The 55,925-nt window shown below is 73.1% G+C and carries 48 protein-coding genes; 12 read left to right on the top strand and 36 right to left on the bottom strand.

The annotated features are described in order from the left end of the window. Positions 1–4,114 (bottom strand): type I polyketide synthase (locus tag ACTWPW_RS39480; RefSeq protein WP_443171707.1); only part of this gene is annotated, 4,114 nt, incomplete at its 3' end. 334 nt (positions 4,115–4,448) lie between these two features. Here ACTWPW_RS39480 and ACTWPW_RS39485 point away from each other — a divergent pair. Beyond that, positions 4,449–5,810: a condensation domain-containing protein gene (locus ACTWPW_RS39485; protein WP_443171680.1), complete on the top strand. Its 1,362-nt coding sequence runs from the start codon at positions 4,449–4,451 to the stop codon at positions 5,808–5,810. A gap of 62 nt (positions 5,811–5,872) precedes the next feature. Continuing rightward, positions 5,873–7,399 carry an amino acid adenylation domain-containing protein gene (locus ACTWPW_RS39490; protein WP_443171681.1) on the top strand — a complete coding sequence of 509 codons (1,527 nt, stop codon included), beginning with the start codon at positions 5,873–5,875 and terminating at the stop codon, positions 7,397–7,399. A 69-nt stretch (positions 7,400–7,468) separates the two neighbouring features. Here ACTWPW_RS39490 and ACTWPW_RS39495 read toward each other — a convergent pair whose 3' ends face one another. Continuing rightward, positions 7,469–7,720 carry a phosphopantetheine-binding protein gene (locus ACTWPW_RS39495; RefSeq protein ID WP_375118941.1) on the bottom strand — a complete coding sequence of 84 codons (252 nt, stop codon included), beginning with the start codon at positions 7,718–7,720 and terminating at the stop codon, positions 7,469–7,471. Positions 7,721–7,915: 195 nt separating this feature from the next. Here ACTWPW_RS39495 and ACTWPW_RS39500 point away from each other — a divergent pair, with 195 nt between their 5' ends. Genes ACTWPW_RS39500 through ACTWPW_RS39510 form a run of 3 tightly spaced genes read left to right on the top strand, consistent with a single transcriptional unit; the run spans position 7,916 to position 11,626 of the window. Further along, on the top strand, positions 7,916–9,559 hold the full coding sequence (locus ACTWPW_RS39500) for a condensation domain-containing protein (RefSeq protein ID WP_375118940.1): 1,644 nt from the start codon (positions 7,916–7,918) through the stop codon (positions 9,557–9,559). Positions 9,560–9,566: 7 nt separating this feature from the next. Next, on the top strand, positions 9,567–10,457 hold the full coding sequence (locus tag ACTWPW_RS39505) for an LPD16 domain-containing protein (RefSeq protein WP_443171682.1): 891 nt from the start codon (positions 9,567–9,569) through the stop codon (positions 10,455–10,457). Positions 10,458–10,462: 5 nt separating this feature from the next. Beyond that, on the top strand, positions 10,463–11,626 hold the full coding sequence (locus ACTWPW_RS39510) for a cysteine desulfurase family protein (RefSeq protein WP_443171708.1): 1,164 nt from the start codon (positions 10,463–10,465) through the stop codon (positions 11,624–11,626). Positions 11,627–11,637: 11 nt separating this feature from the next. Here the strand turns inward: ACTWPW_RS39510 and ACTWPW_RS39515 are convergent, their stop codons facing one another. Genes ACTWPW_RS39515 through ACTWPW_RS39610 form a run of 20 tightly spaced genes read right to left on the bottom strand, consistent with a single transcriptional unit; the run spans position 11,638 to position 29,300 of the window. Then, on the bottom strand, positions 11,638–12,645 hold the full coding sequence (locus ACTWPW_RS39515) for a hypothetical protein (RefSeq protein WP_443171683.1): 1,008 nt from the start codon (positions 12,643–12,645) through the stop codon (positions 11,638–11,640). 23 nt (positions 12,646–12,668) lie between these two features. Further along, positions 12,669–13,547, bottom strand: a complete 879-nt coding sequence (gene rfbA / locus ACTWPW_RS39520) for a glucose-1-phosphate thymidylyltransferase RfbA (protein ID WP_443171684.1) — start codon at positions 13,545–13,547, stop codon at positions 12,669–12,671. 15 nt (positions 13,548–13,562) lie between these two features. Further along, entirely contained in the window at positions 13,563–14,378 is an 816-nt protein-coding gene (locus ACTWPW_RS39525; RefSeq protein WP_443171685.1) for an ABC transporter permease, read from the bottom strand. Next, positions 14,375–14,719: a hypothetical protein gene (locus ACTWPW_RS39530; protein WP_443171686.1), complete on the bottom strand. Its 345-nt coding sequence runs from the start codon at positions 14,717–14,719 to the stop codon at positions 14,375–14,377. The genes ACTWPW_RS39525 and ACTWPW_RS39530 overlap by 4 nt, the downstream gene beginning before the upstream one ends. Continuing rightward, positions 14,716–15,894 carry an ABC transporter permease gene (locus tag ACTWPW_RS39535; protein WP_443171687.1) on the bottom strand — a complete coding sequence of 393 codons (1,179 nt, stop codon included), beginning with the start codon at positions 15,892–15,894 and terminating at the stop codon, positions 14,716–14,718. The genes ACTWPW_RS39530 and ACTWPW_RS39535 overlap by 4 nt, the downstream gene beginning before the upstream one ends. 2 nt (positions 15,895–15,896) lie before the next feature. Further along, positions 15,897–16,835, bottom strand: coding sequence for an ABC transporter ATP-binding protein (locus tag ACTWPW_RS39540; RefSeq protein WP_443171688.1), 939 nt, complete (start codon positions 16,833–16,835; stop codon positions 15,897–15,899). Next, complete coding sequence (locus tag ACTWPW_RS39545) at positions 16,832–17,842, bottom strand: right-handed parallel beta-helix repeat-containing protein (RefSeq protein ID WP_443171689.1); 1,011 nt, start codon at positions 17,840–17,842, stop codon at positions 16,832–16,834. Before ACTWPW_RS39545 ends, ACTWPW_RS39540 begins: the two co-directional genes overlap by 4 nt. After that, entirely contained in the window at positions 17,839–18,333 is a 495-nt protein-coding gene (locus ACTWPW_RS39550) for a hypothetical protein (RefSeq protein ID WP_443171690.1), read from the bottom strand. The genes ACTWPW_RS39545 and ACTWPW_RS39550 overlap by 4 nt, the downstream gene beginning before the upstream one ends. Then, the gene (locus ACTWPW_RS39555) at positions 18,330–19,112 is read right to left on the bottom strand and encodes an alpha/beta fold hydrolase (RefSeq protein ID WP_375118931.1); all 783 of its coding nucleotides are present in this window, start codon (positions 19,110–19,112) and stop codon (positions 18,330–18,332) included. Before ACTWPW_RS39555 ends, ACTWPW_RS39550 begins: the two co-directional genes overlap by 4 nt. A gap of 41 nt (positions 19,113–19,153) precedes the next feature. Continuing rightward, positions 19,154–20,002, bottom strand: a complete 849-nt coding sequence (locus ACTWPW_RS39560; RefSeq protein WP_375118945.1) for an ester cyclase — start codon at positions 20,000–20,002, stop codon at positions 19,154–19,156. A 2-nt stretch (positions 20,003–20,004) separates the two neighbouring features. Then, positions 20,005–20,574 carry a hypothetical protein gene (locus ACTWPW_RS39565; protein WP_375118930.1) on the bottom strand — a complete coding sequence of 190 codons (570 nt, stop codon included), beginning with the start codon at positions 20,572–20,574 and terminating at the stop codon, positions 20,005–20,007. Then, entirely contained in the window at positions 20,571–21,476 is a 906-nt protein-coding gene (locus ACTWPW_RS39570) for an ACP S-malonyltransferase (RefSeq protein WP_375118929.1), read from the bottom strand. The genes ACTWPW_RS39565 and ACTWPW_RS39570 overlap by 4 nt, the downstream gene beginning before the upstream one ends. A gap of 28 nt (positions 21,477–21,504) precedes the next feature. Continuing rightward, positions 21,505–22,374 (bottom strand): alpha/beta fold hydrolase, encoded by an 870-nt coding sequence (locus ACTWPW_RS39575; RefSeq protein ID WP_364131862.1) that lies wholly within the window; start codon positions 22,372–22,374, stop codon positions 21,505–21,507. Further along, complete coding sequence (locus tag ACTWPW_RS39580; protein ID WP_375118928.1) at positions 22,371–23,618, bottom strand: FAD-dependent oxidoreductase; 1,248 nt, start codon at positions 23,616–23,618, stop codon at positions 22,371–22,373. Before ACTWPW_RS39580 ends, ACTWPW_RS39575 begins: the two co-directional genes overlap by 4 nt. Then, a complete protein-coding gene (locus ACTWPW_RS39585) occupies positions 23,615–24,343 on the bottom strand; it encodes a nitroreductase family protein (RefSeq protein ID WP_443171691.1) in 729 nt (242 codons plus the stop codon). Before ACTWPW_RS39585 ends, ACTWPW_RS39580 begins: the two co-directional genes overlap by 4 nt. After that, complete coding sequence (locus ACTWPW_RS39590) at positions 24,340–26,637, bottom strand: beta-ketoacyl synthase N-terminal-like domain-containing protein (RefSeq protein WP_443171692.1); 2,298 nt, start codon at positions 26,635–26,637, stop codon at positions 24,340–24,342. Before ACTWPW_RS39590 ends, ACTWPW_RS39585 begins: the two co-directional genes overlap by 4 nt. 27 nt (positions 26,638–26,664) lie before the next feature. After that, positions 26,665–27,729, bottom strand: coding sequence for an aminomethyltransferase family protein (locus ACTWPW_RS39595; RefSeq protein WP_375118925.1), 1,065 nt, complete (start codon positions 27,727–27,729; stop codon positions 26,665–26,667). A 2-nt stretch (positions 27,730–27,731) separates the two neighbouring features. After that, positions 27,732–28,226 carry a 3-hydroxyacyl-ACP dehydratase FabZ gene (gene fabZ, locus ACTWPW_RS39600; protein WP_375118924.1) on the bottom strand — a complete coding sequence of 165 codons (495 nt, stop codon included), beginning with the start codon at positions 28,224–28,226 and terminating at the stop codon, positions 27,732–27,734. Further along, entirely contained in the window at positions 28,223–28,513 is a 291-nt protein-coding gene (locus ACTWPW_RS39605) for an acyl carrier protein (protein ID WP_375118923.1), read from the bottom strand. The genes fabZ and ACTWPW_RS39605 overlap by 4 nt, the downstream gene beginning before the upstream one ends. Before the next feature lie 34 nt (positions 28,514–28,547). Beyond that, positions 28,548–29,300 carry a 3-oxoacyl-ACP reductase family protein gene (locus ACTWPW_RS39610; protein ID WP_364131870.1) on the bottom strand — a complete coding sequence of 251 codons (753 nt, stop codon included), beginning with the start codon at positions 29,298–29,300 and terminating at the stop codon, positions 28,548–28,550. 139 nt (positions 29,301–29,439) lie between these two features. Between ACTWPW_RS39610 and ACTWPW_RS39615 the strand changes: the two genes are divergently transcribed. After that, a complete protein-coding gene (locus ACTWPW_RS39615) occupies positions 29,440–31,035 on the top strand; it encodes an FAD-dependent oxidoreductase (protein ID WP_375118922.1) in 1,596 nt (531 codons plus the stop codon). Positions 31,036–31,054: 19 nt separating this feature from the next. Here ACTWPW_RS39615 and ACTWPW_RS39620 read toward each other — a convergent pair whose 3' ends face one another. Together ACTWPW_RS39620 and ACTWPW_RS39625 are read right to left on the bottom strand one after the other, a co-directional pair. Next, a complete protein-coding gene (locus ACTWPW_RS39620) occupies positions 31,055–32,518 on the bottom strand; it encodes an AfsR/SARP family transcriptional regulator (protein WP_375118921.1) in 1,464 nt (487 codons plus the stop codon). Further along, positions 32,518–33,717 carry a macrolide family glycosyltransferase gene (locus ACTWPW_RS39625; protein ID WP_443171693.1) on the bottom strand — a complete coding sequence of 400 codons (1,200 nt, stop codon included), beginning with the start codon at positions 33,715–33,717 and terminating at the stop codon, positions 32,518–32,520. The genes ACTWPW_RS39620 and ACTWPW_RS39625 overlap by 1 nt, the downstream gene beginning before the upstream one ends. Before the next feature lie 172 nt (positions 33,718–33,889). Here ACTWPW_RS39625 and ACTWPW_RS39630 point away from each other — a divergent pair, with 172 nt between their 5' ends. Further along, positions 33,890–34,990 carry a DegT/DnrJ/EryC1/StrS family aminotransferase gene (locus tag ACTWPW_RS39630; protein ID WP_443171694.1) on the top strand — a complete coding sequence of 367 codons (1,101 nt, stop codon included), beginning with the start codon at positions 33,890–33,892 and terminating at the stop codon, positions 34,988–34,990. A 26-nt stretch (positions 34,991–35,016) separates the two neighbouring features. Here the strand turns inward: ACTWPW_RS39630 and ACTWPW_RS39635 are convergent, their stop codons facing one another. From ACTWPW_RS39635 to ACTWPW_RS39645, 3 genes are read right to left on the bottom strand one after another with little or no spacing between them, the layout of a single operon-like run. Next, positions 35,017–35,589 (bottom strand): dTDP-4-dehydrorhamnose 3,5-epimerase family protein, encoded by a 573-nt coding sequence (locus tag ACTWPW_RS39635; RefSeq protein WP_375118918.1) that lies wholly within the window; start codon positions 35,587–35,589, stop codon positions 35,017–35,019. Positions 35,590–35,609: 20 nt separating this feature from the next. Next, a complete protein-coding gene (locus tag ACTWPW_RS39640; protein ID WP_443171695.1) occupies positions 35,610–36,830 on the bottom strand; it encodes a methyltransferase domain-containing protein in 1,221 nt (406 codons plus the stop codon). A 10-nt stretch (positions 36,831–36,840) separates the two neighbouring features. Beyond that, a complete protein-coding gene (locus tag ACTWPW_RS39645) occupies positions 36,841–37,437 on the bottom strand; it encodes a DUF1707 SHOCT-like domain-containing protein (protein ID WP_375118916.1) in 597 nt (198 codons plus the stop codon). A gap of 106 nt (positions 37,438–37,543) precedes the next feature. Between ACTWPW_RS39645 and ACTWPW_RS39650 the strand changes: the two genes are divergently transcribed. Then, a complete protein-coding gene (locus ACTWPW_RS39650; protein ID WP_443171696.1) occupies positions 37,544–38,944 on the top strand; it encodes an NDP-hexose 2,3-dehydratase family protein in 1,401 nt (466 codons plus the stop codon). Here ACTWPW_RS39650 and ACTWPW_RS39655 read toward each other — a convergent pair. Further along, positions 38,925–39,767, bottom strand: a complete 843-nt coding sequence (locus ACTWPW_RS39655; RefSeq protein WP_443171697.1) for a TIGR03621 family F420-dependent LLM class oxidoreductase — start codon at positions 39,765–39,767, stop codon at positions 38,925–38,927. The genes ACTWPW_RS39650 and ACTWPW_RS39655 overlap by 20 nt on opposite strands. Positions 39,768–39,812: 45 nt before the next feature. Beyond that, complete coding sequence (locus tag ACTWPW_RS39660; protein ID WP_375118913.1) at positions 39,813–40,469, bottom strand: 4'-phosphopantetheinyl transferase family protein; 657 nt, start codon at positions 40,467–40,469, stop codon at positions 39,813–39,815. 287 nt (positions 40,470–40,756) lie between these two features. Between ACTWPW_RS39660 and ACTWPW_RS39665 the strand changes: the two genes are divergently transcribed. Next, positions 40,757–41,722 (top strand): aldo/keto reductase, encoded by a 966-nt coding sequence (locus tag ACTWPW_RS39665; protein WP_375118912.1) that lies wholly within the window; start codon positions 40,757–40,759, stop codon positions 41,720–41,722. Here the strand turns inward: ACTWPW_RS39665 and ACTWPW_RS39670 are convergent. The 3 genes from ACTWPW_RS39670 to ACTWPW_RS39680 form a co-directional block, all read right to left on the bottom strand. After that, the gene (locus ACTWPW_RS39670) at positions 41,698–42,366 is read right to left on the bottom strand and encodes a response regulator transcription factor (protein ID WP_364131886.1); all 669 of its coding nucleotides are present in this window, start codon (positions 42,364–42,366) and stop codon (positions 41,698–41,700) included. The genes ACTWPW_RS39665 and ACTWPW_RS39670 overlap by 25 nt on opposite strands. After that, a complete protein-coding gene (locus tag ACTWPW_RS39675) occupies positions 42,347–43,078 on the bottom strand; it encodes a sensor histidine kinase (protein WP_375118911.1) in 732 nt (243 codons plus the stop codon). The genes ACTWPW_RS39670 and ACTWPW_RS39675 overlap by 20 nt, the downstream gene beginning before the upstream one ends. Before the next feature lie 446 nt (positions 43,079–43,524). Beyond that, entirely contained in the window at positions 43,525–44,430 is a 906-nt protein-coding gene (locus ACTWPW_RS39680; RefSeq protein ID WP_375118910.1) for a UbiA family prenyltransferase, read from the bottom strand. A 363-nt stretch (positions 44,431–44,793) separates the two neighbouring features. Between ACTWPW_RS39680 and ACTWPW_RS39685 the strand changes: the two genes are divergently transcribed. Next, positions 44,794–46,551, top strand: coding sequence for a 2-isopropylmalate synthase (locus tag ACTWPW_RS39685; protein ID WP_443171698.1), 1,758 nt, complete (start codon positions 44,794–44,796; stop codon positions 46,549–46,551). Between the two features lie 173 nt (positions 46,552–46,724). Beyond that, a complete protein-coding gene (locus tag ACTWPW_RS39690) occupies positions 46,725–49,439 on the top strand; it encodes a helix-turn-helix transcriptional regulator (protein ID WP_375118908.1) in 2,715 nt (904 codons plus the stop codon). 38 nt (positions 49,440–49,477) lie between these two features. On the opposite strand, the gene ACTWPW_RS39695 is transcribed toward ACTWPW_RS39690, so the two are convergent. Both ACTWPW_RS39695 and ACTWPW_RS39700 read right to left on the bottom strand, forming a co-directional pair. Continuing rightward, positions 49,478–49,777: a DUF5988 family protein gene (locus tag ACTWPW_RS39695; protein WP_443171699.1), complete on the bottom strand. Its 300-nt coding sequence runs from the start codon at positions 49,775–49,777 to the stop codon at positions 49,478–49,480. 24 nt (positions 49,778–49,801) lie between these two features. Then, positions 49,802–51,325, bottom strand: a complete 1,524-nt coding sequence (locus ACTWPW_RS39700) for an acyl-CoA carboxylase subunit beta (RefSeq protein ID WP_443171700.1) — start codon at positions 51,323–51,325, stop codon at positions 49,802–49,804. A 169-nt stretch (positions 51,326–51,494) separates the two neighbouring features. Here ACTWPW_RS39700 and ACTWPW_RS39705 point away from each other — a divergent pair, with 169 nt between their 5' ends. Further along, positions 51,495–54,704, top strand: a complete 3,210-nt coding sequence (locus tag ACTWPW_RS39705) for a GH92 family glycosyl hydrolase (RefSeq protein ID WP_443171701.1) — start codon at positions 51,495–51,497, stop codon at positions 54,702–54,704. Positions 54,705–54,830: 126 nt separating this feature from the next. Here ACTWPW_RS39705 and ACTWPW_RS39710 read toward each other — a convergent pair whose 3' ends face one another. Together ACTWPW_RS39710 and ACTWPW_RS39715 are read right to left on the bottom strand one after the other, a co-directional pair. Beyond that, positions 54,831–55,022, bottom strand: a complete 192-nt coding sequence (locus ACTWPW_RS39710) for a hypothetical protein (RefSeq protein WP_443171702.1) — start codon at positions 55,020–55,022, stop codon at positions 54,831–54,833. Positions 55,023–55,049: 27 nt separating this feature from the next. Continuing rightward, a complete protein-coding gene (locus ACTWPW_RS39715; RefSeq protein WP_443171703.1) occupies positions 55,050–55,892 on the bottom strand; it encodes an alpha/beta fold hydrolase in 843 nt (280 codons plus the stop codon). Positions 55,893–55,925: the final 33 nt, after the last annotated feature.

A 55,925-nucleotide genomic window follows, 5' to 3' on the forward strand; every position in this document is an offset into this window, starting at 1 on the left:
CCCGCCGCTCCAACGCCAGCACCATCTTGATCACACCCGCCACACCCGCAGCCGCCTGCGCATGCCCGATGTTCGACTTCACCGACCCCAGCCACACCGGCCGATCAGCCGGCCGCCCGCGCCCGTAGACGGCGGTGATGGCCTCGGCTTCGATGGGGTCGCCGAGCCGGGTGCCGGTGCCGTGGGCCTCGACCGCGTCGACGTCGGCGGCGGTGAGCCCGGCGTCGGCCAGGGCTCGCTGGATGACCTCCTGCTGGGCCTGCCCGCTGGGCGCGGTGAGGCCGTTGCTGGCGCCGTCCTGGTTGACCGCGCCACCCTTGATCACGGCGAGGACGGGGTGGCCGTGGCGGCGGGCGTCGGAGAGCCGTTCGAGCAGCAGCACGCCCGCGCCCTCGGCCCATCCGGTGCCGTCGGCCGAGGCGGAGAACGCCTTGCACCGGCCGTCGGCGGACAGCCCGTTCTGCCTGCTGAACTCCACGAACATCCCCGGGCTGGACATCACGGTGACGCCGCCGGCCAGCGCCATGGAGCACTCCCCGCGCCGCAGCGCCTGCGCCGCGAGCACGATCGAGACCAGCGAGGACGAGCAGGCCGTGTCCGTGGTGATGGCCGGTCCGCGCAGGCCCAGCGTGTACGAGATGCGCCCGGAGACGACGCTGAGCGCGGTTCCGGTGAGCAGGTGGCCGCCCGCGACGCCGGTGGCCTGGTGCAACCGGGGACCGTAGTCGGGGGCCATCGCCCCCACGAACACGCCGGTGGCCGAGCCGCGCAACTGGGCGGGGTCGATCCCGGCCCGCTCCAGGGCCTCCCAGCAGACCTCCAGCAGCAGCCGCTGCTGCGGGTCCATGGCCGCCGCCTCGCGCGGGCTGATGCCGAAGAACGCGGCGTCGAACAGGTCGGCGTCGTAGACGAATCCACCGTGCCTGGTGTCGCTGGTCCCCGAGCGGCCGGGGCCGTCGGCGAGGATCGCGTCGAGGTCCCACCCCCGGTTGGCGGGGAACTCGCCGATCGCGTCCGTGCCGCCGGCGACCAGCCGCCACAGACCCTCCGGCGAGGTGACCTCTCCCGGGTACCGGCAGCCCATGCCGACCACCACGATCGGGTCGTCGTCCGGGGCCGTGTCCGGGGCGGCGGGCGCCGCCGCGGTGTCGCCGCCGGTCAGCAGCGTGTGCAGGTGGGCGGTGAGCCGGTCGGGCGTCGGGTGGTCGTACAGCAGCCCGGTCGGCAGCCGCAGCCCGGTCGCCGTGCGCAGCCGGTCGCGCAGCTCGACGCCGGACGCCGACTCCAGCCCCAGGTCCTTGAACGTCCTGCCGGGCGCGATCTCCGCCGCATCGTCGTAGCCGAGCAGCCGGGCGGTGGTGGACAGCACCAGCTCGCGAAGCTCCTCCCTGGAACGCGGCGCGGCCGCCGGCACGTCGGGCTCCACCTCGGCCGGGGCTGCCACCTGCGAGGGGCTCCTCCGTCCGGCGGTGAGCGGCGGGGTGTGGCTGCGGCGCTGGAACGGGTAGGTGGGCAGGTCGACGATTCGCGCCCCGTCCGTCTCGCAGAGGCCGGCCCAGTCCACCGGGGCTCCCCACGCGTACGCCTGGGCGAGCGAGCGGACCACCCGCTCGCGGCCACCCTCGCCGCGGCGCAGCGTGCCGACCGCGGCCACGTCGTGCCCGGCCGCCTCGGCGGTCTCCTCCACCCCGGTCACCAGCACGGGGTGCGGGCTGCACTCGACGAACAGCTCGCAGCGCGCGTCGAGCGCCACCCGCACGGCCTGCGCGAAGCGCACGGGCCGGCGCAGGCTGCGGTACCAGTAGCCGGCGTCGAGACCGGCGGTGTCCATCGGCTCGCCGGTGAGGGTGGAGACGAACGTGGTGGCGCTGCTCACCGGCCTGATCGGGGCGAGCGCGGCCAGGACCTCGTCGCGTACCTGCTCGACCTCGGGCGAGTGGGAGGCGTAGCTGACCGGGATGATCTTGGTGGGGTGGTCGCCCAGCCGTGCCGCCAGCTCCGCCAGCGCCTCGCGCGGGCCGGAGACCACGACGGAGCGCGGCCCGTTGAAGGCGGCGACGGAGACGGGTGCGGCCAGGTCCGCGATGGCCCGCTCCACCAGGTCGAGGGGGGCGGCGACGGACATCATGCCGCCGCTGCCGGCGATGCCCGCGATGGCGCGGCTGCGCAGGGCCACGACCCTGGCGGCGTCGGACAGGGTCAGCGCGCCGATGACGGTGGCCGCGGCGATCTCCCCCTGGGAGTGGCCGACGACCACGCCGGGCTCGACGCCGTGGGCCCGCCACAGCTCGGCGAGGCCGACCATGACCGCCCAGAGCGCGGGCTGGACGACGTCCACGCGGTCCAGGCCGGGGGCGCCGGGGCGTTCGTGGAGCACGTCCAGGAGGGAGAAGTCGGTGAAGGGGGCGAGCGCGTCGGCGCACGCGGCCAGGCGCCCGGCGAACACCGGCGAGGCGGCCGCCAGGTCGCGGGCCATCCCCGGCCACTGCGACCCCTGCCCGGGGAAGACGAAGGCCCGTCCGCCGCCGGTCTCGTGACCGGGACCGCCGCCGGGGGCCGTCCCGGTCACCAGTGCGTCGTGCGGCAGGCCGGCGGCCAGCGCGTCGAGTGCCGCCAGTCGCGTGTCACGGTCCCCGGCGAGGACCACCGCGCGCCGGTCGAGGGCGGCCCGGGTGCGCACCAGGCTCAGCGCCACGTCACCCGGCTCCACCGCCGGATCGCCGGCCGGCGCGGAGAGCCGCGCGGCCTGCGCCCGCAACGCCCCTTCCGCCCGCGCCGACACCACCCAGGGCGCCACCGCTCCCGGGTCGGCTACACGCGCCCAGGTCGCTGCCCGCATGGAGCCGGGCACGGAGGGGGACGCCGGCGCGGGAGGCGCGGGGAGGTCCGTGGGGGGCGCGGTGAGGATGAGGTGGCAGTTGGTGCCCCCCATGCCGAAGGAGCTGACGCCCGCCACCGGCGACCCGTCGCCGTCCGGCCAGTCCCGCGGGCTGCGGACGACGCGCAGGCGCAGCTCCTCCAGCGGGATCTCCGGCGGGGGCGACTCGAAGTGCAGGCTGGGGGGCAGCTCGCGGTGCTTGAGCGCCAGGACCACCTTCAGCAGCCCCGCGATGCCGGCGGCGCCCTCCAGGTGGCCGATGTTGGTCTTGACCGAGCCCACCAGCAGCGGCTCGGTGCCGGGCCGGGCGGCGCCGTACGTGGCGCCGAGCGCCGCGGCCTCCACCGGATCGCCCACCTTGGTGCCGGTCCCGTGCAGCTCCACGTACTGGACCTGCGCGGGCGTCACCCCGGCCGTGGCGCAGGCGAGCGTGATGACCTCCTGCTGGGCCTGACCGCTGGGCACGGTCAGCCCGTCGCCGCCGCCGTCGTTGTTGATCGCCCCGCCCAGGATCACCGCGTGCACCGGGTCGCCGTCCGCCAGCGCGTCCGTGAGCCGCTTGAGCACCACCAGCGCGCCGCCCTCGCCCCGCACGTAGCCGTTGGCCCGGCGGTCGAAGACGTGGCAGCGCCCGTCGGGCGACAGCGCGCCGAAGTTGCCGATGGCGGTGGTGGTCTCGGCCAGCAGGTTCAGGTTCACCCCGCCGGCCAGGGCGAGCTCGCTCTCGCCCCGGCGCAGGCTCTCGGCGGCCATCCAGACGGCCACGAGCGAGGACGACTGGCCGGTGTCGAGGGTCAGGCTGGGGCCGCGCAGGCCGAGGACGTACGAGACGCGGTTGGCGATCATGGCCCGGTTCGCGCCGGTGTAGGCGTGCCGGCCGAGGTCGCCGACCCCGAGCCGGTCCTGCAGCGCGGCGTAGTCGTTGGAGATGGAGCCCAGGAAGACCCCGGCGGCGCGCCCGCGCAGCGCCGTGGGCACCGCGCGCGCGTTCTCCAGCGCCTCCCAGGCCAGCTCGAGCGCCAGGCGCTGGTGCGGGTCCATGACCGCGGCCTCGTTGGGCGAGATGCCGAAGAAGGCCGCGTCGAACCCGTCGACGTCCTCCAGGAACCCCCCGCGCCGGTACGCGGCGCCGGCCGGCCGGCGCCCCTCGGGCGCGTCGGTGACCGCGTCCACGCCCTCGCGCAGCAGCCGCCAGAACCGCCCGGGATCGGCGGCCCGCGGCAGCCGGCAGGCCATGCCGACAACGGCGACGGCCACGGGGACATCGTTCACGGTCCGCTGTGTCGACTCGCCAGCCATCAAAGCGCCACCTCAGCACTCGGGGATCGTCGAATATGACGCCGACGGTTTTTCCGGACGACTGCGCAGAATTACTCGACAGCCGTGCGAGTTCGCGGCTATGACTTAGTTGCTGCGACCATAAGGTTCTTTTCCGCCCCGGCACACGCCCCGCCCGCCGTCATATAGTTGCCACCTTTTGTGGCCACCGCCGCCCACCGGCCGCGCCCTTGACCCGAGGCGTTCCGGTCCGCGATGAATGACGGACGGAGAAAGCTGCGGAGGGGGTCACATGTCCGTCGAGGCGCCGCTCAGCAACGGCCAGCTCTTCAGCTGGCGCGAAATCGAGCGCTATCCGGACGACTGGCTGGCGGAGGCCAACCTGCCGGTCACCTGGGACGTGCGCGGCCTCTCCGCGGGCCGGGTGACGGAGCTGCTGCGGCGGCTCATGGACCGGCACGAGGTGCTGCGCACCACCTACCACGTACGCGACGGCCGGCCGGTCCAGCGGGTCCACGACGCGATGGCACCGCCGGTCGAACACGACGACGCCCGCGTGGTCACCGACCCCACCGAGTTCGAGCTGACCAAGGCGGAGCTGGTGGCGAAGCCTTTCTCCATGATCGGCGACCCCAACTGGCGCGGGAGGCTGGTCAGCTCGGAGGGCACGCCGCTCTACCTGTCGCTGACGTTCTCGCACCGGATCGTCGACCTGTGGTCCATCCACCACCTGCAGGACCAGTTCAAGGCGCTGGTGGCCGATCCCCGGGCGACGGCGGCCGTGGGTCCGCCGCCGCGCGAGCTGGCGCGCCGGCAGCGGGAGGAGTCCTGGCGGCCCCGGCAGGAGGGCTCGGAGCGCTACTGGCGGGCGGTGCTGGACAAGGGCCTGATGGACGGGCTGCCCACACTGCCGGCCAAGGTCAAGCGCAACCGGCTGGAGCTGACGCTGCGCTCGCGGAGCCTGGGCGGCCTGGCGGCGGAGGCGGGGAAGCGGCACGGGGTCACCGCCCCGGCCGTGGTGATGGCGTTCGTCGCCGCGGGGCTGGCCCGCCACCTGGACACCGACCGGGTGACGATGAGCCTGATGTCCTCCAACCGGTTCGACCCGGAGGACCAGCACAACGTGGGCACGATGAACCAGCTCATCCCGTTCGTCACGGCCGTGGACCTGCGTGCCACGCTGGCCGACCACCTCAAGCGCCTGCACTGGGCCAGTGCCAAGGCCTACCGGCACTCCTGCTACGACTTCGACCGGATCGCCGCCCTGGCGGCCGAGCTGGGCGAGCGGCCGGAGCACGACTGCTGGGTCAACCACCTGTTCCGCGCCTGGTTCAACTACATCCAGGTGGACCGCCGCCCCAGCGACCCGCACGACCCCAGCCCGGCCGAGCTGGCCTGGACCCCGCTGGCCCAGCAGTACGGCCAGGCGTTCCGGGTGCGGGTGGAGGTGCGCGGCGGGTGCACCAGCGTGCTGATGCTGGCCGACCCCGAGGTGCTGCCGGCCGAGGCGATGACCGACATCATGCGGACGCTCGTGGCCGGCGTGCGGCTGGCGGTGACCGACCCGCAGCACGCGCTGAAGGACCTGTGGAACGTGGGCGCCGCGATGCCGCCGTCGCTGTTCCCGCCCGAACCGCCCGAGCCGCCGCGCTAGCGGCCGCCGTCGCCGCTCGGCGCCCGATCCGCCCGAGCCGCGCTCACCCTTGTGGAGAGGCCATGGAACGCACCCTTTACCAGTGGTTCGCCGACTCCGCCGCCCGCCACGGCGAGCGGGTCGCGTTGGAGGTGGGCGGGGCCCGTCACACCTACACCGAGCTCGACGCGCTCTCCCGGCGGCTGGCCGCCGAGATCGTCGGCGCGTGCGGCGAGCCGCCGGCCCGCGTCGGCCTGTACGCGGCGCGCAGCGTCCTCGCCTACGCCGGTTACCTGGCGATCCAGCGGCTCGGCGCGACCGCCGTCCCGCTGAACCCCGCCGCCCCCGCCGCGCGCAACCGGGCGGTGGCCGGGGCCGCCGGGCTCGACCTCGTCCTGGCCGACGCCGCCCTGCGGCCGCCCGTGCTGCCCGCCGCCACGCTGTCGCTGCGCCTGGACCGGCTGGACGCCCCGCCGCGCGGCCTGCCCGACACGCTCCGGGCCGGGGTGGACGACCTGGCGTACCTCCTGTTCACCTCGGGCTCCACCGGCGTGCCGAAGGGCGTGCCGCTGCGCCACCGCAGCGTGGACGCGTACCTGGCCCACGTGGTCCCCCGCTACGAGCTCGCCCCCGGCTGCCGCGTGTCGCAGACCTTCGACCTGACCTTCGACCTGTCGGTGTTCGACATGTTCGCCGCCTGGGGCGGCGGGGCCACGCTGGTCGTGCCGGGCCCGTACGACCTGCTCAAGCCGGTGGCCTTCGTCTCCCGCGAGCGGCTGACGCACTGGTTCAGCGTGCCGTCGGTGGTGTCGATGGCCATGCGGCTGCGCCGGCTGGCGCCCGGGGCGATGCCGTCGCTGCGCTGGAGCCTGTTCTGCGGGGAGCCGCTGACGGTGCGGCAGGCGGACGCGTGGCGGGTGGCCGCGCCGGGCAGCGTCCTGGAGAACCTGTACGGCCCGACGGAGCTGACCATCAGCTGCACCGAGTACCGCCTGCCGGCCGACCGGTCGCGCTGGCCGGAGCCGGCCAACGGGACGGTGCCGATCGGCCTGCCGTACCCGGGGGTGGAGCGGCTGGTGCTGGACGGTACGGGCCGGCCCGCCGCCGAGGGCGAGCTGTGCCTGCGCGGCGTGCAGCGCTTCCCCGGCTACCACGACCCCGGGGTGAACGCGGGGCGCTTCGTGGCTTTCGACGGCGTACGCGCGACCCCGGCGGAGCCGGCGGGGGCCACGGTGGCGCCGGAGCTGTGGTACCGGACCGGGGACCGGGTGGCCTGGCGTGACGGGCTGCTGGTGCACCTGGGCCGGTTGGACCAGCAGGTCAAGATCTCGGGGCATCGGGTGGAGCTGGGCGAGGTCGAGGCCGCCCTGCGGAACCAGCCGGGCGTGCACGAGGCGGTCGTGCTGGCGGTGCCGGACGGGGACGGCGAGCCGGCGCTCGAGGCCGCCTGCACCGGCGTCGGCCTGGATCCGGTGGCGCTGGTCAAGGGGGTCGCGGCGGTGCTGCCCGGCTACATGGTGCCGCGCTCGGTCACCCTGCTGGACGAGCTCCCCCTGAACGCCAACGGCAAGGTGGACCGCCGCGCCACGGCGGCGGCGCTGAACGGCTGACCGGCCGCGCGGCGCGATCGGCCGCGGGCCGGTGACAGGCGGCCGGTGACAGGCGGTCGCGCCGGGTGGTCAGCGGAGTGGCGGCCACCACGAGGCCAGCGTCTGCCAGAGCGAGCCGACCGTGGCGAACGTCGCCTCGTTCAGCAGCTCGTCGGGCAGCTCGACCCCGTACGCGTTCTCGACGTCGACCAGCAGCCGCACGACCCCCATCGAGTCGAGCCCGAGCGCGCCCAGCTCGTCGTGAGCCGTCAGAGCCCCGGCATCCGCGTACGGCAGATGCGTCCGCAAAAGGCTCTGGAAACCATCCGGAATTTCCAGCATGGCGATGCCCCCATCTCACGGATTCATCACTTTGTGAGAAGAGGCTGCCGAAAATTTCGGGGTCAGGTCAAGAGCGGCCCGGCTGGCAGCTTGTCCCGCGCCGAACCGGCCATTGCGCACCCATTGCCCCGCGGCCGGGAAAGACCAATTCTCATTGTATTCGGGTGTTGCGTAATCCGTAGAGGTGAATGCCTGATGAAATCAGCGAGCCTGTGCTGGGGGCAGCGTTACATGTGGCTGCGCGTCCATCAGCTGCCGCCGGAGCACCAGCACGAGACGCACGTGGTGCTGCGCTTCCGGGTGCCCGACGGGCTCACGACCGCCCGCTGCCGGGCGCTGCTCACCCATCTCACCCGCCGGCACGAGGTCCTGCGGACGACGTACCACCTCGGACCCGAGCCCGAGCAGCGGGTGGATCCGCCGCGCGCGCTGCCGGTGATCGAGGTCTCCACGGAGCGGGACGGCACCGCCACCCCCGTGGACGTGATCGACGAGCTCACCCGGCGGCCGTTCGACCTGGCCGGCGAGTGGCCGATCCGCGCCTGCCTGATCACCACGGGCGGCGCCCCGAAGCAGTGCGTGCTGGTGCTCAACCACCTGGCCGTGGACGTCTGGACGCTGGGGGAGATCAAGCGGGAGCTGCGGACGCAGTCGGCCGCCTCCGCCGCCCGCCGCCAGGTCGCGCTGGCCCCGGTCCGGCACCAGCCGTCCGACCTGGCCCGCCACGAGGCGTCGGCGGACGCGGCCATCGTGGCGGCGCGCGCCATGGCGCACTGGCAGGAGGAGGTGGCGCGGCTGCCCCTCGATCCGTTCGCGGGCCGGCGCGGGCCGGCGGAGGGGCCGGCGGAGGGACCCGTGGCCAGGCACGCGACGCTGATCTCGCCCGCGCTGCTGGCGGCCGGGCAGCGTATCGCGGGCAGGCACGGGGTGTGGCCGTCGCTGGTGCACCTGGCCGCGTACACGGCCATGATGGCGCTCTACACCGGCCAGGAGTCGGTGGGGTTCCTGTCGTTCGTCAGCAACCGGCAGACGCATCCGTACCCGGACGTGATGACCTGCATGTTCTCCCCGATGCTGGTCAGGGTGGACTGCTCCGGCGACCCGGGGTTCGGGGAGCTGCTGCGGCGGGTGTCGGAGAGCTTCGGGCGGGCCGGGGAGCACGCGTACGTGCCCTACGACAAGGTCGTCGAGATGGTGTCGCGCGAGGGGTCCGCGCGTGGCGGGGAGGTGCGGCTGGGGTCGGAGGTCAACTTCATCAAGCAGCGCACCAAGGAGTACGGCGGCCGGCGCAGCGCCTTCACCTGGAACCCGGAGCCGGAGTCGTGGGCGCACTGCGGCCTGGACACGTACCTGCGTGTCGACCAGTGGTGTGACGCCGTCTCCCTGTCGCTCCACGCCATGTCCTCGGTCATGGACGCCGCCTCCGTCGAGCGGTTCCTGCGCGGCCTGGAGGCCCTGGTGCTCGCGCACGACGACCCCGCGGCCGACCTGCGGATCAGCGAGGCGGCCGGGCAGGCCGCGTTCGCGCCGCCCCGGCCGGCCGGCCGGATCCGGGACGCCGCCGCGACCGGCGAGCCGCCGTCCGCGGCCGTACAGGCGCTGGCCGAGGCCGTGCGGGACGCGCACGGCCTGGCCCACATCGACCCTTCCCGCAGTTACACGCTCGCCGGAGGCCGGGCCCTGCGCATCCCGCAGGTGCTGGCCGACCTGGGCAGGCGCGGCTGGGAGGGCCTGTCCCTCCAGCAGCTCGCCGGTCCCGCACCGTTGGCCGCGCTGGCGGGCCGGTTGGCTCCCCGCCGGCGGACACCGTCCAGCCAGATCCCTAGCAACTCGGAGTGAACGCATCATGAACCACGCTCTTACCGGCCAGGTGGTCAAAAGCCGCCGGTTGGTCGCCTCGGAGCAGGAGCTGCGCCAGGCGATCGCCCGCGAACTGCCCGGCGGCGACCTCGCCGACCTGGTCATCATGGGTGGCCATTTCATGCTGTTCGAGGACCCCGCGTCCGGGCGGCTGACGCCCGGCGTCATCGAGGAGCACCAGGACGAGACCATGCGCCGCCGGATCGCCGGCCGCGTCGGCATCTTCCCCGGCTACACCTGGCGGATGTCGGTGGACCTGCTCCAGGAGTACGCCGGGACCGGCGCGGACGTCCGGCTGCTGCTGCTCATCAACGACTGGCAGTACGTGCCGAACGCCGGCCGCCCGGCGAGCGAGCTGCGCGCGGAGTTCCTGGCGAACCTCGCCGCGCTGCCCGCCTCCTACGAGAAGGCGCTGTGCGAGGCCGGGCTGACGCAGGAGAGCGTCCTGCCGAGCCGGAAGCACCCGCTCGCCTTCCCCGAGACCTGGCTGAAGTACCGCTTCCAGAAGGCCGCCGACCGGTTCGTCAAGCAGGGGCGGCTGGAGAAGCGCTTCCTCGACGCGGGCTCCCGGGACACCGAGGTGGCCTTCCTGGACGCCGACGGCAACTACCGGACGCTGATCAGCTGCGGCATCACCGGGTGCGCCGGCGAGATCACCGAGATGGTCTCCGAGGTGTACCGCGCCGGGCACCGCAACCTGCTGATCTTCGCGCCCGGCGAGTGCCTGATGCCGGTGGAGACCGGCGTGGACATCGCGCTCAGCCTGTACGACCTGCCCGGCATGCGGGTGGTCGTCGCCGACCCCGGCGGCAGCGGCGAGATGTCCCAAGAGGAGATCTACGGCAACCTCGTCACCGTCAGCACGTTCCGGCGGTGACCCCGATGAAGGTCATCTACCTGGACGGCTGCGCCACCACGCGGGTGGACGACGAGGTGCTCGACGCCATGCTGCCGTTCCTGCGGGAGGAGTACGGCAACCCCTCCTCCCCGCACGTCATGGGCAAGCGGGCCAGGCGGGCGGTCGACGCGGCCACCGAGTCCACGGCCCGGCTGATCGGGGCCGACCCCGGCGAGGTCGTTTTCACCTCGGGCGCGACCGAGAGCAACAACATCGCGCTGCTCGGCATGTTCGCCCACCACGACACCGCCCCGGTCAACGGCGTCTTCTGCCCGACCGACCACAAGTCCTCGCTGGCCGTCGGGCAGGCGCTGGCCGCCCGCGGCGTCGAGACCAGGACCATGCGGGTGCTGCCGAGCGGCCGGGTGGACCTGGACCACCTCGCCGGGCGGATCGACCTGAACACCCGGGTGGCCACGGCCGCGTGGGTCAACAGCGAGATCGGCGTCGTGCAGCCGGTGGCGGCGATGGCCGCCCTCTGCCACGCGGCCGGCGCCCTGCTGCACGTGGACGCCGCGCAGGCCGCCGGGCGCATCCCGATCGAGGTGCGGGAGGCGGGGGCCGACACCCTGTCGATCTCGGCCCACAAGATCCACGGCCCGAAGGGCGTCGGCGCCCTGTACGTACGGCGGGAGATCCGCCACCGGCTGCGGCCGGTGATGTACGGCGGCGGCCAGCACGCGCTGCGCAGCGGCACGATCCCCACCCACCTCGTGGTCGGGCTGGGCAAGGCGTGCGAGCTGGCCGCGGACCGGCTGGACGCCGAGTGGCGGCGGGTCCGCCGGCTGCGCGCCACGGCGCTGGACATCCTCAGGGCCGGGATCCCGGGCGTGCGGGTCAACGGCGACCCGGACGCGGGCGTGCCACACGTGCTGAGCGTGGTGCTGCCCGGCGTGCGCGGCGAGAGCCTGGTCTCCAGCCTGCGGTCGGTGGCCCTGTCGACCGGGTCGGCGTGCAACTCCGGCTCCCAGGAGCCCTCCTACGTGCTGACCGCCATCGGCGTCGACGCCGAGGACGCCAACTGCTCGGTCCGGATGTGCCTGGACCCCCGGATGGCCTTCGAGGACCTGGTGCTCGGCGTCGAGCTGGTCGTCGAGCGCGCCCGGGCCCTGGCCGACGTGGCGGTCGCCACACCCGGCCAGGGCTGAGGCACCGGGGGTCAGCCGGTCTGGAGGAACTTCCTGGCCGCCTGGACCCCCGCCTGGAACCGGCTGGTCGCGTCGAGGTCCCGCATCATCGTGGCGATGTGCCGGCGGCAGCTCCGCACCGACATGCCCAGCTTCCTGGCCACCACCTCGTCGGTGTAGCCCTTGGCCATCAGGGCCGCGATGGACTGCTGGAGGTCGTCGGCCACGTCCGCGTAGCCGAATTCGATGCCCACCAGCGGGGTGGCCGTCTCCCACAGGTGGTTGAACAGGTCCAGGAAGAACTGGGCGATCCCCTGGTTGTGCACGCGGGCGACGTTGGCCTCGATGACGTCGGACTCACCGGGCTCGGCGTCGTCCACGCCGAACAGCACGACCAGGGACCGGTCGAAGACGATGGCCGACCTCGGCACGTGGCTGACGGTGTAGATCGCCGCGCCCGCGTCGGTCAGCCGCTTCATCCGCATCCGGGTGCCCACGTCGGCCCGGTTGCGGTGCTGGCAGATGATGCGCACGGTGACTCCCCTGGCCACCAGGGTCAGGAAGGTCTCCGCCAGGTCCTCGACCACACCGCCCGCCTGTAACACCAGCACCTCGTCGCGGCAGGCGTCGCCGGCCGTCTTCAGGAAGCCGCGCACCTCCATGGTCCCCACCAGGTACTCCACCGTGCTCGGGGCCGAGCCCCTGGCGTCGTCCGGCCGGACCTCGAACAGCCCGATCCGCTCGCGGATCTGGTCGATCAACTCCCTGCGCCGGTAGATCTCCCGCTCCACGGTGGACACGAGAGAGGCGGCGGCCAGCTCGGGATCGACCGGTACGTACCGCTCGCCCCCGTCCTCGTCCGGGCGCAGCAGGCGGCTCTCGACCAGATGCCGCACCGCCTCCATCAGCTCCCCCGTCCCGATCCCCAGATCCGCGGCCGCCACCTCGAACGCCTCTATGGCGCCCTTGCGCGCCGCATAGCGGTACACGTCCGTCACGTGGGCCCCGCCGGCCGGCGGCCTGCCCGTGAACGACGTCATCAACGTCATGGTCCTGCCTCCCCTTATTTCTTCCCGAACTGCTCCGCCACCGAGAGCACGTACTGGCCGTAGCCGGAATTACCGAGTGCGGCGCCGAGCCGGTGGCATTCCCCGGCGTCGATGTAGCCCATGCGCAGGGCTATCTCCTCCAGGCAGGCGATCCGGACGCCCTGCCGTTGCTCCAGGAGCTGGACGTACTGCCCGGCCTGGAGGAGGGACTCCGGCGTCCCCGCGTCGATCCAGGCGAAGCCACGGCCGAGGTTGACCAGCTTCGCCTTGCCACGCTCCAGATAGGCCCGGTTGACGTCGCTGATCTCCAGCTCGCCACGGGCGGAGGGGGTGAGGTTCTTGGCGATGTCGACGGCCTCGCCGTCGTAGAGGTAGAGGCCGACGACGGCCTGGTTGGACCGGGGCGCGCCCGGCTTCTCCTCGATGGACAGCAGCCTGCCGGCGGCGTCGGCCTCGGCGATGCCGTACCGGTGGGGGTCGCTGACCGGATAGCCGAACAGCACGCAGCCGTCCACGTCGCGGCACTCCTGCCGGAGCAGCTCCTGGAAGGAGTAGCCGTGGAAGACGTTGTCGCCGAGGATGAGCGCGACCGGGCCGCCGCCGATGTGCTCGGCCCCGATCAGCAGCGCCTCGGCGATGCCGTTGGGCTCGGGCTGCTCGGCGTACGCGATGCGCAGGCCGAGGTGGGAGCCGTCGCCGAGGAGCCGGTGCAGCTGGGGCAGGTCCTCCGGCGTGGTGATCAGCAGGATGTCCCTGATGCCCGCCAGCATCAGCACCGACAGCGGGAAGTACACCAGCGGCTTGTCGTTGACCGGCAGGAGTTGCTTGGAGACCGCCAGCGTGGTGGGCAGCAGCCGGGTGCCCCTCCCTCCGGCGAGCAGGATGCCCTTCATCGCGACCCGTCCTTTCTAGATGCCGGTCAGTGCGCGGCGGCTGAACAGGGCCAGCGCGGCACCCAGCAGCAGCGCGGCCATCCCGGCCAGCACGGCGACCTGGGGCAGCACCGCGGTGAGGCCGGTGCCGGGCTGAGCGAGGGTCAGCAGCGCGTCCATCCCCCAGGCGTGCGGGAAGAGGTGGCCGATGGCGTTGATCACCTCGCCCGACGACTCTCGCGGCCACAGGCAGCCGCCGAGCATGCCGAGGACCACGCCGAGCGGGGGGCCGATCGCGGGGGCCTGGTCGGGCGAGCGCAGCAGGGTGCCGGCCAGGAGCGCCGCGCCCGTGGCCACCAGCGAGAACGCGACCACGACGGCCGCCACGCCGAGCGGGTCGCCCCACGAGATGCCGAACGCCAGCGCGCTGACCACGACGATCAGCACGGCCTGGGCCAGCGCCACGATGAACCGGCTCAGCGCCTCGCCGAGCAGCACCGACCGGCGCCGGACGGGGGCGGTAAGCGCGCGCTGGAGCATGCCGAGCCGGCGGCTCTCGACCAGGGCCGCGGCCACGGCCATGGAGTTGATGAAGGTGAACAGCAGCAGGTTGGCCGGGGCCGTGTAGGCGAAGCCGCGCGGGTCGGCGGAGGTGGCGCGGCCCGGGGCTGCGCCGCTCACGGCGACCCGGCCCGACTCCGCCTGCGCCTGCCGGACGTACGCGGCGGCCCGGTCCGGGGTGGCGCCGGCCGCCATGGCCGCCCTGGTGGCCTCCTGGACGGCGGCCACCCTGCCCACCGCGACGTCGATGGCGCTGCGGGCGGCCAGGCCGCTGCCGTTGGTCTGGGTCACGACGAGAGTTCGAGGCGGGCGGGGTCCCGCGGGATCACCAGCCCGGCGGCCAGCGAGCCCGCGCGCACGCCGGAGCGCAGCTCCGCCGCCGAACCCGCCACGCTGATCTCCAGGTCGGGGCGGCCGCGCAGCTCCGCCAGCAGGGCGGTGGTGACGGGGTCGGAGCCGTGGGCGACCACGCCGACGGGCAGCCGGTCCGTCCCGCCCCCGATGGCCATCCCGACGAAGACGATGGAGACGAACGGCATGACCACCATGAAGAACAGGCCGACCCGGTCGCGGGCGTGCCGCCGCAGGTTGGCGGACACCAGCGCCAGGACGGGCCGTGGCTTCGCGGTCACAGCAGCATTCCCTTCTTCAGCCCGATCACGGCCAGGACGCCCGCGACCAGCGCGATCGCGCACAGGACGGCGACGGGCCCGGCCACGGCGATCAGTCCCGTACCGGAGCCGGCCAGCTCGGTGAGCGCCCGGGACGTCCACCCGTTCGGGGTGAGCAGGGCGGCGCCCTGCAGCACGCCGGGGAGGTTGTGCGTCGGCACGAGGCTGCCGCCGAGGAAGGCCATCACGAACGAGACCACCATGAGCACGCCGTCGGCCTGCGCGTCGGTCCTCACCCGGCCGGCCACCAGCATGGTGATCGCCGCGGCGGCCAGCACGTGCGCCAGCAGCACCACGAACACGGCCGCCGGATCGCCCCAGGTCGCGCCGGAGACGAGCACCGAGGCCGCCCAGGTGACGCAGACGCTGACCAGGGCCAGGGTGAATCCCACGGCGGCCTTGCCGGCGAACGGCACCCACACGGCCAGCGGCCCGGCGCGCATCCGGTCGAGCGTGCCGAGCCTGCGCTCGGTGAGCAGGCCGCGGAAGGACGCTCCGACCACGAAGAAGGCGAACAGCGCCGCCATGCCGGAGCCGTAGTAGACCGACAGATCCACCTTGCCGCCGGACAGCGGGTCGCCGGCCAGGGTCAGGGCGGGCCCGGCGGCGCCGTTGCGCTCCACCAGCTCCTTGACCTCGTCGCCGGGCACCCCGGCCAGCAGCGCGGCGCGTACCGCGAGCGTCCTGGCGTCCACCAGGGCGGAGATGCGGTCGACGATGGCGCCGGCCACCACGCCGGCCAGGGGCGACTTCGGGGAGGTCAGGACGGCCACGTCGCCGCCCTCCCCGGCGCCCACGCTCCGGCTGAACCCAGCGGGGAAGACGATGGCCGAGCCGATCTCGTCGGCGTCCAGGGCCTGCTGCGCCTGCTGCCGGCCGGGCAGGTCGCGCAGGGTCACGCTGCCCCGCAACTCCTCCGACGCCAGCACCTCGCGGCGTACGCTCGCGGGGAACTCGCCGCCGTCCAGGTCCACGAACCCCACCGTCGCCCGCAGCGGCGGGTCGTCGCCGCCGAGAACCAGGCTGAACAGCGTGGCCAGGGTCACCGGGACGATCAGCGCGATGACCAGGGCGGTGCCGTCGCGCAGCCGGGTGCGGAGTTCCAGCGCGCTCACCGCGACGAGTGCTCTCCACATGGTCAGTCCCTGAGGGTGCTGCCGGTGAGGTGGAGGAACGTGGCCTCCAGGTCCGGTTCGATCACCTGGGTGGCCGTCACGGTGGCGCAGCCGTCCACGGCGGTGATGAGCGAGGGGAGCAGGTACCTGCCGCCCTCGGTGATCAGCCGGATGGACGTGGCGCCGGTGCCGGCCGCCTCGATGACGCCCTCGACCGTGCGGAGCTTGGCCAGGGCGGTCTCCACGTCGCCGTCCAGCGACAGCTCCACCTTGTCGGCGCTGCCGACCAGGGAGATCAGCTCCTGGCGGGTGCCCTCGGCGATGATGCGGCCGTGGTCGATGATCGCCACGCGGTCGCACACGCGCTCCACCTCCTCCATGTAGTGGGAGGTGTACAGCAGCGACATGCCGTCCTCGACCAGCTGCTCGACGCCGTCGAGGATGGCCTTGCGGCTCTGCGGGTCCACGCCCACGGTCGGCTCGTCCAGGATCAGCACCTCCGGCCGGTGCAGGAGCGCGGCGCCGATGTTGATGCGCCGCTTCATGCCGCCGGAGTACGTGGCGAGCCTGCTGTCGGCCCGGCCGGCGAGCCCGACCAGGTCGAGCACCTCGTCGATCCGCCCGGCCAGCTCGCGGCGCGGCAGGCCGAACAGGCGGCCGAAGAAGCGCAGGTTCTCGCGGCCGGTGAGCTCGGGGTAGAGGGCGATCTCCTGGGGGACATAGCCGATCTTGGCCTTGGCGCGCATCGGTTCGGCGGCCAGGTCCACGCCGCCCACCCGCACTCCGCCGGCGTCGGGGCGCAGCAGGCCCACGAGCATGGAGATCGTGGTGGTCTTGCCCGCGCCGTTGGGGCCGAGCAGCCCGTACGCCTCGCCGGGGGCGATGGCGAAGCCGACGTCCTCGACCGCGGTGAGGTCGCCGTACCGCTTGCTCAGGCCGTGGCAGGAGAGGGTGTCCGTCATCGCCGCCACCCCGGCGCGTCGGGCGGGTCGCCCTTGTCGGCGGTGTTCGCGGCGAAGGTCTGGCGGGCCAGGTCCGCCCCGAGCTGGTAGTCCAGCGGGGTGTTGCCGTGCACCCGGTTCCACAGCACGTGGGTGTCCAGGACGTCGTCGCCGCCCCAGTCGCGCGAGGAGCCCAGGACGAAGGCGGCGCCCATGACCGACTCACCGCTGGGGTGGTTGTCGTGGATGTGGTTGCCCACGACGCTGACCCGGTGGGTGCCGATCAGCGCGAGGCCGACGCCCGAGATCGGCGGCCCCGCCGCGCCCAGCCCGTCGGGACCGGCGCCCGCGGCCAGCCCGTTGCCGTGCAGCTCGTTGCCCGCCACCAGGCAGTCGGTGACCCCGCCGGGCGGCTCGCCCTCGTAGACCTGATTGATCATGAGTATGCCGATCGCGTTGCCGTGGCAGGTGTTGTTCAGCACCCGGGCGCCGGAGGAGTTGTCGACGAAGAGGCCGAACGCGTTGGCGCGGGTCTCGTTGCCGGCGATCTCGTGGTCGGACAGGGGGCAGAAGCTCAGGGCGGCGCCGGCGTACTGGCTGCCCGAGGCGCGGCAGCCGGTCACCCGGCAGGTGGTGGATTCGCGCAGGTAGACGCCCCAGACGGCGTTGTCCTCCGCCTCCACCTGGTGGACGGTGACGCCGGTGACCGAGTGCGCGTACACGCCCGCGCCGGAGAAGCCGCGCACGGTCAGCGCCTCGACGCGCACGCCGGCGACGTCCTGGCCGTACACGGTGACGCCGCTGACCACGTCCGCCGCGGCGTCGTGCAGACGGGGCACGTCGGGGGGCGCGCCGTCGCCCGGGACGAGGACCGTCCGGCCGGGGCCCGCGCCGGCCAGGGTCACGCCGGAGTGCCTGATCCACACGCTCTCCGCATGGACGCCCTCGGCCAGCTCGATCCGTGCTCCGGGGCCGGACTCGTCCAGCACCCGCTGGATCGACTCGCCCGGCCGGACCGATCTCCTCATGACGGGACCCCCTCTTCCTCGACGTAGACGACCGCCAGCGACACGAACAACCCGTCGCCCCGCCCCCACCGGGCGACCCCCACCGGGACGCCGTCGGCCGGGCCGAGGCGTTCGAGGGCGGCGCGGGCGCTGGCGCCGCGGACGGCGTAGGACGCGCCCCCGGTCAGCGGCACGCCCGTGGAGACGGCCAGTTCGGCGGCCGCCTCCTCCAGCAGCCGGGCGGCCCAGCCGGGGGGCGGTGCCACCACGGCCTCGAAGTCGTGCCAGGTGAAGCCGGGCGGCCGGACGCCGACCGCCTTGATCAGGCTCTCCTTGACGGAGAAGGCCGCCATGCCCGGTCCCAGGGCCCGCTCGGCCGGGGTGGAGACGTGGCGGGTGAACACCTCGCCGCCTCGGGCCGCCGCCCTGGCGAGCCGGTCGGACTCCACGATGTCCACGCCCATGAGGACCGCCGGCGCGTCCACGCGCGTGAGGGCGGCGGCGGCGCTCACGCGAGGGCCCCGGCGAAGCGGGAGACGAAGGACTCCAGGGCTCCGGTGTACCGCTCGGCGCACTCGACCATCGGGATGTGGCCGCTGTCCTCGACGACCAGCACCTCGTTCGCGGGGTACGCGGCCAGCACGTCCAGCCAGGGCGCGACCGGGGTCATGCGGTCGTGCCGGCCCCAGACGTACAGGGAGGGGCAGCGCACCCGGTCCAGCGCCGGCCTGACCTGATACCGGCGGGTGGCCTTGATGCTGCGGGCCATGCTCACCATGGACTCCGGGCGCTGCAGCAGGGCACCGGCCTCGGCCATGCGCTCGGGGGCGAAGTGGCTGCGCCCGCTGTGGAACAGGGCCGCCACCATCCGCTCGCCGAACTCGTCGCCGAACGGGCGCACGCTCCCCCGCCGGTCGAAGCTCAGGCCGACGTCGGGGTCGGGGGTGAGGCCGGGGGCGCCGCTCACGACGATGCCGCGCACCCGGTCGGGGTGGCGGCCCGCCAGATCGATGGCCACCAGCCCGCCGAGCGAGTTGGCGCACACGACGGCCTCCCCCACCCCGGCGTCGTCGCAGGCCCGCAGCAGCGCGTCGCCGAGCCGTTCGATCGACCCGGCCACCTGGCGGTCCAGCGCGCAGATCGCCTCGTTCGTGCGCAGCACCGGCCACCCGCCCGCGGCCAGCCGGTGGAAGGGGTGGTCCCAGATCCAGCCACCGGCGAACAGCGCGGACATGAACACCACGGCCGGCCTGCCGTCGCCGGGCACGTGCTCGGCGGTGAATTCCAACATCGAGTCTCCAGATCGCTCGGTGGGGGCGGGAGGGCGGAAGGTCACAGGGTCGAGGCGTCGTCGGGGGTCCAGCCGCAGTCGCAGGTCGCGCCCGTGCCCGCCGCGACGACCGCCGAGCAGCCGGGGCAGCGGGCGTAGTCACGCGCGTGGACGGGCCGCCAGACACTGGTGTGCACGCGGGTGCACAGGCCGCTCTTGAAGAAGCGGCGCATGGCCCGCTGGTGCGGGCGGGCGTGGACGGCGCGTACCGACTCGGGGCGGTCGAAGGCGCTGAGGGTGAACTTGCGGTTGCCGATGTCGAAGGTGCTCACGCCGAGGAAGCCGCGGGCGGCCCGCAGTGACTTGACGATCTCCACGCTGAGCAGGTCCACGTCGGCGGCCTCGGCGTCGTCGCGCACCTCCAGCCAGGTCAGTACGAGCGCGCCGGGCCGTTCGGTACGGCCGGTGGCGGCCCTGGCGCTCACCCCGAACTCGCGCGTCCCGTCGGTCCCGGGCACGAACCTGGCCGCGTAGCCCAGGGACTCGGCCAGCGCCAGCCGGTCGAAGTCCCGCCGCACGCGAGCGCCGTCCTCGTGGGCGGTCACCAGGTCGGTGCCGCGCACGGTGACCGCGCCGCCGGTGGCGGGGATGCCCAGGTAGGAGTCGCGGTGGTCGGCCGTGAGCGTCCAGGAGACGACGGCCGCGTCCGCGTCGCCGGTCACGCGGTCCACCTCGAAGCGAAGGCTCCGGAACCGGGCCAGCACCGCGGCCGCGTGCTCGGCCAGCGCGGGGCCGGCCAGCACGCCGCCGGAGTCCGGATCGGCGTAGGAGGCGACCGCTTCGGCGACCGCTTCGGGGTCGCCGTCGCACCACGCCCGCAGGTGCGCCTCCGCTAGCTTCCTGGCGTCCATCGTCACGTCACCCTCCCCGTCTCCCGCGCCGGAACTTCCGGCGGGACTGCAGCCGGGACTGCGGCCGGGACTGCGGCCGGGACTGCCGCCTCCGGGATCTGAGCCGGGTCCTCCGGCAGCCGGGCGGAGCGGAGCGCCACGGCGAGGGCGCGTCCGGCGGTGTGGCTGAGCGAGATCCTGATGTGCTCGCCGGCGCCCGCCAGACCCGCCAGCTCGCCCGTCAGCCGTACGGCGGGCGGGTGGCCGTCGAGGCAGGCCGCGTCCGCCCGGCAGGCCGGGGTGGGCCGGGGCAGCACCTCCACCTGGCCGAGACGTGCGGCGGTGGGCCGCACGGCGAGCAGGCGCAGCACCGCGTGCTTGCCCGCCAGCCGCCCCGCCCAGTGCTGGAGGGTGCGCCCGCGCGCGGACCTGACCCGCTCGGCGGGCGTGAAGACCGCCTCCAGCGGCAGCCCGCCGACGAGGTCCTGCGGCCGGCCGAGCCCGGCATAGCCGACCACGGCGCTGCCCCAGCGTCGCACCGGAGCGGTGTCCCCGCCGGCCGCCGCGGCGGCGACCCGGTCCACGCGGTTCACGCCGCCACCCCCCTGGCCAGGCGGCGCAGGGTCGCGGGGTCGGCCATGCTCAGGCAGCGGGCCTCGGCGCGGCGGGACAGGCCGGTGAGGACCTTGCTGTCCCCCACCTCCACGCCGGGCACGCTCACCTCGATCGCGGCAACCGTACGGGTCCACAGCACCCGCCCGGTGAGCTGGGCGATCAGGGCCTCGCGCAGGAGGCCGAGGTCGGTGGTGGGCTCGCCCGTGACGTTGGGCACGACGGGTACGCGCGGCTCCCGCATCGGCGCGGCCCGCACCGCCTCCGCCCAGCCCGGCACGGCCGCGGCCATCAGCGGCGAGTGGAAGGCGTTGCCGACCCGGAGCGGCACGATCTTGCTGGCGTCGGTGGCCAGCTCCGTCAGCCGGTCGAGCGCGGGCAGCGCCCCCGAGACCACCACGTGCCCCGGCGCGTTCTCCAGCCCCACCACGACCGGCTCGCCGGGCGCGGAGGCGGCCTCGGCCAGCTCCTCCACCCGCGCGACGGGCAGGCCCATCACGGCCCGCATCCCGCCGGTGACGCCGACCTCGGCCATCAGCCGCGAGCGGGTCTCGACCAGCCGGACCGTCTGCGCCAGGTCCAGCACACCGGCGGCGTGCAGGGCGCTCAGCTCTCCCACGCTGTGCCCCGCCACCACGGCGGCCTCGTAGCCCTCCTCCTCCAGTACGGCCAGTGCCGCCAGGTTGCAGGCCGTCACCGCCACCTGGGCGTGCTCGGTGGCGACCAGCCGCTCCATCGGCCCACGCGCGCACAGCGGCGAGATCGGCCGCGCCAGCAGCACGTCGACCAGGTCCAGCCGCTCCCGTGCCACGGCCCGGCGGCGCAGCCACGCGCCCATCCCGACGCGGACGGTCCCCTGTCCTGGAAAGAGAAAGCCGAGCATCAACGTCCACTCCCTTCGCGGCGGCCGGCTACAACCGGCGCCGCGGTCGCCGTTCCTCGTGCGCGGGCCGCTCGGTGCCGAGGAAGCCGAGCAGCAGCTTGTTGACCTGGTCGGGGGCGTCGAGGGGGAGCCAGTGACCGGCGTCCTCGATCCGCTCGTACCGCCAGGGCCCCTTGACGAACTTGCCGGAGCCGGCCATGCCCTCCTCCAGCAGCGCCTTGTCCCCCGCGCCCCAGATGCCGAGCGTCGGCGCGAGCACGGGCGGGAAGGGCCGCGCCGGGCGCAGCTCGGCGGCGGGCGAGCGGTTGGCGCGGTACCAGTTGAGCCCGGCGGTCAGCGCGCCGGGCCGGGCCAGGTCGCGCAGGTAGCGGTCGTGGTCGCCGTCGCGCCCCATGATCTCTTTGAACAGCCGCCAGCCGTTGCGCCGCAGCAGCTCCTCGCTCACCCCGGGGAACTGGTAGAAGAGCATGTACCACGAGGCCGCCCGCTGCTCCAGCGAGGGCGTGGCGAACACGCCGGGGTGGCCGACCGACAGCACGGCCAGGTGGTCGATCCGGCGCGGCATCAGGAAGGCGTACATCCAGGCGATGGCCGCCCCCCAGTCGTGGCCCACGAGATGCGGCCGCCTGACGCCGAGCTTGATGCTGAGGGCCACGATGTCGTTGACGATGGTCTGCATGCCGTACGCCTCGGCCTCCTGCGGCTTGCTGGAGTCGCCGAAGCCGCGCAGGTCGGGCGCGATGACGCGGAAACCGCCCTCGACCAGGGCGGGAATCTGGTTCCGCCACAGGTAGGAGGAGTCGGGGAAGCCGTGGAGCAGGATGACGGGATCGCCCTCGCCCTCGTCGACGTAGGCCAGGTCGACGTCGTTGACGCGTACGGTCTTCTTCTCCATCATGCCGTCTCCCTGAACAGGCGCTCCGCGAAGAACTCGCTGAAGCCGAACTCCGGTACGTCCTCGGGGGCGACCATGTTGAGCAGCCCGGTCACCTGGGCGGCGAAGTTCTTCGCCATCAGCCTGCGCACCCGGCGCCGGCGCTCGACGGCCGCGGGGCCGAACTCCACGTGCAGCCTGCTGATGATCGAGGCGCCGAAGGCCAGCCGCTCCAGGCGGAACTCCCGCTCCGCCACGTACGGGGTGAACGCCGCGGGCGACCAGTCGCCGGAGGACAGGAGGATGTCGCAGACGGTCCTGGAGTCGCGCATCGCGCAGGACAGGCCGGTGCCGAGCACGGTGTCGGCGTTGCCCGCCTCGTCACCGATCAGCACCACGCCCTCGGTCAGCGGCGGCCCCTCCGGGACGCTGGACACCGACGGCCACACCGACAGCGGCCCGCAGGGAACGGCCTCGGTGACCGCCTTGCCCCGGTCGGGCAGGCATTCGAGCTCGAACGCGGCCAGGAAACGCTCGACGCCGCCCGGTCCGCGATAGCGGTGCTTGTTCACGGTGGGGAAGTTCAGGTAGAGGCGGGCGCGGCCGTACCCCTGGGGGAAGACCATGAACATCACGTCGCCCTCGGTGCCCATGGCCTGCACGTCGGGCGGCCAGGAGTCCATGCCCTCGACCATCATGCCGCCGCCCCAGTGGTGCATGGAGTTGCGCATGGTGACGCCGATCTGGCGGCCGATCGTGTTGCCGCGGCCGGTCGCGCCGAGCACGATGCGGGGCCGCAGTTCGTGCCCGCCCTCCGGGGTCCGGTACGTCACGACCGGCTCGCGGCCGGGGGTGACCTCGATCTTGGCGGCGTCCATCACCAGCCGGGCCCCGCTCGCCACGGCCTGCTCGGACATCAGCTCGCACACGCTGTGGTGCGGGAAGGAGAACGGGCCGCCGATGCCGGGGATGAACCGGGTCATGTCGACGGCCTCGACCTCGTCCTCGGAGACGGCCTCGTCCCAGGTCATCCATTCGCGGATCTCCCAGCCGCCGCCGGCGGAGAAGCAGTCGTAGACGCCCAGCCGCTGGGCCTCCCTGATCCCCCAGGGCGCCAGCCACTCGCCGCGGACCAGATCCCGGTAGGCGTCCTGTTTCTCCAGCAGCACCACCGAGAGCCCGCCGGCGGCGAGCCTGCAGGCCGCCGACGCGCCCGAGATGCCGCCGCCGACGATGACGACGTCGGGCTGTTCCGGTCGTTGGGTCACGTCCCCCACCTCTCCCAGTAGGTGCGTTCTTTGGCGCTGTAGCGGTCGGCGGGACGGAAGTCGGTGCCCACCGTGTACGCGACCGGGATCATGCACACCTGCGTGACCCCGGAGGGGATGCCGAGCAGCCGCCCCACCTCGCGTTCGTGGGGCACGTGCAGGCAGGTGATGGTGCTGCCGAGGCCCCGGCTGCGCAGGGCGAGCTGGAAGGACCAGACGGCCGGGAAGATCGAGCCGTAGAAGATGCTGGCCCGCGTCTCGCCGTGCCGGACCAGGTGACCGGGGTCCTCCGACACCTTGTCGGACATCCGCTCGCGCCAGGCGTCGTTGATGGCCGCGATGTCCGGCGGGCGCCCGAGGACGCACGGGATCACCAGGACGGGGACCGCCGCGATCGTCTCGGTGAGCGCCTGCGCCGAGGCGTGGTTGCGGCGGGCCTGCGCGTCGTTGCGCCGCCGTCCCGCCCTGGTCCAGATGTCGTTGAGGTGGAACTGCCACGAGGAGCGGATCATCTCGGCCAGCTGCGCCTTGACGGCGGGGTCGGTGATCACCAGCCAGCGCCAGTTCTGGTGGTTGTTGGCGGTCGGCGCCTGGACGGCGACCTCCAGCGCCTCCTGGACGACCTCGCGGGGGACGGGCCGCTCCAGGTCGAGGCGGCGGCGTACGGACCGGGTGGTGGTCAGCAGGCGGTCGGTCTCGGCGACGTCGAACGGGGTCCCGCTCATACCGCCTCCAGCAGCACGGCCCCGCGCACGGATCCGGGCGCGGCGGTCAGCACCAGCGCCCGGCCGACGGGGCCGGACAGGTCCGGCTTGGTCACGTAGGAGGCGAGGTCGCCGGCGAGCGGGGTGGCGAGGCCGGTCAGCGCGGGGGCGATCCGCTCCCGTACGGCCAGCGCGCCCAGGGCGATGTTCATGGCCCCGGTCGCCGCCTGGCAGTCGCCGGTCAGCGCGGCGGAGCTGGTGAGGAGCGTCCCGGGGGCGGCCCCGAGCACGGCGGCGGCCTCCTCGCCGTCCTCCGGCAGCCCGGTGCCCGCGCCGATCACGAGCTCCGGCGCGCCCGCCCCGATCAGGGCGAGGCTGCGCCTGACCGGTTCGGCTCCCGCACCGCTCGCGTGCGTCGTCCCGGCCACCCGCGCGTACGGCCGGCCGCCCCGCTCCGCGCAGTGCTCGGCCGACTCGACCACGAAGGCCACGGCCGCCGATCCCGGGACGGGCCCGGCCGACCCCGCGCCGTACGGCACGAAAGCCTCGGCGGCGAACTGCTGGGCGGCGGTTTCGTCCGCCGCCACCACCATGACCACCTCGGCCTTGCCCGCTCTGATCATCTCCAGAGCGCAGTCGAGGGCGATCGAGGCCGACGCCCCGCCGTTGCAGATCGTGGTGGTCGGGCCGCGCAGGCCCAGCGTCTGGCAGACCGCGCCGCCGGTGGCGTTGAGCACGACGTTGGAGAAGCTGAGCACGGCCGGTTTGTTCGGGTTGAGCGCGATGCTCTCGTCGAACCCGCTGGTGCTCTCGGCCGACCCGGCGCCGGTGGCGAACACCAGCCCGACGTCGTCCAGCGCCTTCCTGGGCAGCTTCAGCCCGGCGTCCTCCCAGGCCAGCCGGGAGGCCGCGATGGCCATCCGGGACAGGTGGTTCATGTGCCGCCACAGCGAGCGCGGCGCGTACGTCCGCCCGTCCAGGGACGGCGGCCGGCCGGGCTCCTGGCGACCCTCGGCGACGGCCGCCGTCACCTCGGCGATCCCGGCGCCGACGCCGGTCACCGGGCCCAGCCCGGTGATCACGGCGTCGCGCCGGGGCAGCTCCTCGTGCTCGCGCGGCCCTCGGGGCCGGGTCAGCACGAGCGAGACGTTGTTGCCGCCGAAGGCGTAGTTGTTGGAGACCACGGTGTCGATGGGCAGGGTCCTGGCCCGGTTCGGCACGAAGTCCAGGCCGGTGTCGGTCACGGTGTCGTCGTCGAAGCCGATCGTGGGCGGGGCCGTGCCGTGCCGCAGGGCCAGCACGCTGGCCACCGCCTCCACGGCGCCGGCCGCGCCCAGCGTGTGGCCGACGAAGGACTTGATGCTGCTGGTGGGCACCTGGCCGGCGCGGTCGCCGAAGACCACGCGCATGACCTTGGCCTCCATGGCGTCGTTGGCCGGGGTGCCGGTGCCGTGGCCGCTGACGTAGTGCACGTCGCCGGGGGTGAGGCCGGCGTCGGCGAGGGCCCGCCGCATCGCGCCGGCCCCGCCGCGGCCGGTGGGGTCGGGGGCGGTGGCGTGGTAGGCGTCGGCGGAGAGCCCGTAGCCCGCCACCTCGGCCAGCGGGGTGGCGCCCCGGGCCAGGGCCAGGTCCAGCGGCTCCAGCAGCAGGAAGGCCGCGCCCTCGCCGAGGTTGAGCCCGTCGGAGTGGCTGTAGGGGCGGCAGGGGCCGGTGCTCAGCGCCTGCAGGCCCGCGAAGCCCGCGTACGTGCCGAACAGCAGCGGGTCCACGCCGCCCGCCAGGACCGCGTCCGCCTCGCCGGTGAGAATCTTGTCCTTGGCCAGGCCGACGGCGTTGCCGCCGGCGGCGCACGCGGTGGAGACCAGGATGCGCGGGCCGCGCAGGCCCAGCCGCTCCGCCACCACGTCGCCTGTGCGGTGCATGGGCTGGTAGCGGCCCGCCGCGTCGGGGGTCGCCTGGCACTTGCCGAGGATGATCCCGAACCGCTCCGGGTCGGGCCCGCCGTCCGTCAGCCCCGCCTGCTCGATCGCCTGGCGGGCGGCGACGAGCGCGAGCCTGGCCGTACGGTCGTGGCCGGTGTCGGGGCCGGTGTCGGGGCCGGTGTCGGAGCCGGTGTCGGGGCCGGGAAGCTGCTCGTCGATCCACTCGTCGGGCACCTGGCCCGCGTGCCTCGCCGTGAACACGGCGAAGGCCTCGTCCTCGATCGGGGTGAGTCCGCCCTGGCCGGTGGTGAGCCGCCTCCAGAACTCGGCGGGGTCGCGGCCGGCCGCGCAGATGATGCCCAGGCCGGTGACCACGACGGGCCGCAGCGCCATGCTTGTCTCCTTCTCCGCGCCGCCCGATCAGATGATCGGGATGCTCCAGCTCTTGGGCACGATGTAGGGGCTGGTCAGCGTGGTCACGGGCAGGCCGCCGACGGCCAGGTCCAGCCCGGCCGCCGCCAACTCGCCGTCCACCCTGGCCAGGCCGAGAGTGGCGCCGAGTCCGACGCTGTGCACCGCGTACACGACCTCGCCGATGTCCTGGCCGCCCGCCTGCACGCGGGTGCCGGGGACGGGCACGCCGGTGCAGCCGGTGAAGCCGACCGTGCGCCGCCCGCCGCCGGACTCGAACGCCTCGACCACGGCGTCCCTGCCGACGAACTCGTCCTTGGTGATGTCCACCAGCCAGTTGGCGCCGATCTCGATCACCGACGCGCCGGGGGTGGCCTCGTGGCGGGGGATCGGCTGGCGTACCTCCAGCATGGCCAGCTCCAGCGCCTCCAGCCCGGCCGGCTGCGCGTGCTTCAGCGACTGGCTCCACAGGCCGGCGGCGGACTCGATGGGGACGATCATCTGGTAGCCGTACTCGCCGGTGAGCCCGGTCCGGGCGAAGATGATGTCCACGCCGTCCCAGGTGGTGTCGACCACCGACTCGAACGGCAGCGAGGCCAGCTCGCCGTCGATCAACCGGCCCACCACCCCCCAGGCGTAGGGGCCCTCCAGGCCCAGGATGGTCAGATCGCCCGAGCGGTCGGTGATCTCGACGTCCTCCTCCTTGCGCGCCAGCAGGTGCTCCAGCAGCCGGGTGCCCGCGCCGCAGGAGCTCTCCAGCAGGATCCCGTCGTCCCGGCCGAAGGCGAGGACCTGGTCCACGATCTGCCCGGACTCGTCCAGGACGAGGCTCATCATGCAGCGGTCGGAGGTCAGGTACTCCACGTCGCGGGCCAGCAGCCGCTGCGCGAAGTCGACGGCGCCGGAGCCGGTGATCTCGATGAGCCGGTGCCCGCTGAGGTCCAGGACGGCGGCGCGCTCCCTCAGCACGCCGTACTCGTCCGACAACGAGGAGAAGCGCAGCGGCACGGTGGCGTCGCCCACGTGGCCGTACGCCGTGTCCTCCGGATGCGTGGACGCGAGGACGCTTGCCATGTTCACACCTTTCGCACGGAACGTTGAGACGCCGGATCGGCGATCGTGAGGTTTCCTTCTGCGGCGACCTGTCCCTCGACCCGCGCCGAGACCCGGAACTCGGCGAGCCCGCCGCCGCCGGAGGTGCGCTCGGCCGTGAGGGTGACCTGGTCGCCGGGGACGATCGGGCGGCGGAACCGCATCGACCTGATCCCCGCCAGATAGCTGATCTCGCTGGCTCCCGCCAGGGCGTGGATCACCCCGGCGAGCTGGGCCATGGCCTCGACGACCACGACTCCGGGCAGCACCGCCTCGTTGGGGAAGTGCCCCTGGAACCACAGCTCGGTCCCGGCGACGTTCTTGGTGGCGGTGCCCTTGACGCCCGGCACCACCGAGCCGACCCGGTCGAGCAGCAGCATCGGCCACCGGTGCGGGAGCACCTGGCGGATCTGGTCGTGCGTGAGCCCAGTGATCGGCGGCGCCGTGGCGGCCGGGGCCGCCTGGTCGGCGACCGTCATGCCGACGCCCGCAGGGCCGGGTTGACCTCGTCCGCGAGCCGCGACACCGAGCCGAACACCGCCATCTCGCTGTCGTAGAGCGCGACGCCGAACTCGGCCTCGATGGCCACGTAGAGTTCGAGCACGTCGAGGCTGTCGAGTTCGAGGCCGCGGCCGAACAGCGGCTGGTCGTCGGTGATCCAGCCCGGCTCGATCTCCAGGTCGAGCCGGGACACGATCATCTTCTTGATCTGGGCACAGGTCTGCTGCCGCTCGGCTGCCCTGGCGCGGAGTTCGTCGATGGTCATGCTTCTCCTTGTGACATGTGGGCGGGAGGGGTGCTCAGCCGAGGCCGCCGCCGTGAGCGACCACCACGGAGCCGGACATGTACGAGGCCTTGTCCGAGGCCAGGAAGCTCACGATGGACGCGATCTCCTCGGGCCGGCCCATCCGGCCGAGGCGGATGCGGGACTCGTACTGCCTCTTGAGGTCAGCCGGGACCTTGCGCGTCATGTCGGTGGCCACGAACCCGGGGCACACCACGTTGGCCCGCACCCCGTGCGGGGCCGCCTCGTTGGACAGCGCGTGGGTGAAGGCGATGATCGCGCCCTTGGAGGCCACGTAGTTGGTCTGGCCGGGGAAGCCCCCGTCGAGCCCGCTGGAGGAGGAGAGCGTCACGATCGCCCCGCTGCGCTGGTGCTGCATCAGCTTGAGCCCCTCCCGGCAGGCCAGGAAGGTGCCGATGAGGTTGGTCTCGACCGGGGCGCGGAACTGCTCCACGCTCATGGCGATGAGGTAGCGGTCGAACGTGATGCCGGCGCTGGTCACCAGCACGTCGAGGCGCCCGTGGTCGCTCCGCACACCGCGGAACATCCCGCGTACGGCCTCCTCGTCGGTGACGTCCGCCTGCACGGCCGTCGCGCTGCCGCCCTCCTCCTCGATCAGCGCGACGACCTCTTTGGCGTCCTGCTCGGACCGCGCGTAGTTCACGATGACGTGGGCGCCCTCCCGGGCCAGGTCGAGCGCGACGGCCCGGCCGATCCCGCGCGACCCGCCGGTCACCAGCGCCACGGCGCCCTGAGCAAACAGCATCATGGTCTCCAGGAATTCGACAATCGCCGATTGACTTATCTGGATCTTCACCGCTTAAGCTACTAAGCCGCTGTATCACGCCTGTATCACTCGGTTATCTGTGCATTGACCCGAACAATGGCGATATATGACTCTGGACGGCATGAAGGAGCTCGATGTCGAAGTTTTAGTGATCGGCGGCGGACCGGTGGGGCTTTGCGCCGCGCTTGAGCTCTCCCGCCACGGAATATCGACGCTGCTGGTGGAACGCCACTCCGGAACGTCCATTTTCCCGAAGGCCCGGCTCGTCACCACCAGGACAATGGAGCTCTTTCGCGCCTGGGGCATCCAGGACGAGGTGGAGCGCGCGGGCATGCCGCGCGAGGAGTACCTCGCGGTCGGCGTCGGCAGCTCGCTGACGGCCGACGACTTCGTCAGGGCGGCCGCGGAGCTGAGCCGGGACGCCCCCCAGAGCCCCACCTACACCTTCCTGTGCGCGCAGGACGTGCTCGAGGTGATCCTGCGCCGGCACGCCGGGGCCGTGGCCGACGTCAGGTTCGGCGCCACCGTGACCCGCGTGACCCCCGCCGCGGACGGCGTCGAGGCCGTCGTGTCGGCCGCGGACGGCGAGACCCTGGTGCGCTGCCGCTACCTCGTGGCCGCCGACGGCAGCCGCAGCCAGGTGCGCGAGTCCCTCGGCATCGGCACCGAGGGCCCGCCCCCGATCGGCCACATGATCAGCATCATGTTCGAGGCCGACCTCGGCTTCCTGCCCGCCGACCGGCGGGCCGCCCTGGCGTTCCTGCGCGACCCGCCCTGCGCCGTCGAGGCCGTGGACCACGAGCGGCGCTGGATGGTGCAGACGGGCTACGAGCCGGCGGAGGGCGGCAGCCCCGCGGACTTCACCGAGGAGGTGTGCCTGCGCGCGGTCCGCGACGCCGTCGGCGTGCCCGACCTGCCGGTCACCCTCCTGGGCGTCATGCCGTGGCTGCAGCAGGTCATGGTCGCCACCGCCTTCCGCTCGGGCCCGGTCTTCCTGGCCGGGGACGCCGCCCACGTGGCGACGCCGCAGGGCGGTTTCGGGATGAACTGCGGCATCCAGGATGCCCACAACCTGGCCTGGAAGCTGGCCGCCGTGCTGCGCGGGCGGGCCGGAGAGGGGCTGCTGGACACGTACGAGGCCGAGCGCCGGCCGATCGCGGGCCGCACGGTGGACGAGAGCCTGACCAACGCCCTGATCACCTTCCGGATGATGGAGGGGCGGCTGTCGATGGCCGAGGCGATCCGGCGGCAGGCGGACCGGCGCAGCTCCGAAGGGCTCGTGCTGGGCTTCCACTACACCTCCGCCGCCGTGCTCCCGGACGGCACCCCGCCCCCGGCGCCGGAGGACCCCTACCGCACCTACGTCCCGGTGGCCCGGCCCGGCCATCGTGCCCCGCACGTCTGGCTGACCGGCCGCGACGGGCAGGTCTCCACGCTCGACCTGCTCGGCCCGCACTTCACGCTGATGACCCCGGCGGGCAGCGGCTGGCTGCGGGCGGCCGGGGAAGCGCAGGTCCCCCTCACCGCCCTGGAGATCGCCGAGGCGGACACCACCGCCCCCCTCACCTCGCCGACCTGGGCCAAGGAGTACGGTCTCGGCCCCCGGGGCGCGGTCCTCATCCGCCCCGACGGCCACGTCGCCTGGCGCACCCACGAGGACACCCCTTCGGCGGCCACGCTGGCGGACGCCCTCCACGCCGTCCTGTCCCGCCCCTGAGGGGGTGCGGGCAGGGGTGTCAGGCTGCGGGCTGTCCGGCGGGGCTGGCTCGGCGGGAGCGTAATCGGGCCGCGGCCAGGCGCAGGGAGAGGGGGTTGCCGCAGGAGGTGGCGACGAGGTCGCGGACCGCCTGGGCCCGGGCCGGCGACGCGCCCACCAGCAGGCCCGCCAGCTCCCTGGCCGCCTCTTCCGGCAGCGGCGCCAGGAACGCGCGGTGCGCCCCCTGCCGCGCCACCAGGTCGTCCAGGGGGTCCTCGGCGGTGACGACGACCCGGCAGTGGGCGCCGCCGGGCAGCAGGGGCCGTACCTGGTCGCTGTCCCTGGCGTTGTCCAGCACCACCAGCACCCTCCCCCGGGCCGTGCAGCTCCGGTAGAGGGCGAGCTTCTCGGCGGGGTCGCCGGGCAGGTCGGAGGCGGGCACGCCGAGCGCGCGCAGGAAGCGGTCGAGGACGGCGCCGGGGTCGGCGTCCGTCATGTCCGCGTAGAGCTGCCCGTCGGGGAAGGCGTCGATCTGGCCGTGCGCCCACCGCAGCGCCAGCGTGGACTTGCCGACCCCGACCGGGCCGCTGATGACCACGGTGGCGGGCCCCGAGCCGTCCTGGAGCAGGGCGGCGTCCAGCGCGGCCAGCTCCTCGGCCCGCCCCACGAACGGCAGGACCTGCGGCGGGAGCTGGCAGGGCACGACGCCCGCCGCCCGGTGCGCCGAGGCGGACTCGCCCATCGGCCGCATCAGGGCGGACTCGTCCCTGAGGATCTGCTCGTGCAGCCGCCGCAGCGCGGGCCCCGGCTCCAGGCCGATCTGCTCCAGCAGGTAGCGGCGGGTCTCCTGGTACGTGCGCAGCGCCTCGGCCCGCCGGCCGGCGCGGTACTGGGCCAGCATGAGCTGGGCGCGCACCCGCTCGCGGAACGGCGACTCCGCCACGAGGGCCAGCAGCTCGGGGATCACCTGGTGGTGGCGGCCGAGCTCGATCTCCAGCTCCAGGCAGGTCTCCAGCGCCTCCAGCCGGGACTCCTCCATCCGCGCCACGTCGTAGCGCAACCCCCGGATGTCCTCGAACGGCCGCCCCTGCCAGAGCGCGAGCGCCTCGCGCAGCAGCAGCACGGCCGCCTCCGCCGAACCCGCGGCGGCCAGCGTGCGCGAGCGCGCGACCATGGAGGTGAACCTGAGCCAGTCGATGCTGCCGGGCGCGGCCCTGAGCAGGTAGCCGGGGCTGGAGGTCTCGATCAGCCCGGCCCCCAGCGTACGGCGCAGCCGCGAGACGCAGATCGCCACCTGCCGCCACGCGCTGGGCGGTGCCGAACCCGCCCACACGGCCTCGATCAGCCGCTCCACGCTCATCACCCGGTTGGCGTTCAGCAGCAGGCTGGCCAGGATGACCAGCTCCCTGTTGGCGCTCATGGGCAGCTCGACGCCGTCCTTGACCACCGTGAGCGGGCCCAGCACGCGGAACTCGAAGGCGGGCCCCGGCTTCGCCGTCTCCATCACACCGCCGCCTTGACCAGCCGGCGTTCGAGCTCGTCGGCGGCTCGCACGGCGCCGCCCGCGGCCCTGATCTCCGCGCGCATCGCGGCGGTGGCCCGGCGTACGCGCTCGTCACCGGCGACGGCGAGCACCTGCTCGGCCAGCAGGCCCGGGGTCAGCCCGGCGGGGTCCAGGGTGCGGCCGAGGCCCAGCTCCCCGATGCGCCGCGCGGGCGGCCGGTCCAGGGCCGTGGTGGGGACGACGACCAGCGGGCAGCCCCAGGACAGGGCTTCCATGGCGGTGCCGATCCCGCCGTGGGTGACCGCCACGGAGGCGTGGCGGAGCACGCTCATGTGCGACACCCACCGGCGCGCCTCGACGGTGGGCGGCAGCGGGCCGAGGTCGGCGGCGTCCATGCCGCCGGCCAGCGTGACCACCGTGCGCCAGGGCAGCTCGGCGAGGGCCTGGACGCAGGTGCGCAGCAGCTCGGGCCGGGTGGTGGCCACGGTGCCGAAGGACAGCAGCGCGACCGGCAGGCCGTCGCCCGGCGGCTCCCACTCGCTCAGGAACCGCCGTTCCCCCAGGCAGGGGCCGACGAAGGTGAAGCGGTCGTCGAAGGTCTCGCCGGCGAACTGGAAGGAGCGCGGGATGGTCACCAGGTTGGCGTCCTGGATCTCCCACCACAGCTCGGCGGGGTCGTCGTGGACCCCGTGGGCCCGGGCCAGCGTGCCGATCCTGGCCAGCATGCCGTCCACCCAGCCGGGCAGCGCCCGGTCGAGCCCGCCGCCGTCCTCGCCCTCGTAGGTGGAGGCGAGCAGGGAGTAGTGGGCGTTGGAGGCGAAGATCGGGATGAGCTGGGTCGCCGGCAGGCCCGCCTTCCTGGCCAGGATGCGGCCGGCGTGCAGGATCGAGAAGTCGTACACGATCGCGTCGAGCCCGCCGGGCAGGCGCCCGGCCGCGCCGAGCATCGCCTCGCTGTCGTCCAGCAGGACGGAGAGCAGGCGCAGGGGGTCGTCCTCCAGCTCGCGCGTGTCCACCCGCTCGTACGGCGAGTCGTAGGTGACGGGCGTGGCGCCCGCCTCCGCCACCAGGGGGGCCGTGCTCTCGGCGGTGAGATAGGTGACGCGGTTTCCCCGTCGCGTCAATTCTGCGACCACGGCGAGCGTAGGAATTACATGACCGTGATCCGGATGACACATGAAAAGATAATGCCCCGTCATATGACAGTCTTTCGTTCAACCGCATGATGAAGTGCCACTGCCCACGGTAGGTATGGCGGCGATCGAGCGTCACCCCCTACCCCTCCCCTCAAACAGGGCCTCTTTTCTAGGGGTTCCGCCGGTCGCCGGAGAAGGCGTTTACTCGGGGCCGGGAGTCTCTAGGAGGACGACTATGCCCACCCGCGTCTGGGACTATCTGCCGGAATACGAAACCGAGCGCGCCGACATCATGGACGCCGTCGAGACCGTGTTCCGCTCCGGCCGGCTCATCCTCGGCCAGAGCGTGCGCGCCTTCGAGGAGGAGTTCGCCGCCTACCACGGCGTGCGCCACTGCACGGGAGTGGACAACGGCACCAACGCCATCAAACTCGCCCTGCAGGCGCTGGGCGTCGGGCCCGGCGACGAGGTGATCACCGTCTCCAACACGGCCGCGCCGACCGTGGTCGCCGTCGACGCCGTGGGCGCGACGCCGGTCTTCACCGACGTCGACCCCGTCACGTACCTGATGGACGTGTCGCAGGTGGAGGCCGCGATCACGCCGCGCACGCGCTGCCTGCTGCCGGTCCACCTCTACGGCCAGTGCGTGGACATGGCCCCGCTGGAGCGGCTGGCCGCGGCGCACGACCTGGTGATCCTCGAGGACTGCGCGCAGGCCCACGGCGCCCGCCACCACGGCCGGGCGGCCGGCTCGATGGGCCACGCCGCGGCCTTCTCCTTCTACCCGACCAAGGTGCTGGGCGCGTACGGCGACGGCGGCGCGGTCATCACGCCGGACGACGGGGTGGACGCCGCGCTGCGGCGGCTGCGTTACTACGGGATGGAGCGGACGTACTACGTCGTGGAGACGCCCGGGCACAACGCGCGCCTGGACGAGGTGCAGGCGGAGATCCTGCGCCGCAAGCTGACCCGCCTCGACCGCTACGTCGCCGGCCGCCGCGCGGTGGCCGCCCGCTACGCCGAGGGCCTGGCCGGCACCGACCTCGTCCTCCCGGCCACGGCGGACGGCAACGAGCACGCCTACTACCTCTACGTGGTGCGGCACCCGCGCCGGGACGCGATCATCGAGGCCCTGCGCGCCTACGACATCCACCTCAACATCAGTTATCCCTGGCCGGTGCACACCATGTCGGGCTTCGCCCACCTGGGCCACTCCCCCGGCAGCCTGCCGGTGACCGAGGCGCTGGCGCAGGAGATCTTCTCGCTGCCGATGTACCCGTCGTTCCCCGTCGAGCTCCAGGAGAAGGTCATCGCCGCCCTGCGCGAGGTGCTGTAGAACCCGGGGTGAGGTCCCGCGGGACCTCACCCGTCGTATCGGGGCAACTGCCCGAGAGCGGCCACCTCGGCCAGCGTGGGCGCCTGCCGGTCGCGCTCCGACAGCAGCACCGGCAACCCGGGCGGCAGGCGCAGCCCGATCTCCTCGTCGAAGACCGACACCGCCAGCTCGTGCTCCTTGCGGTACTCCTCGGACAGCAGGTAGCAGACCACCGTGTCGTCCTCCAGCGCGGCGAACGCGTGGCCGACCCCCGGCGGCAGGTACACGGCGGTCCCGTCGCCGGCGGCCAGCTCGATCGCCTCCCACCGCGCGAACGTCGGCGAGCCCGCCCGCAGGTCGACCACCATGTCCAGCGCCCGTCCGCCGGCGCAGTAGACGTATTTGGCGGTGCCGGGCGGCACCAGCGTGTAGTGCACGCCCCGCACCGCCCCGCGCCGGGACACGCTCCGGCTGGCCTGCGCCACGGGGAACAGCGGCCGCCCGACCGCCGCGACGAACGCGCGCTCCTGGTAGGGGGAGGCGAAGTCGCCGCGGGCGTCGGGGAAGACCTCGGGGAAGAACGCGTACGCGCCGGCCACCGCCAGCTCGCGATGCTCCATCGTTGCTGACTCCGTCGCCCTCAGGCCCGCACGAGATGGACTTCGGGCACGTAGCGGATCCAGGTGCCGCCCGCGCGGGCGAACTCCGTCTCCTTGGCCATGATCTCCTCGGCGTGGTTCCAGGCGAGGAGCAGCGCGTAGTCGGGGTAGGGGTCGGCGAACGCCTCGGGGCCGCGCACGGGGATGTGCGAGCCGGGCGTGAGCCTGCCCTGCTTGGCCGGGGTCGTGTCGCAGACGAACGAGACCAGCTCGGGGCCGATGCCGCAGTAGTTGAGCACGGTCGCGCTCTTGGCCGTGGCGCCGTAGCCGTACACGCGGGCGCCCTGCTCGCGCAGGCCGGTGAGGAGGGTCACCAGCCGCTCGCGGGTGTCGGCCACGCGGGCGGCGAAGCGGTGCAGCGTGGCCGGTTCGGCGAGCGCCGCGGCCTCCTCGGCCGCCAGCAGCTCGGCCACGGCCGGGGCCGGCGTCCTGGCGCCCCGCCGGGCCAGCGTGTAGCGGACCTCGCCGCCGTGCACGGGCAGCCGCTCCACGTCCACGAGCTCGAAGCCGTGCCGCCGGGCCAGGCCGCTCACGGAGGTGGCGCTGAAGAAGTAGAAGTGCTCGTCGTAGATCTGGTCGAACGAGGCCCGCTCCACGATGTCGCCCAGGTAGGGGTCCTCGAAGACGAACACGCCGCCGGGCCGCAGCAGCGTGTCCACGCCCTCCATGATCGAGTCGAGGTAGGGGATGTGGCACAGGGTGTTGGCCGCGTAGACGACGTCGGCGGGCCCGTCGGCGGCCAGGATGCCCGCCGCGGTGCCGGCCTCGAAGAAGTCCTTGCGCACCCGTACGCCCTTGGCGGCCGCCAGGTCGGCGACCCCGCCGGACGGCTCGACGCCCAGGTGCCGCACGCCCGCGTCGGCGACGACCGACAGCATGGTGCCGTCGTTGCAGCCCAGCTCCACCACGAAGGGGTCGGGCCCGGTCAGCTCGGTGGTCAGCAGCCGCTTGGCCAGGCTCTGGAAGTGCTCGCGCATCACCGACGAGCCGGACGACAGGTACGGGTAGCCCTCGTGGAACATGCGCTCGCGAGGCACCTCCTCCAGCAGCTGCACCGTCGAGCAGGCCACGCAGAGGCCCACGGCCAGGTGGAAGAAGAACTCCTCGCCCGGGTCGCCCGGGATGACGAAGGCGTCGGAGAGAGGCTGTCTCCCGAAGTCGGCGAACGGATGGAGACGGCCCGAACAGATCCGGCACGCCATGCGATCCTCCTCAGGTTGCTGCCCGGCGGTATCTCACCCAGACGTCACCGGTCTGCACGTAACCGGTGAGGCGCACGGTGACGCCCTCGGGCGCGAGCGGCTCGGGCGGGTGGTTGTGGACGCTGCCCATCCACCGGCGTACGACGTCCTCGTCGCGGACCCGCCAGCCACGGGGGACCAGCACGGTGATGTCACCGAACCAGGAGGTGATCTCGACGTCGAGCAGGACCTCGCGGTGCGGGCAGTCCGCCCGGGTGAAATCGATGCGCACCTTGCCCCACCGGCCGGCCTTGGCGCTGACGCGCTGCGGGACCTGCCAGCGGCCCACCTGCTCGACCCGGCCGCTGCCGGTGTGCAGCTCCAGGTCGGCCGCACCGGTTAACGGGACGAGCGAGGCGGCGGAACCGGCCGGGACCAGCACGCCGGAGCGCGGCAGGTCGGCGATCACGTCGTCGAGCTCGCCCAGCGTGCGGGCCGTGTAGGCACCGGTCACCCGCTCGTCGAGCTCCTCCAGCGTGATGCGCCCCTCGGTGACCGCGACGCGCAGCATCTCGGCCACCCTCTCGCGGTCGTGGTCACTCGCCCGTACTTCCCGATGATCGGTCATGGCGTCCACACTAGAAGGCTAAGGAGGCCCGGCCCACCAGCAGTACCCCTATCAAGGAAACAGGGGTCGGGGCCTTCCGAGCAGGGGTTGAGGGCTCCGGCGGCCCATGGCAGCTTCGGCGGCATCGGACCGCGGTAAGGAGTCTGCCATCGACGTTCACGACTGGCTCCGGGAGGTCGCCGGGCACACGTACATGCGGGTGACCCGGCTGCCGCTGGAGGAACTGGACGGCTGGCGCGAGGACCCGGCCACGGGCAACATCCACCACGCGAGCGGCAGGTTCTTCACCGTCGAGGGGCTCGACGTGCGCCGCCCGGACTGGGCGGTGCCCGCGTGGAGCCAGCCGATCATCAACCAGCCCGAGGCGGGCATCCTCGGCATCCTGCTGCGGCGGGTGGAGGGCGTGCCGTACCTGCTGATGCAGGCCAAGAACGAGCCGGGCAACCCCGGCGGGCCGCAGCTGTCGCCCACCGTGCAGGCCACCCGGAGCAACTACACCCGCGTGCACCAGGGGCGGGCGGTGCCGTACCTGGACTTCTTCCGCGAGCCGCGGGGGCGGGTGCTGGCCGACGTGCGGCAGTCGGAGCAGGGCGCGTGGTTCTACCGCAAGCGCAACCGGAACATGGTCGTGGAGGTGACCGAGGAGGTCGAGGCCCCGGAGGGCTTCCGCTGGCTGTCGCTGCGGCGGGTGCGCGAGCTGCTGTCCGTGCCCGATCTGGTGAACATGGACGCCAGGACCGTGCTGGCGTGCCTGCCGGTGCAGGAGGGCGCCGACGAGGGCGAGGAGGAGTTCGGGGCCGCGGTGGCGCGCTCCCGGGACCCCCGGTGGGGGTCCGCGCACGGCACGGCCGAGATCCTGAGCTGGCTCAGCGCCATCCGGTCCACCACCGACGTCCAGGCCAGCCCGGTGCCGCTCAACCGGCTCAGCCGATGGCGGCGGGCCGGCGGCCGGATCTCGCACGAGAGCGGCCGGTTCTTCGACGTGATCGGCGTACGCGTGGAGGCCGGCGGCCGCGAGGTGGGCGCGTGGGCCCAGCCGATGATCGAGCCCGTCGGCACGGGCGTGGTCGGCTTCCTGATCCGGCGCATCGACGGCGTGGTGCACGCGCTGGCGCACGCCCGCGTCGAGCCCGGCTACACGGACGTGGTGGAGCTGGCGCCGACCGTGCAGTGCACCCCGGGCAACTACGACCACCTGCCGCCCGGGGCCCGCCCCGCGCTGCTGGCCGAGGTGCTGGAGGCGCCGCCGGAGCGGGTGCGCTTCGACACGGTGTTGTCGGAGGAGGGCGGGCGCTTCTACCACGCGCGCAACCGCTATCTGGTGGTCGAGGTGGACGACGACCCGGTGCCCCGCCATCCGGACTTCCGCTGGCTCGCCCTGCACCAGCTCGACGAGCTGCTGCGCCACAGCTATTACCTGAATGTGCAGGCCCGCACGCTGAACGCCTGCCTGCACGGCCTGGCGCACTCGCCGGCCGGGCAGCCGGTCAGCGGAGGAGTTCGATGACCTTCCCGAAGTCCTCCATGGCGGAGTCCATCACCGTGACGTAGGAGAACCCGAAGCGCTCCTCGTCCCGGCGGACCTGCTCGGCGATCTGCCCGGGCGTGCCGACGAACAGCGTCGGCACCTCCAGGAGCTCCTCGGTGGTCAGGTCGGGGGCGTAGCGCCGCAGGCCCGCCACGCCCGCGCGCCGGTTCCGGGTCAGCACGGTGGCCTTGGACAGCACGTTGAGCTCCGGGCCTCCGGCCTGCCTGGTCCCGGCCTCGGCGCGGACGAACTCCACCCGCCGCAGCAGGTCGGCGGCGGTGACCAGGGCGGTCCTGCCGTACTCGGGCCGGTAGGGGGCGCCGGTGAAGCTGACGATCTCGGCCCGGCGGGCGGCCAGCCGCAGCACCCGGTCGCCGTGGCCGCCGATCATCAGCGGCGGGCCCTTGTGCCCGAGCAGCGTGTCCAGCTCGCCCACCAGCTCCGCCAGCCGGCCGACCCGGGTGGCCGCGTCGAAGGGCAGCCCGGCGGCGGCGAACTCGGCCTCGACGTAGCCCGTGCCGAGGCCCAGCTCCAGCCGCTCACCGATGAGCGCGGCGGTGGTCCGGACGTCCCTGGCCAGCAGCGCGGGCCGGTGGAAGCTGGCGTTGAGCACGTACGTGCCGATCACCGCGCGCTCGGTCGCCTCCGCGGCCAGCACGGCGGTCGGGAACGGCGAGAGCAGGTTGAGATGGTCGGGCACCGCGATCACGTCGTAGCCGAGCGCCTCCGCGCGGCGGCACCTGGCCACCCACTCGGCTCCCGTGCTGTCCTCGGAGATGAGGACCACGCCGAATCTTGTCACTTCCAGGGCCTTCCCGCCGGCGAGCGGCACGGTGATGGCGATGCGTCATGACGCTGCGGTCATGGCGATCGCGGTGAGGACGAGTCCGTTGCCGGTCATCCACCGGCCGGTGAAGCCGCTCACCCGCGTCCCCTGCCACGACGGCCCGGCGACCAGGAGGCGGGCGTCGAACGTGCCGCTCAGGGGGTCGAGGACGATCACGGCGTCCTGGAAGTCCAGCCAGCGCAGGGCGAGCGGATACCACGCCTTGTAGACCGACTCCTTGGCGCTGAACAGGATCCGGTCCCAGCTCGTGCCCGGGTGCTCGGCCTCCAGGCGGCGCAGCAGCCTGCGTTCCTGGGGGACGGAGATGGCCTCCAGGACGCCGGGCGGGAGCGGCCCGTGGGGCTCGGCGTCGATGCCGATCGTTCCGGGCGCGGTGCCGACGGCGGCCCCGCGGTAGCCGGCGCAGTGCGTGATGCTGCCGACCACGCCCGCGGGCCAGGCGGGCTCGCCGTGGGCTCCGGACAGCACCGGGACGGGGGGCACGCCCAGCCGTTCCAGTGCCTGGTGGACGCAGTGGCGGGCGGTGGTGAACTCCCTGCGCCGTTTGTCGGCGGCCTGCCGCACCAGGTCGGCCTCCTCAGGGAAGAGCACCGCGTCGGGCGGGTCGGTGAAGGTGTCGAAGGTCATGACGGTGGCAGGCAGGATCTCCTCGATCACCCCGACCTCCTCACATTTTGTCCGCCTCCCGGCACAGTAGCCATACGCGCCAATTCCCGAAAAGGCGTTGCGTGGAGTTCTGTGGGCGCCGGGCCGGGAAATAGGGGTTCGGATAGGGGGCAAAGCCTTCGCCGCTCCGCCCGGCGGTGATCCGCCGGCGGCCTACCATCGCGTAAGGGTGCGTTGTGATATTCCACCCCTTTTACCCCGAGAACGGGTTGACATCGAATTTATCCATCCCTTGACTGGTTCTGTTGACGAGGAAACGGCGTCGTGAAGGGGATTTCGTGCGTTACACGAGGTTGGGCGGTACGGGGCCGCTGGTCTCCGCCATCGGGCTGGGCACGCTCGCCCTGAGCGGGGCGTACGGGCGGGTCGACCCCGGCGAGGCCGCCCGGCTGGTGCGCAAGGCGCTCGACTCCGGCGTGACGCTGCTCGACACGGCGGACTTCTACGCAGGAGGGCAGGTCGAGAGCCTGATCGGGCGCGTGGTCTCCGGGCGGGCGGACGACGTGGTGGTGAGCACGCGGGGCGGCGTCGGCGCCGGCGGCCCCGATGGCCCGGCGGTGTTCGACGGGCGGCCCGACCGGCTCCAGCGGTCCTGCGAGTCCTCGCTCAGGCGCCTGCGTACCGACTGCATCGACCTGTACTTCCTGCACTGCCAGGACGAGCGGGTGCCGCTGGAGGAGAGCGTGACGCGCCTGGCCGAGCTGGTGCGGGCCGGGAAGATCCGCCGGCTGGGGGTGTCCGGCGGCACGCCGGAGCAGGTCCGGCGGGCGCACGCCGTCCACCCGGTGAGCGCGGTCGGCGTCGAGTTCTCCCTGTGGGGGCCGCTCCCGTCGCCCGAGCTGCTGGCCACCACGTACGAGCTGGGCATCACCGTGGTGGCCGCGCGCCCGCTCGGCCGGGGCTTCCTGACCGGGCGGATCAAGCCGGCGGCCGGCTTCGGCGCGGACGACTGGCGGTGCGGGGATCCCCGGTTCGGCGCCGACCACCGGCGCCACAGCCTCCGGCGGCTGCGGGCGCTCGACACCGAGGCCGCGCAGCTCGACCTGGGCACGGGACGGCTCGCGCTGAGCTGGCTGCTCTCACAGGGCGAGCACGTCGTCCCCGTGCCGAGCACCCGCGACCTGGTGCACCTGGAGATGAACCTGATGGCCTCCTCGGTGGAGCTGCCGCCCGAGACCCTCGGCAAGCTGGCCGGCCTCTTCGTCGCCGGCCACTACGCTCAGTCGCCCTCGCCCCTGCTCTGAGGCGAGATCAGGGCCGCGGCCAGCGCCTTGTTGACCGCGTCGATGCGCGAGACCGCGTTGAGCTTGACGAAGATGTTGCGCATGTGCCGCTTCACGGTGGCCTCGGCCAGGCTCAGGCGGCGCGCGATCTGCACGTTGCTCAGCGCCTGCGCCGCCAGTTGCAGCACCTCCAGCTCCTTCTCCGACAGCACCGCGGCGCTGGGCTCCTCCACCCGCGCCAGGCTGTGGCGGGAGACGGCGAGCACGACCCTGGAGGAGTCCTCGTGGACGCTGTGCACCGCCGCGATCAGCTCGTGCCGGTGCACGCTCTTGAGCAGGTAGCCGCGGATGCCCGCGGTCAGCAGCCGGGTGAGCAGCTGGGGCCCGTCGTACATGCTCAGGATGATGATCCGGCTCTCCGGCGACACCTTCCTGATCCGGGCGACGGTCTCGGTGACCTCGTCACCGGGGATCTCGACGTCGAGCAGCACCACGGCCGGCAGGGTCGCGGCGACCACGGACACGGCCGACTCGGAGTCGCCCGCCTCCCCCACGATGCTGATGCCGGCGTCGGCCTCCAGGATCTCCCGCACTCCCTCCCGGAACAGCGCATGGTCGTCCACCAGCACCACCGAGATCGCGCCGCTAGGCGTCGCGCCGGCCACGGGACTGCCTCTTGAACGGTACGAAGAGCTCCACGAGGCAGCCCTGCTCCGGCTCGCTGGAGACGACGACCCGGCCGTCGAGCAGCTCGGCGCGCTCGCGCATGGACGTCATCCCCACCCCGCGGCCACGCACGGCCGCCGGGTCGAATCCCCTGCCGTTGTCCTGCACCGACGCCGACAGCTCGTGGGGGGCGATGTTCACCCGCACCAGGACGATCCGCGGGGACCCGTGCGTGAGCGCGTTGCGCACCGCCTCGCGCAGGATGAGGAACGACTCGTCGAGCACCTGGGGCCCGGCCCACGTCTCGTCCCCGCTGACGTCGAGGGCGACGGAGACCTCGTCGTTCTCGACCGCCTCCAGGAAGCTCATCAGCGACTTCTCCAGGCTTCTGACCGGTGTCTGGGGATGCAGCTCCGACGTCAGCTGCCGCAGGTTCTCCATCGTCTCCAGGATGGCCTGCTGCACCACGGTGATCTTGGCCGAGGCGCGGGCCGCGTCGGACGCCCGGTACGCCTCCGAGAGTGCCAGCTGCTGGTGGGCCACGCTGATGCCGTGCCCGATGCGATCGTGCAGCTCGCGGGCGATGCGGCGGCGTTCCTCCTCCTGGGCCTCGTGCACCAGGTCGAGCAGGAAGCCGTGGTAACTGTCGGCAGCCTCACGGATGCGCCGCGACAGGCTCGCCTCCATGCCGGAGACGGCGAGTGTGAACAACTCCGCAGGCGAATCGGACTCTGCCGCTATTCTCCGGGCAAGATGGCGCAGTGCTGCGCTGAAAAAAAGTGAGCCCGCCTCAAGTGAGACCTTGGGGTGCACGCCGCCCGCCGCCCGCGCATTTCCAACTTCCCATGCGTGAAATTTGTACAGTTCACTAATCTGTACCTTTCCAGCGCGTAGCGTAGCCGCCACGTCGTCCAGGACGTACCTCGCGGTGGAAAGTGCCTGGTCCCTGGCGCGCTGATCAGCGAAAACGGGACTGCCGATGGACCGCAGGGCAGACTCGAAGTCGGCAAGTATTTCGTTACGACACATTTCAACTAATCTCGCCGGATCCCCCGCCCCGTGAACCTCCAATGTCCCCCCTCCGCCTGCGCGGGACCAGTCTTTCGAGCGCCCCCCTAACTATCCCTTACCCAGGGGCACTAATGCAACATTTAGTGTCATATATGGCTCATAAGAGCGGTCAGGTGAACGAGATGTTGCGTTCCCATGAATGCCCCGTACGGGCGCCGCCGGGTCCGGCGCCCGGCCGGCCCGCCCGCCGTGGTGGCCGCGCACGCGAACGCCCCCGCCACGGTCACGGCGGCGACGCCCGCCACCATGGCCAGGAAGACACCTGTCAGCGGCACCTCCAGCAGCTGGATGGCCAGGCCGAAGGCCGCGCACAGCCCGGCCGCCGCCGCGACCATCACGCACCGCGACACGCGCTCGCCGACCCGTACGCCGAACGTCCGCCGGCCCGCCGCGGCGTCCCCCGCGATGTCCGAGAGATCCTTCGCGGGCACGCCGACGAGCACCATCCAGCCGGTCGCCGCGGCGGCGAACGCGATCAGCGCGGCCGGCACGGGGACGCTCGCCCCCGCCGTCGCGACGACGAACCCGCCGAGGTAGGACAGCAGGCCCGACAGGCACAACACCGCGACCGTGCCCCCGGCGCTGCCCTTCAGCCGCAGCGGCGAGCCCGAGTAGAGGTAGCCCAGAGCCAGGTTGGCGGCGATGATCAGGAGCATCGGCAGCGGCAGCCCCACCGCGGCCACGAGCGCCAGGAAGGCCGCGGCGGCGGTCACGATCCCGGCCTCGCGCGGATGCAGGTCCCCTCTGGCGATCGGCCGGCCGGCGCCGTTGATCCGGTCCTCGGTCACGTCGGCGATGCCGTTGAAGAGGTAGACCGCGAAGATCGAGAGCACCCAGGCGGCCGCTCCCCGCAGGATCGTCAGCGGGGCGGGGGCCATGGCCACCGGCAGGGCCAGGGCGACGCCCGTCATGAAGCGGAGCAGGGAGACCGCCAGCACCAGCGGGCGGGCTTCGACGACGCACAGGGCGAGGGTTCGTGGAACGGTTGCCATGACCGGGAGTCTGAGAGCGATAGCCGCCATGGCTGGAGTGTGAGCCGCGTCATGGGCCTTGGTAAGGGGTCTGATCCGAAAGGCGTAGCGGGGATACACCTTTCGATACCCCTGCCGTGCTCACAGGGGATATCCGGCCCGAACTCGTGGCCCGCCGTCTTGTCCCGGCCCCGGCGCCGTCTATAGCTTCGGCCATACTCAAGCAGATTTCCACCGGGAACGGACCACTATCACCGAGAAAGCAGCGGGCACCGTACCCCTACGCCGCGCGTCGCTCCCAAGAAATGGCCGCGTCATCGCGGAATTCGGCGGACCGCCGCACGCCACCTGACGACGAGGTCATTCGGGAAAGGAAATCCGAGGATGCAGGGCGCCGAACGGTACACAGAATTCCGGCCTATCGATCTGACGGACCGCACCTGGCCCGGCAGACGCATCCGCACAGCCCCCCGCTGGCTGTCCACCGACCTGCGGGACGGCAACCAGTCGCTGGCCCGCCCGATGTCCCCCGCGCGCAAGCTCCAGATGTTCGAGCTGCTGGTGCGCATGGGTTACAAGGAGATCGAGGTCGGCTTCCCCGTCGCGAGCCAGGACGACCGCGACTTCGTACGCTTACTCATCGAGCAGGACCGCATCCCGGACGACGTCCGGATCACCGTGCTCACCCAGGCCCGCGAGGAGCTCATCAGGAGCACCCTCGACACGCTCAAGGGCGCCCCCCGCGCGATGATCCACATCTACAACGCCACCTCGCCGCTGTTCCGCCGGGTGGTCTTCGGCATCGACCGCGCCGGCTGCCGCGACCTGGCCGTCCACGCCACGCGCGTGATGATGGAGCACACCGGCCGCGTGCTCGGCGACTGCGACCTGGCCTACCAGTACTCCCCCGAGCTGTTCAACGAGACCGAGCTGGACTTCTCGCTGGAGGTGTGCGAGGCGGTCATGGACGTCTGGCAGCCGGAGGCGGGCCGCGGCATCATCCTGAACTTCCCCACGACCGTCGAGCGCTCGCTGCCCAACGTCTTCGCCGACCAGATCGAGTGGCTGGACCGCAACCTGTCCCGTCGCGAGCACGTCTGCCTGTCCATCCACCCCCACAACGACCGGGGCACCGGAGTGGCCTCGGCCGAGCTGGCGCTGCTGGCGGGGGCCGAGCGGATCGAGGGCTGCCTGTTCGGCAACGGCGAGCGCGCGGGCAACGTCTGCCTGGTGACGCTGGGCATGAACCTGTACGCGCAGGGCGTCGACCCGGGCATCGACTTCTCCGACCTCAACGCCGTGCGCCACACCGTCGAGCTGTGCAACCAGCTCCCGGTCCACCCGCGCCACCCCTACGGCGGCGACCTGGTCTACACCGCCTTCTCCGGCTCCCACCAGGACGCCATCAAGAAGGGCTTCGACGAGCGGGAGCGGCAGGCCGCCGCGACCGGGACGCCCGTGGACGAGCTGGCCTGGAGCATGCCGTACCTGCCGGTCGACCCCAAGGACGTGGGGCGGACCTACGAGGCGGTGGTCCGCGTGAACAGCCAGTCGGGCAAGGGCGGCGTGGCGTACGTGATGAGCGCCTGGCACGGGCTCAGCCTGCCCCGCGCGCTCCAGGCCGACCTGTCCGCCCGGGTCCAGGAGCAGGCCGACACGGCGGGCGGCGAGCTGTCGCCGGGCCGGATCGGCGCGCTGTTCCAGGAGGAGTACCTCTACCGCGGGGACCTGTCCGGCCCGCTGTCGCTGGGCAGCGAGCCGATCGCGGTGACCCTGCACGTGGACGGCGGCGTCGATCTCGACGGGCCCCGGGCGCAGGCCATCGAGGGCCTCGGCTCGGTGCTCAGCCCCTGGGGCATCCAGGTGCTCGCGGTGCACACGACCGCGCCGCCGCTGGACGACGACCAGATGCGGCCCGAGCGCCCGGTGCTCGGGGGCGGCTCGCCGCACGCCGTCATGATCTACGCCGAGCGCGGCACGGGCGACGGCACGACCTGGGGGGCGGGCCTCCACGACGACGTCGCCGCCGCCGCCTTCATGGCCGTCCGCGCGGCCCTCGGCGCCCGACCGGCGGACGGCGCGCAGCCGCGGCCGTCCCGCCGGCCCCTTCCCCAGCCCCGCCGCCTGGCGACCGCGGGCTGACGAGCGAGCGGCCGGTCCACGGCCGCCGGCACGAAAGGACGCTCCCATGACACGGATCAGAGCTGTGAGGAACAGGCCGCGGCGCAGGCGCGTCACCGGACTCGACCTCCGCACCCCGTCGGGCCGAACCCTGCCCTACTGACCTTTCCGACCAGGCACGAAGGAGGGCCGTCATGGCCGAGCACGATCAACGGCAGGGGATGGCCCTCCTGCGCGGGCTGCTGGACGAGGCGGTGGCCGGCCGGGGCCGCATCGCGGTGGTGACCGGCGCCATCGCCACCGGCAAGAGCCACCTGCTGTACGGGCTGACCGAGCACGCCTTCGACCACGGCGCCCTCCCGCTCACCGCGACGGGCTCCCTGGCGGAGCGCGACGTGCCCCTCGGCGTGCTCTCGCAGCTCGTGCACAACACGCCGATGATGGAGCAGCACCGTACGGTCACGCTCAGCCTCCTTCAGGAGGGCGCCCGCGCCCAGCTCGCGGGCGAGACCCTGGACCACGTGGACGTGCAGATCGTGGACGCGCTCTGCACGGTGCTGCTGGAGCTGTCGGAGCGCTGCCCGCTGCTGATCGTCGTGGACGATGCCCACCACGCCGACCGCGCCTCCCAGCTCTGCCTGTCCTACCTGGCCCGCCGGGTCAAGTACGCCAAGGTCATGCTGCTCTTCGGCACCCCCGACCACCACCCGAACCAGCACTTCCTGCTCCACTCCGACCTGCTGCGCCAGCCCCACTGCCGCCAGGTCCGGCTCACCCACCTGTCCGCCGAGGGCGTGGCCAGGCGGGTGGCCGAGCGGGCCGGGCTTGAGACGGCCGACCGGTACGCCGCCCGCTGCCACGAGCTGAGCGGCGGCAACCGGCTCCTGGTGGACGCCCTCGTGGAGGACTACCAGGCCGGCGGCGCCCCCGGCGACCGCTACGGCGACGCCGTGCTGACCTGCCTGCACCGCGCCGACCCGGACCTGCTGCTCGTCGCCCGCGGCCTCGCGGTGCTGGACGAGCCCGGCTCGGTCGCCCAGCTGCTCGGCGAGAACGAGACGGCCACCGCCCAGGCGGTCCAGGCGCTGACCCGGGCCGGGCTGCTCGCCGGAGGCCGTTTCCGCCACGAGAGCGCCAGGTCGGCGGTGCTGTCCACGCTCGACGCCCAGGACCGCGCCCACCTGCACCGCCGGGCCGCCGAGCTCACCTATCACGAGGGCGCCGCCGTGACGGTGGTGGCCGACCACCTGCTGCTGGGCGGCCGCGCGGACGACGCGTGGGCCCTGTCGATCCTGGAGGACGCGGCCGGCCAGGCGCTGCGCGACGGCGCCGTGGAGTCCGCGATCGAGTACCTCAAGCTGGCCTGGCAGGGCTGCGGCGACGAGCGGCGCCGGGCCAGGATCGCCACCAAGCTGGTACGCGCCAAGTGGCGGATCAACCCGAGCACCCCCGCCGGGCACCTGGCCGAGCTGACTGAGGCGCTGCACAAGGGCCACCTCGGCGGTGGCGACGCCGTGGTGCTGGCCAAGGCGCTGCTGTGGCACGGCCACACCGATGACGCCAGAGACGTCCTGAACCACCTCAAGGAGCTGGGCGAGCCGGACCGGGAGGGCCTGGCGGAGCTGGCCGTGGCCCGCGCCTGGCTCCGGGGCGCCTGCCCGACCTTCCTGCCGCACCTGCCGGAGCTGAGCGAGGAGGAGGCCGGCGGCGCCGCGCACTCGCTCAGCGCGAGCCGCCGCATCGATTCGGCGAACGCGCTGGTCCGGGCGCTGGCGGAGGGGCCGCGGCCGGAGACGGCGGCCACCGCCGAGCGCGTCCTGCGCGGCTCCCGGCTGGACGAGATGTCGATGGACACGGTCGAGAGCGCGCTGCTGACCCTGACCTACAGCGGCCGCGCCGACCGGGCGGCGCCCTGGTGCGACGCCTTCATCGAGGAGGCCGCCTCCCGCCACGCCCCGAGCCGGCAGGCCCGGCTCTCCGCCATCCGCGCGGAGATCGGCCTGCGCCGGGGCGAGCCGGCGGCGGCGGCCCGCGACGCCCGGCGGGCCCTGGAGCTCATCCCCCCGGCCAGCTGGGGTGTGGCGGTCGGCGGCCCGCTGGGTGCCCTGCTGCTGGCGGGCGCCGCCATGTCCCGCCACGAGGACTACCTGCTGCACGTCTCCCAGCCCGTGCCGGAGGCCATGCTGGAGACCCGCTTCGGCCTGCTCTACCTCTACGGCAAGGCCCGCTTCACCCTCATGGCGGGGCAGGCTGAGCAGGCCCTGCGCGACCTGCGGCTCTGCGGCGAGCTGACGGCCCGGTGGAAGCTGGACAGCCCGGAGTTCATCGCCTGGCGGGTGGACGCCGCCGAGGCCCTGGTCCGCCTCGGCGCGCCGGAGGAGGCGCGGCTGCTGGCCGAGGAGGAGATGGCGCGCTGCCACGGGCGGTCCAAGCGGGTGCACGGCATGGCCATGCGCGTGCTGGCCGCGACCGCCGAGAGCCGCCACCGGATCATGCTGCTGCGCCGGTCGGCCGAGCTGGTCCAGGCGGGCGGCGATAGGTACGAGCTGGCCAGGACGCTCTTCGACCTGGTCGCGGCCTACCACGCCAACGGGGAGTACCGTCGCGGCGGGATGCTGGCGCGGCGGGCCCGCGCCCTGGCGGAGGAGTGCCACGCCGACGGGCTGAGCCAGGCGCTGTCACCCGGCGAGCCCGCCGACGACGGCGTGACGGGCGTGCAGCCCATCCTCAGCGACGCCGAGCGGCGGGTGGCCGCGCTGGCCGCCGACGGCTACTCCAACCGGGACATCTCCGCCAAGCTGTACATCACGGTCAGCACCGTGGAGCAGCACCTGACGCGGGTCTACCGCAAGCTCAACGTCTCCCGGCGCGCCGACCTGCCGGCGAAGCTGGTGGGCGAGCGCCTGTAGGCGGGTCCTCGATGCCCACAGGCGCACGTGAGCGGCGGCTACTCCGCGATGGCGGTGTGCATGATCCACCGGAAGACGAGGGCCCGCTCGCCGTCGATCTCGGTGCTCTCGCCCTGGTGCCGGAAGTGCTCGTACCCGGCGCCGTGGGGCAGCTTGAGCGTGTCGGTGGCGGACCCCACGCTCTGGATCCGCCGGTCGGCGGCCAGGTGGTCCGGCCCTCCGACCAGGACCGCCGTGAACTGGGACGGGGCGATCTGGGACGGGGCGATCTGGGACGGGGCGACCTGGGACGGGGCGATCTGGGACGCGGTGATCTGGGACGCGGTGATGTGGGACATGGTGCGCCTCCTGTAGACGGTTCCTCACAACGGGATGTTGGAATGGCGTCCGCGGGCGCGCGGGGCGCGGGCCAGCGCCTCCGCGATCCGCAGCCGGGAGGTCTCCGGCGCGATGACCTCGTCCACGACGCCGATGGCCACGGCCCGCTCGACCCCGCCGGCGACCCGGCGGTGCTCCTCGGCCAGGCGGGCGCGCAGCTCCTCGCGCTCCGCCTCGGGGGCGGCCGCGAGGGCCTTCCTGTGCAGGACGCCGACGGCCGACTCCGCGCCCATGACCGCGACCTCCGCGCCCGGCCAGGCGAACGTGGTGGTCGCGCCGAGCGAGCGGGAGTTCATCGCGATGTACGCCCCGCCGTACGCCTTGCGGGTGATCAGGGTGACGCGGGGCACGACCGACTCGGCGAAGGCGTGCAGGAGCTTGGCGCCCCGGCGTACGACGCCGCCCCATTCCTGCCCCACGCCCGGCAGGTAGCCGGGGACGTCCACCAGCACGACGAGCGGGATGCCCTGGGAGTCGCACATGCGGACGAAGCGGGCGCTCTTCTCGGCCGACAGCGAGTCGAGGCAGCCGCCCTTGTGCCGCGGGTTGTTGGCGAGCACCCCGACGGACCGGCCGCCGAGCCGCCCGAGTCCGACCAGGATGTTGGCGGCCCAGCGGGGCTGCAGCTCCTCGAACCCGCCGGCGTCCAGCAGCTCCCGCACCAGCGGGCGCACGTCGTAGGCGCGGCGCGGCGACTCGGGCAGCAGCGACCGCAGGTCCCGGGGCTCGCGGAGCGCGGCCAGGTCGGGCGTGCCGTGGTCGGCGAAGATCCCGGCCAGGCCGCGGGCGCGGCGCAGGGCGTCCGCCTCGTCGGCGGCCAGGATGTGCGCCACGCCCGACTTGCGGCCGTGCGCCTCCGGGCCGCCGAGCCCGGCCATGTCGATGGACTCGCCGGTGACGTTGCGGACGATGTCGGGCCCGGTCACGAAGACGCGGCCGGAGTCGGCCATGATGACGACGTCGGTGAGCGCGGGGCCGTAGGCCGCGGCGCCGGCCGCGGGCCCGAGGATGACCGAGATCTGCGGCACCACGCCGGAGGCCCAGGTCATGGCCGCGAACATGCGGCCCACGCCGTCCATGGACTCCACGCCGTCGGCGAGCCGGGCGCCGCCCGAGTGCCACAGGCCGATCACCGGGCAGCCCTGGCGCACGGCGGCCTCGATGCCGTCCACGATGTGCCGGGCGCCGTCCGCGCCCAGCGCGCCGCCCATCCGGCGGGCGTCGGTGCAGAACGCGACGACCGGCGCGCCGCCGATCAGCCCGTGCACGGCCAGCACCCCGCTCTCGTCGTCGCCGTGGAGCGGGACGGCCGAACCCGGGTCGAGCAGCCGGGCGAGCCGGATCGACGGGTCCCGGGGATCGGCGGCGGGCCCCGCGGCGGATCCCGCGGCGGATCCCGCGGCGGATCCCGCGGCGGATCCCGCGGCGGATCCTGCGGCGGATCCTGCGGCGGGCCCTACGGCGGACTCTGCGGGGCTTTCGACGGGGACCGTGGACACGACTGTCATCGCTGCTTTCCTCACGCCGGCTCGACACACGTACTCGCGAATGTGACAAAGCCGCCCTGACCAGCCAACCCCTATCCGTGGTGGCAGCTTCTGACCGCCCTTTCTGCTCGTTGACCCTGATCAGCCGATCTCGGTTGTGTGATACAGATCTCTCCCTTGGAGGACTGCCGTGTCTCAATGGTCCTTACCGGTCGTGGCCGCCCTGGTCGCGACGGCGATACTCCCACCCGGCTCCGTCGCCGCGTCCACCTCGTCGGACGTCGTCATGGAGCGCAATCCCGCCGCCCTGGTGAACGTCTTCCACGGCACCAAGGAGGCGGCCTCCGACTTCGGCCACGGGGGAGGCGGTGGCATGACCTTCCCCGGTGCCGTCCTGCCCTTCGGCATGATGCAGTGGAGCCCCGACACCGTGGGCAACGCGGGCGGCGGCTACCGGTATGAGGACAACCGGCTGCGCGGATATTCCATGACCCACATCTCCGGGCCCGGCTGCACGGGCGCCCAGGACTTCCCCGTGCTGCCGTTCTCCGGCACGGTCGGCCGCTCGCCCGCCACCCACGGCGAGGACTACGTCCAGACCTTCAAGCACGAGAAGGAGCAGGCCTCCCCCGGCTTCTACAGCAGCGTCCTGGACACCGGGATCAAGACGGAGCTCTCGGTGAGCATGCGGGCGGGCGTGGCCCGCTTCACCTTCCCGCAGGGCAAGCCCGGCACCGTGCTGCTGAACACCAGCGGCTCGGTCAACGGCGTCGACGACGGCGAGACCCGGATCAGCGGGAACACCGTCCAGGGCTGGGTCCAGACCGGCGGCTTCTGCGGCCCGCCGATGCGCTACAAGGTCTACTTCCACGCCACCTTCGACCAGCCCGTGACCGGCTTCGGCACGTGGAAGGACGACGAGGTGCTGCCGGGCGCCCAGACGGTCGAGAACGCCGGGGCGGCCAAGGTCCGGGGCGAGGTGTTCACCGCCGGTGACGTGACCGTCAACGGGCCCGGCTCGGGGGCGTACCTGCAGTTCGACCCCGCCCGGCCGGTCCAGATGCGGGTCGGGCTGTCGTACGTGAGCATCGACGGCGCCAGGAACAACCTCGCGACCGAGATCGCCGGCAAGGGCCTCGACCAGGTCAAGCAGGAGGCCGGCGCGGTCTGGTCCGAGCGCCTGGGCCGGGTGTCGGTCGGCGGCGGCACCGTGGACCAGCGGCGCACGTTCTACAGCAACCTCTACCACGCGCTGCTCCAGCCGTACGTGTTCGAGGACGCCGACGGCACCTACACCGGCATGGACGGCAAGCAACGCACCGTCCGGCCCGGCCACCACCACTACGCGACCTTCTCCGGCTGGGACATCTACCGCAGCGAGGTGCAGCTCCTGGCCCTGCTCGCGCCGGACGTCGCCAGTGACATCGCCCAGTCGATGTACGACAACGCGCAGTCCCTCGGCAACGTCTGGGATCGGTGGTCGCACCAGACCGCCGTCACCGGCGTCATGGTCGGCGACCCGTTCCACGTGATCCTGTCCACCATGTACGCCTTCGGCGCCCGCGACTTCGAGTACGCCGCCGCGCTGAAGGCCATGGCCGCCGCCGCCCGCCGCGTCGGCCCCATGGACATCGGCCACCCGCTGATCGGCTACGACGAACGACCGGGCAACGCCGCCTTCATGAGCAAGGGTTACGTCCCCTCCGACTCCTCCACCACCCTCGAGTACGGCGTGGCCGACTTCGGCATCGCCCAGCTCGCCTCCCGGCTCGGCGACTCGACCACGGCCGGCGAGTTCATGAAGCGGGCGCAGGCCTGGCAGAGCCTGTACAACCCGGCCAACGACTGGGTCCAGCCGCGCATGGGCGACGGCTCGTTCCTGGCCCCCTTCGACCCGGGCAGCCCCGGCACGTACATGGAGGGCAACGGCGCCCAGTACCACTGGATGGTGCCGCACAACGCGGGCGGCCTGTTCACCGCGATGGGCGGGCGGGACAAGGCGATCGCCCGGCTGGACGAGTACTTCACCGAGCTCAACGCCGGGCCGGCCCGGCCCTTCGCCTACATGGGCAACGAGCCCGCGCTGCCCGCGCCCTGGCTGTACGCGTGGGCGGGGCAGCCGTACAAGACCCAGGCGCTGGTGCGGCGGGTGCAGAAGGAGCTGTTCGGGCCGGGGCCGGACGGCCTGGTCGGCAACGACGACCTGGGCGCCATGGGCTCCTGGTACGTGTGGTCGGCCATCGGCCTGTTCCCGGCGATCCCCGGCCGCGCCGAGCTGTTCGTGAACACACCCCTGTTCGACCGGGTCACGATCGACCGTCCCGGCAGCGCGGACATCGTCGTCAACGCCCCCGGTGCCGCCAACCCGTACATCCGATCCCTCCTGGTCAACGGCGTGGAGACCAGCAAGGCCTGGCTGCCGGAGACGTTCGCGACCGCGGGCGGGCGGCTCGACTTCGCGCTCAGCGCCTATGCCAACCGGGCGTTCGGCTCCACGCCGCGCGACCTGCCGCCCTCCTTCGGCCAGGGGTCGAAGCCGTACCTGACCGGTCTCGCCCCCGGCAGCGGCCCGGTGGAGCCCGGCGGCGTCTTCGCGACGGAGCTCGCGGCCCGCAGCCTCGGCCAGGCGGCCACCCTCACCTGGCGGGCCGACCCGCCGGCAGGCGTCACGGTGTCGCCGGCCAGCGGTGTGCTGAACGTGGCCGCGGGCGGCAAGGCGCAGGTCAAGCTGGCCATCTCGGTGTCCGGCAGCGTCCCGCGCGGCTTCCACACGGTGCCGATCACGGTCGGGGACACCGCGACCAGCGTGCGCCTCAACGTCGCCACCCGGGGCACCCCGCAGTGGCACCACAACAACGCGGGCATCGGCGACGCCACCGCGCCCGGCGAGGCCAACCTCGACGGCCCCGGCTTCAGCTACTCGGGCCAGGCCCTGGCGGAGGCGGGCCTCAGCCCCGGTGCGACGGTGACCTGGAAGGACTTCCGCTTCACCTGGCCCGGCACCAAGAGGGGCGAGTGGGACAACCTCCAGCCCGGCACGCAGCCTCTCGAGGTCGCCGCCCCGGCCGGAGCCACCAAGCTCTCCTTCCTGGGTGCGGGCGTCGAGGATGTGGAGTCGACGGTGACCATCACCTACACGGACGGCACGACGGGCACGGCCAAGCTGGGCTTCAGTGACTGGGTCCTGGACTTCGGCGGGGACGATCCGGAGTTCGGCAACGAGATCGTGGCCACCACGCCGTACCGCCTGTTCTGGGGATCCTGGGAGCTGCAGCCCATCAACGCGTACGTCTTCGCCTCCCAGCCCATCGCCCTCGACCCCGGCAAGACCGTCAAGAGCCTGACCTTCTCCCCCGTGGAGGAGGGCCAGCTCCACCTCTTCACCTGGTCCTTCGCCTGACCCATCACCTGACCCATCACCTGACCCATCACCGACCCGGAGCCCCGCCCCCGCCTCGCGGGGGTGGGGCTTCCCCATGATGGGGCCCCTGTCCGAGACCGAGAAACGGCCCGTGCCCGCTGGGCTTCACGGGGGGCGGTCGTTCCTGCCCGAAGGCGTCGCCGTGAGGTACGCGCCACGCACCCCGACCACGTCGCGGGATCGCCCGACCGCGGGCGCGTCACACCGGAGACCGATGCCGACCGGCCGGCCGCCGACCTGCTCACCGGCGACCTGCTCACCGGCGACCCCGGCCGCCGCGTATGCCGAGGACCTCATCACGTGGGCGAGGACCCGCGTGTCCGGTCAACCGTGACCGCCCCAGAACCGATCCAGCTCCGCGCAGATGAAGTCCGGTCGCTCCTGGAACACCCAGTGGCCGCACTCCTCGATGACTCCGCCCTGGGCGTTCGCCGCGATGGCCCGCGCGCTGTCGACGCAGTGCGACCCGAAGGACGACCGACCGCCCCACGCCATCATCGGGACGGTCAGCCTCTCCGCGGTCAGCTCCCTCGTCTGCTCGGCCATCTGCGGGATGTAGCCGTAGAGGTTGAGGCTCGCGCGCAGATTGCCCGGTTGGCGCATCTGCATGACGTACACCTGGATCTCCGATTCCGGCATCGCGGTCGGATCGTAGGCGAAGTCCCGGAAGAAGTGCCTCAGGTACTGCTCCTCGCGTCCCTCGATGAGGAAGCGGGTGACGTCCATGTTCATGTGCATCCCGAGGTGCCAGTACGCCAGGCGGGGGTCCACGTAGCCCGGGTAGTCGAGGCCGAAGAAGGGCGTCTCGATCGTCGAGAGCGACAGGGCGCGGTCAGCTGCCAGGTAGGCGAGGGCGACGGCGGACGGCCCGCCGAGGTCATGGCTCAGGATGTGGAACCGCTCCACCTTCTCGGCGGCGAGCAGGCCCAGCATGTCGGCCGCGATCGTCCTGGGCTCGTAACCGCTGAACGGCTTGTCGCTGTCGGCGAATCCCCTCAGGTCGGGGGCGATGAAACGGTATCTGTGGCTCAGCCGCTCCATGATGACGAGATATTCGCGGTGCGTCTCCGGCCAGCCGTGCATGCACAGCACGGCCGGCCCCGAACCGGCGGTGACGTAATGGAGCCGGATCCCGTTGGTCTCGGCGCGCTTGTGTTGCAGGTCCATCAGATCCCCCTGTGCTTGCACCTTCCCGTTGCC

This window comes from Nonomuraea sp. KM90, assembly GCF_052246675.1.
GTDB lineage: Bacteria > Actinomycetota > Actinomycetes > Streptosporangiales > Streptosporangiaceae > Nonomuraea.

What these genes read in the sequence shown, in the direction of transcription:
- ACTWPW_RS39710 (WP_443171702.1), bottom strand. Translation starts at nt 55,022, where the DNA reads ATGAGGTCCTCGGCATACGCGGCGGCCGGGGTCGCCGGTGAGCAGGTC.
- ACTWPW_RS39545 (WP_443171689.1), bottom strand. Translation starts at nt 17,842, where the DNA reads ATGAGGAGATCGGTCCGGCCGGGCGAGTCGATCCAGCGGGTGCTGGAC.
- ACTWPW_RS39635 (WP_375118918.1), bottom strand. Translation starts at nt 35,589, where the DNA reads ATGGAGCATCGCGAGCTGGCGGTGGCCGGCGCGTACGCGTTCTTCCCC.
- ACTWPW_RS39485 (WP_443171680.1), top strand. Translation starts at nt 4,449, where the DNA reads ATGTCCGTCGAGGCGCCGCTCAGCAACGGCCAGCTCTTCAGCTGGCGC.
- ACTWPW_RS39680 (WP_375118910.1), bottom strand. Translation starts at nt 44,430, where the DNA reads ATGGCAACCGTTCCACGAACCCTCGCCCTGTGCGTCGTCGAAGCCCGC.
- ACTWPW_RS39715 (WP_443171703.1), bottom strand. Translation starts at nt 55,892, where the DNA reads ATGGACCTGCAACACAAGCGCGCCGAGACCAACGGGATCCGGCTCCAT.
- ACTWPW_RS39570 (WP_375118929.1), bottom strand. Translation starts at nt 21,476, where the DNA reads ATGCTCGGCTTTCTCTTTCCAGGACAGGGGACCGTCCGCGTCGGGATG.
- ACTWPW_RS39585 (WP_443171691.1), bottom strand. Translation starts at nt 24,343, where the DNA reads ATGAGCGGGACCCCGTTCGACGTCGCCGAGACCGACCGCCTGCTGACC.
- ACTWPW_RS39640 (WP_443171695.1), bottom strand. Translation starts at nt 36,830, where the DNA reads ATGGCGTGCCGGATCTGTTCGGGCCGTCTCCATCCGTTCGCCGACTTC.
- ACTWPW_RS39535 (WP_443171687.1), bottom strand. Translation starts at nt 15,894, where the DNA reads ATGTGGAGAGCACTCGTCGCGGTGAGCGCGCTGGAACTCCGCACCCGG.
- ACTWPW_RS39645 (WP_375118916.1), bottom strand. Translation starts at nt 37,437, where the DNA reads ATGACCGATCATCGGGAAGTACGGGCGAGTGACCACGACCGCGAGAGG.
- ACTWPW_RS39630 (WP_443171694.1), top strand. Translation starts at nt 33,890, where the DNA reads ATGCCCACCCGCGTCTGGGACTATCTGCCGGAATACGAAACCGAGCGC.
- ACTWPW_RS39590 (WP_443171692.1), bottom strand. Translation starts at nt 26,637, where the DNA reads ATGGCGCTGCGGCCCGTCGTGGTCACCGGCCTGGGCATCATCTGCGCG.
- ACTWPW_RS39615 (WP_375118922.1), top strand. Translation starts at nt 29,440, where the DNA reads ATGAAGGAGCTCGATGTCGAAGTTTTAGTGATCGGCGGCGGACCGGTG.
- ACTWPW_RS39500 (WP_375118940.1), top strand. Translation starts at nt 7,916, where the DNA reads ATGAAATCAGCGAGCCTGTGCTGGGGGCAGCGTTACATGTGGCTGCGC.
- ACTWPW_RS39515 (WP_443171683.1), bottom strand. Translation starts at nt 12,645, where the DNA reads ATGACGTCGTTCACGGGCAGGCCGCCGGCCGGCGGGGCCCACGTGACG.
- ACTWPW_RS39505 (WP_443171682.1), top strand. Translation starts at nt 9,567, where the DNA reads ATGAACCACGCTCTTACCGGCCAGGTGGTCAAAAGCCGCCGGTTGGTC.
- ACTWPW_RS39690 (WP_375118908.1), top strand. Translation starts at nt 46,725, where the DNA reads ATGGCCGAGCACGATCAACGGCAGGGGATGGCCCTCCTGCGCGGGCTG.
- rfbA (WP_443171684.1), bottom strand. Translation starts at nt 13,547, where the DNA reads ATGAAGGGCATCCTGCTCGCCGGAGGGAGGGGCACCCGGCTGCTGCCC.
- ACTWPW_RS39495 (WP_375118941.1), bottom strand. Translation starts at nt 7,720, where the DNA reads ATGCTGGAAATTCCGGATGGTTTCCAGAGCCTTTTGCGGACGCATCTG.
- ACTWPW_RS39560 (WP_375118945.1), bottom strand. Translation starts at nt 20,002, where the DNA reads ATGGACGCCAGGAAGCTAGCGGAGGCGCACCTGCGGGCGTGGTGCGAC.
- fabZ (WP_375118924.1), bottom strand. Translation starts at nt 28,226, where the DNA reads ATGACGGTCGCCGACCAGGCGGCCCCGGCCGCCACGGCGCCGCCGATC.
- ACTWPW_RS39685 (WP_443171698.1), top strand. Translation starts at nt 44,794, where the DNA reads ATGCAGGGCGCCGAACGGTACACAGAATTCCGGCCTATCGATCTGACG.
- ACTWPW_RS39575 (WP_364131862.1), bottom strand. Translation starts at nt 22,374, where the DNA reads ATGATGGAGAAGAAGACCGTACGCGTCAACGACGTCGACCTGGCCTAC.
- ACTWPW_RS39605 (WP_375118923.1), bottom strand. Translation starts at nt 28,513, where the DNA reads ATGACCATCGACGAACTCCGCGCCAGGGCAGCCGAGCGGCAGCAGACC.
- ACTWPW_RS39620 (WP_375118921.1), bottom strand. Translation starts at nt 32,518, where the DNA reads ATGGAGACGGCGAAGCCGGGGCCCGCCTTCGAGTTCCGCGTGCTGGGC.
- ACTWPW_RS39700 (WP_443171700.1), bottom strand. Translation starts at nt 51,325, where the DNA reads ATGACAGTCGTGTCCACGGTCCCCGTCGAAAGCCCCGCAGAGTCCGCC.
- ACTWPW_RS39695 (WP_443171699.1), bottom strand. Translation starts at nt 49,777, where the DNA reads ATGTCCCACATCACCGCGTCCCAGATCACCGCGTCCCAGATCGCCCCG.
- ACTWPW_RS39490 (WP_443171681.1), top strand. Translation starts at nt 5,873, where the DNA reads ATGGAACGCACCCTTTACCAGTGGTTCGCCGACTCCGCCGCCCGCCAC.
- ACTWPW_RS39510 (WP_443171708.1), top strand. Translation starts at nt 10,463, where the DNA reads ATGAAGGTCATCTACCTGGACGGCTGCGCCACCACGCGGGTGGACGAC.
- ACTWPW_RS39610 (WP_364131870.1), bottom strand. Translation starts at nt 29,300, where the DNA reads ATGATGCTGTTTGCTCAGGGCGCCGTGGCGCTGGTGACCGGCGGGTCG.
- ACTWPW_RS39540 (WP_443171688.1), bottom strand. Translation starts at nt 16,835, where the DNA reads ATGACGGACACCCTCTCCTGCCACGGCCTGAGCAAGCGGTACGGCGAC.
- ACTWPW_RS39625 (WP_443171693.1), bottom strand. Translation starts at nt 33,717, where the DNA reads ATGACGGGGCATTATCTTTTCATGTGTCATCCGGATCACGGTCATGTA.
- ACTWPW_RS39650 (WP_443171696.1), top strand. Translation starts at nt 37,544, where the DNA reads ATGGCAGCTTCGGCGGCATCGGACCGCGGTAAGGAGTCTGCCATCGAC.
- ACTWPW_RS39595 (WP_375118925.1), bottom strand. Translation starts at nt 27,729, where the DNA reads ATGGCAAGCGTCCTCGCGTCCACGCATCCGGAGGACACGGCGTACGGC.
- ACTWPW_RS39555 (WP_375118931.1), bottom strand. Translation starts at nt 19,112, where the DNA reads ATGTTGGAATTCACCGCCGAGCACGTGCCCGGCGACGGCAGGCCGGCC.